Raw genomic sequence first — 57,671 nt, 5'->3', positions numbered from 1 at the left:
CGAGCAGTGTTCGGTCCTCGGGCTCGATGCGGCCGCCCGGGGCGGAGATGAGGCCGCCGGTGGCCCGGAGCGGGGTGTGCAGCACCCGGCCCTGCCGGTCGATCACGACGGCGCTGCACGTGACGTGCCCGGGCAGCGTCGTCCGGGCGGTCGTGTCGACGGGCCGGTCCAGGGCGGCGAGCAGCCCGGCCAGGGCGTCGCGCTCGCCGGGGTGGCGGTGGAGGTAGTCCTCGACGGTCCTGCGGACTGCGGTGGGGCTGGGGGGCATGTGACTGATCTCGCCTTCGACGGAATGGGGCGGTACGGCCGGCCGGGCTGGAGGAAGTCGTGCTGGCGGATCAGCTCACCGTCTCGTGGCCGGAGGGCTGTGCCGCGGGGCCTGGGAACCGGATTGGGTGCGGGTGCCTGCCCGTACTGGGCGGCCTGGGCGGTGAACATCCCCTGGTACAGGCCGCCCGTGCGGGCCATCAGATCCTCGTGGGTGCCGTCCTCGACGACACAGCCTTGATCGAGGACGTGGATGTGGTCGGCGTGCATGGTCGCGACGGTGGCGACCACGCCGAGAGCACTGTGGTCGCCACCGCCGCGACCGCGAGCACGACCAGGGACGGCAGCGCGTCGTGGAGCTTGTCCACGGTGGGACCGTCGGCGAACCACTGCGCCAGGACGCCGTTGACCGCGACCAGCCCCCCACGCTGCCGTGGCGCCCTGCCCGAGCTCGGCCGACACAACCCCCAACAGGGCGCGCCGGTCCGCCTTCCAGCCGGTGCACAGCACCATGCCCACCATGTGCGGCAGCGCGGCCGCCATGCGCCCGAACTTCATCCGGGTCAGCGGCCCTTCGTGACGGACGTAGGACTGGTCGTAGCGCAGTCGGCCGCCATACAGCTCCCGCTCGGCATCCGACATACTCTCCGTGTCTTCGACCCTCGGGCCGCTCGCGATCGTGTCGCTGCCTGGTGCGACCGGCGTCAACGTGTTCCCCCCTCGTGGGCATGGTGGCGTCCCCGTGTTCAACGACGCCGCGAGATTTCGAGCACCTGTTCCTTTCGGACGCGTTGCGCACCCTTTGATTCAGCGGTTTTCCGAAGGTGCGCAGTGCACCGACCCTTGCCGCGCAAGAACTGTCGGTCGGGGTGGGTTGGCCGAAACGCCGACGTTCCGCCGCAGCGGCAGCACGCGGTCAGCAACAGTTCTCGCCTGATCCCTCGCTTGTGCGTTGTCGCCATCCGGCCCGCCCGCGGGGGCCCGGGGTGACCAGGGGCACCTGGCCCGTGAGGGGCATCGGTCTGTGTCCAGCCGTTCGTGGGACACTTCGCCGGGGATTCCAGGTCCTGTTGGAACCGATGGGTCGCGTAGCGACGGAGACGGCTCAGACCGCGGTCGATGGTGGCCGGGGTTTCCGCGAGGTTGATCCGCCGGAGTCGCCTACCGGATGACAGCGCCTCCCGGGCGGCGGTGGTGCCGCCGTGGACGGCAGTCGGCACGGTTGCCCGGCCGTTCCGCGGGGAGGCGGGCCCGAATCGCCTGGTTCCTCGGCCCGAACGCCGGCTCCGAACCCCCCAGGGCTTCGGAGCCGGCCCGGGCGGAGTCGGGGCCGTGCCCGCCTTATCGAGTCGTCCGCACCCTCGGGGCCGGTTGCGCGCGGGGGACGGCGCCGGCTCATGCAGGGCTCCGACGATGGTGCGTAGGGGGCGGACACGCACGGCGCATCCCGCCCTGACGGAGGCGCCCCGGGGACGGGGACAGCGACAAGGAGGGGGTCAGTACAGGCCTTCGGGGGCCGAACTGGTGGTCTGGAGGGGGCGGACGTTGGCGACGCCGTCGGAGGGCCAGTGTCCACTGCGATGGCGGAGCGCCTGGTCGCGTTCCAGGATGTTGGGGAGGAAGAGGTCCTCGTGGAGGACGGTCAGCCGGACCTGGCCGACCGAGCCGGGCGCGACCAGGGCGGCGGGGTCGTCCTTGTCCACCACCGCCATGGTGACCTCCGGGTAGTTCGGGACGTAGCTGATGAGTTCGCCGTCCCGCTCGACGTCCAGGCAGGCCGCGTTGCCGAAGGTGTTGCCGTACGTCAGTCCGCAGATCCCGCCCTCCAGGGCGGCGGTGAAGGTCCGGTACATGTCGCCGCTGATCTGGGTGCCGCTCAGGCGTACGCCGTCGAGGGCTGCGACCAGTTCCGGCCGGCGCTGGCGGAGGGCCTGGAAGAGGGCGGGGGTGGTGTTGAGGTAGTGGACCCGGCCCTGCCGGAGCACGTCGGTGATCTGCTCCAACAGGTGGGTGGTGTAGTCGCCGACCTCGGCCAGCCGTCCGGCCCGGATGAGGCGCTTGACCCACCGCGGGTCCATGTCCACGGCGTACACCTGGCCGGCGTGGAGTTCCGAGACCTCCCGGACGCCGTTGCCGATCAGGTGCGGTCCGGTGGGGGTGGCCTGGAGCCAGGCGCGGCCCGGCGCGAAGCCCTCCCGTACGAAGGACCAGCGGCGCCAGATCGCCCGGTGCAGCAGCATGTCCGAGGTGTAGAACACCCGGCAGGGGGTCCCGGTGGTGCCGCCGCTGTCCCAGACCCGCCCGGCGAGCGGCCGGGGCACGGCCAGCGGGACGAGGTCCGCCGGGTCCTCCTCGCGGAGGCGGTCGAGCGGGAACGGGCCGAAGGCCGTGAGCTCGTCGTAGCGGGTGATGTCGCGCGGGTCGAAGTCCAGCTTGGCGGCGCGGCCCAGCCAGTAGGGGCTGCCGGCCACCGGGTCGAAGTGCCGCCGGACCACGGTACGGGTCCACGCGTCGAGGTCGGTGTCCAGCCGGCGCGCGACGTAGGCGTCCGGGTCGACGGGGGTGCCGGGGTCGGCGCGGGTGGCGGCGGTCATGACAGCGCCGTGGCGCCGGTGAGGTCGATTCCGAGGTCGTAAGCGGTGGTCAGGGCCTGCTCGATGTGCTCCGGCCGCTCGATGTGCACCACCGGGAAGGGGAACGCGAGGATGCCTTCGGGGATCGACGGGCCCATCACGAGGCCGAGCTGTACACCGTGCTCCTTCATGCCGTCGTAGACGTCGACCAGGCTGATCGGATCCGTGGAGTTGCGCTGGAAGAGGTCCCGGACCTCGTCCGCGGAGCGCAGGACCTTGGGTTCCAGGCAGGACAGCAGGGGGATTTCGGGGTCCGTGAAGGGAATCGCATCGATGCGCGGGGCCATGAACTCGCGGTAGGGGCGGCGCAGCGGGGTGTGGACGGCGATGGTACGCCCCGGGAGCGGGACGACCGTGCCCGGGGGGACCTCGGCGGCGAGGGCGCCGAGGGCGTCGGCCCGGCCGGCGAGCATCATGATGCGCTGGGTGCCGTCGACGGTGGGTCCGAAGTCGCCCGCCAGGTAGACGCCGGGGACGTTCTCGCCGGGGTGGGCGGGGGCGCCTTCGGCGAGGGAGCCGAAGGCGATGGCTATGCCCTGCTGCGGGGCGTCGGCGGGCGGTTCGGGGGTGTCGCGTGAGCCCGCCAGCATCTCGAAGAGCTCGCGCCGTCCCAGCGATCCGGCGAGGCAACTGGCGGTCATCGCGCCGAGGCTGAGGCCGCCGATGGCCGCGGGGCGCAGGCCGAACGACGCGAGGACGTCATGGACGCCGATCGCGAGGGCGGCCTCGCGGACGGTGCCGACGCTCTGGCGCTCCTCCTGGGGGGTCGGCAGGTCCTCCTTCAGGATCTGTCCGACCGTGAGCCCCGTCCAGGCAGAGACCTGCTCGTACCAGCTTTGCACGACCGGGTAGGTCCGGTAGAGCTCCAGGCCGTGCGGTTCGGTCCCGACGCCGCCGCCGAACAGGTACCCCAAACTCATGACAGCTCCCGTGAATTGTGTGAAAGGAGGGAACAATGCCGCCCCACCGTAGTGCAGCCGGGCTTCCGCTGCCAGCAGCCTGCCGCAGAATCCGACCTTCGACAGGAAGATCGGACGGCCGTCTCGTGGCGCGATATCGATACGCTATTCCGGTCTGGGAAAATACGTCGGACGCATACCGCCGGAGGGCGCTTCCGGACCTTCGGAAGAGCATTTAGGAGGTTGACCCGGGGGCGGTCCGTCCGTACGCGCTTCCCTACGCCTCAAGAAATTCCGGGAGGACGCGGGGTGGCCAGGTGCCGACGCTCAGGACGCCGAGGGAGTGCGCCCGGGAGACCAGAGCGGCCCGGTTCACGACCTGGAAATGACGGAGCATCAAACCGATGCGGTATTCGACACCTTGTCGGCTCAGATAAAGCGATGCCGCGAGCCGGGCGGTCGAGGTGCCGATCGCGATGCCTTCGAGGATGCGGACGTCCAGGGCGGCCAGCCGTCCGATGCCCGCGCGGTCGGGAGACCCCCCGGCCGCCGGCCCCCGATCCCGCAGTCCGGCGTCGTGCGCGTGCCCGGACCGCGCCGTCGGCCCGGACCGGGGCCGGGCGTCGCTTGCGGTGGACAACGGCGTCATCCTCGGCACCCCCTGCTCCTGCTGTTCCTGCTGTCCTCGGCCTCAGGCGCGCGGCGTGGCGGCGAAGTGCTCGCGCAGCGTGCCGATCACGCCGTCCGGGCGGCTGCTCAGGTAGAAGTGGCCGCCGGGGAAGACCTTGAGGTCGAAGGCGGCCGTGGTACGGGCGCGCCAGGCGGCGGCTTCGGGCAGCGGCGTCCAGGGGTCCTGGTCCCCCGTCAGGGCGGTGACCGGGCAGGTGACGGCGGAGCCGTGGTCGGCCCGGTAGGCCTGCAGCGCCCGGTAGTCGCCGCGCAGCGCGGGCAGCACCATGCCCAGCAGCTCCTCGTCCTCCAGGAGGCGCGCGTCGGTGCCGCTCATGGCCTTGACCTCGGCGATGATGCCGTCGTCGTCGAGCGGGTGGGACGGTTCCGGGCCGTCGGCGGCAGGGCCAGGGCGGCCGGAGACGAAGAGGTGGTCGACGCGGCCGCCCGCCCGCTCGATGCGCCGGACCACCTCGAAGGCAACGAGCGCGCCCATGCTGTGCCCGAAGAGGGTGAGGGGGAGGTCGTCCCAGCGGGCCAGTGCCCGGGCCACCTCGTCGGCCATCAGGTGCAGGTCCTCGGCGGCACGCTCCCCCCGGCGGTCCTGCCGTCCGGGGTACTGCACGGCCAGCAGGTCGACCGTGTCGCGCAGTTCGGCGGAGACCGGGAAATAGAAACTCGCCGAGCCGCCGGCGTGCGGAAAGCAGACCAGCCGCCGGGTGGCCGTCGGCGAGGGATGGAAGCGGCGGCACCACAGGTCGCTGTCCAGAGAGAGGGAAGTCATGTAGGTCGTTCTTTCCTTTCGGCGAAATCCGCTCGGTGCCGGTGGGCGGAGTGTGGTGATCATGCGCAACGTCATCCGTACCGACCGGTAGGCGCTATTGAGGGCGCGGTGATCAGCCGGTCACGTGCCGCGCATATCCCACCCTGCCATGCCACTTGTAAAGTCAGCAAGGGCGCGTCGTGCAGACCGGCCAGTTCACAGGTCGCGTTCAGTTCCGGCTATTTCCGCGGTGAATGGCGGGATCGTTGCGGTGCGCGGCAGTCCTGTGGGATTTACTGGGCGCCCACTTCAGCAGCAACGGTTCGGCCGGGCCGCGCGCCGCGGATCCGGCCGAGGAGGCGAGGAACACCTCATGGCAAGGCTGTACGCCGTCAGCGACCTCCACGTGGCCCATCCGAAGAACAGGGCGATCGTCGAGGGAATGTTCCCCGTCGACGAGGAGGACTGGCTGCTGCTGGCCGGGGACGTGGGCGAGCTGGCCGCGGACGTGGAGTGGGTGCTGCGGCTGCTGGCCGACCGGTTCTCGACGGTGGTGTGGGTGCCGGGCAACCACGAACTGTGGACCCATCCGTCGGACCCGGTGCGGCTGCGCGGCGATTACCGGTACCGGTATCTGGTGGACCTGTGCCGGAGCCTGGGCATCCGTACGCCCGAGGACCCGTACCCGGTGTGGACCGGGCCGGGTGGGCCGGTGACGATCGCGCCGCTGTTCCTGCTGTACGACTACAGCTTCCTGCCGCCCGGGGTGGCGGACGCGGGGGCCGCGCTGGCGTTGGCCGAGACGGCCGGGGTGGTGTGCAGCGACGAGTTCCTGCTGCACCCGGACCCGTACCCGACGCGGGCCGACTGGTGCCGGGAGCGGGTCGCCGCCACCGAGGCGCGCCTGGCCGCCTGCGACCCCGCGCTACCGACGCTGCTGGTGAACCACTTCCCGCTGATCAGGAAGCCCACGGAGGTGCTGCGGCACCAGGAGTTCGCGCTGTGGTGCGGGACCGCGGCGAGCGCGGACTGGCCGGTGCGCTACCGGGCGTCGGCCGTGGTCTACGGGCACCTGCACATTCCGCGGACCATCCACGCGGATGGGGTCCGGCACCAGGAGGTGTCCCTCGGCTACCCGCGCGAGTGGCAGCACTGGGGCAAGCCGGACCCGCTGCTGCGCGAGGTCTTCCCCGCCGGGGAGCGGCCGTGACGGGTGGCCGCCGATGATCGAGGACCTGTTGTCGGCGTCGGTCGAGGTGGCGGAATCGCTGGGGGACCTTCCGGGGTCGGAGCTGTTCCCGGAGGAGGAACTGCTGGTGGCACACGTGGTGGAGCAGCGCCGGCGGGAGTTCACCACGGGCCGCCGGTGCGCCCGGCAGGCGCTGGCCCGACTGGGGCTGCCCCGGACGCCGCTGCTGGCCGGTCCGCGCGGGGAGCCGCTGTGGCCCGACGGGGTGGTCGGGGCGATCAGCCACTGCGACGGGTACCGGGCGGCCGCGGTGGCCCGCCGCAGCGACCTGCTGGCCCTCGGGATGGATGCGGAGCCGGACGGTCCGCTGCCGGACGGGGTGCTCGACGCCGTGACCGTCGCCGGGGAGCGGGCCGCGCTGGAGAACTGCCGGCGGGCGGCGCCGGGGGTGTGCTGGGACCGGGTGCTCTTCAGCGCCAAGGAGTCCGTGTACAAGGCATGGTTCCCGCTGACGGGGCGGCCGCTGGACTTCCTCGACGCGTTCGTGCGGCTGGACCCCGTACGGGGCGTGTTCTCCGCCGCGTTGACCGTGCCCGCCCACCAGGTCGCGGACGGCCCGTCGATCAGCGGTTTCACCGGGCGCTGGGCCGTGGTGGGCGGTCTGGTGCTGACCGCGGTGATGGTTCCCCACAGCGTCAACCCGGCCCGATGGCAACACATGAGGCTCTAGGGATGTGTCTAGACATGACGGGGCCGCGTTGACCCGCACCTGGTCACACAAGACGCTGAAGGCAGTCTTTCCCACCGGTCGTACGACACAGAGGAATCCCCCCTTGAACTTCCTGTTGCTGGGCCCGCTTTCCGTCCGGCTGAACGCGCGTGAGGTGCACGTGTCGGCGCCGAGGCAGCGCGTGGTCATGGCAGCGCTCCTCCTCAACGCCAACCGGGTGATCTCGGTGGACCGGATCGCCGAGTACGTCTGGGACGGTGCTCCGCCGCCGAGCGCCGCCGCGACCGTCCGCACCTACGTGATGCGGCTGCGCCAGTCGCTCGGCGAGCACGCCTCCGCCCGGATCCTCACTCGGGCGCCCGGCTACCTCCTCGAACTCGGCGAGCACGAGAGCGATCTGGGCCAGTTCACGGCCCACCGCCGGCGCGCGGCCGAGTTGTCCGAGCGCGGGGACCTGGAAGGGGCTTCCGCCGAACTGGCCGCGGCGCTCGCCCTGTGGCGCGAGGAGCCGCTGGCCGACATCCCCTCCCGGACGCTGCGCGACGTCGAGGGGCGCTACCTGCAAGAGCTGCGCTTACAGACCATGGAGCTGCGCTTCGACGCGGAGCTGGCGCTGCTGCGGCACGCCGAGCTGATGCCCGAACTGGTGCGGATCGTCCGCAAACACCCCCTGCGCGAGGCCCTGGTAGGCAAGCTGATGCTGGCGCTGTTCCGTTCAGGACGGCAGTCGGAGGCCCTGGACCTCTACCGGCGCACCCGGGTACTGCTCGTCGAACAGCTCGGCGCCGAGCCGGGCGCCGATCTACGCGAGATCCAGCGGCACATCCTCTCCGTCCACGACCGCCCCCGTACGCCGGGCCCCGCGGAGCCGTCCGCGGCGGCGCCGGAGCCGGCCGCAGCACCGGGCTCGGACACCGCCTGGGAGCGGGCGGGCCGGCCCCGGCCGGCGCAGCTGCCCTCGGTGCCGCCGCTGCTGTCGGCGCACACGGGCGCGATGGCCCGGCTGGAGCACTTCCTCACCACCCGCGCGCAGCCCGCGGGCACGGTGGCGACCGCGGTGGTGACCGGCCGCGGCGGCGTCGGCAAGAGCGCACTGGCCCTGCACACCGCCCATGCCGTGCGCGAATCCTCGGTGGACGGCCAGCTGTACGCCGACCTCGGCGCGGGCACCCCGCCGCTGACCGCGCACGCGGTGCTGCCCCGGTTCCTCGCGGACCTCGGAGTCCCCCGGGACGAGATACCCGAGGATGCCTCCGAACGAGAGAGCCTGTACCGCTCGCTGACCTCGGGCCGCCGGCTGTTGGTCGTCCTCGACAACGCGTCCTCGACCGCGCAGATACGGCCGCTGATACCGGGCAGCGGGGGGAGCAGGCTGCTGGTGACCAGCCGACGGCGGCTGGCCGACCTGGAGGGCGCGCGCACCCTCGTCCTCCCCCCGCTGGACGAGGCCGGGTCGCTGGAGCTGCTGGGGAGCATCGTCGGACCGGCCAGGGTCGGCGCCGAACCGCGGGCGGCCCGTACGGTGCTGGCGGTGTGCGCGGGTCTGCCGCTGGCCATCCGGATCGCGGGGACCAGGCTGCTGGAGCGCCCGCACTGGAGCATCGGGCACTTCGCGCGGCGGCTGACGGAGGCCCCGCGACTGCTGGACGAGCTGTGCGCGGGCGACCTCGGGGTCCGCCCCTGTCTCGACGCCGACCACGCCGGGCTCCGGCGGCCGGCGTCGGCCGGTGTCGATCCGGCCGAGGTGTTCATCGCGCTGGGGGCCGCCGGGGACTGCTCCGTGTCCGGCACCCGGGTCGCGGTGCTGTTCGGCTGCTCCGAGGCGCAGGCCGAGGAGGCCCTCGACGCGCTGGTCGAGGCAAATCTGCTGGGCGCCCCGCACGCGGGCCGCTACCGGCTTGACCCGCTGCTGAGGGCGTACGCCGGCGAGCACGCGCAGGCGGTGCACGACCGCCCGTTCATGCGCGCCGGGTGACCTTCCGGGCACGCACCGACCCGTGCGCAGCACCCCGCGCGCTGCACCCCGTACCCACCGCCCTGCCGGCACCGACCCGTACGCAGCACCCCGTACCCAGCACCCGCACGCACCGTCGCGGCCACGGACGTCCCGTCGGCCGCTCCCGTTCGAGAGGAACCCCTGCGCCATGGCCCACCAGACGGCTGCCACCCCCGACCTGCTCGCCTACGTCCGGGACGTCTCCCTCCGCGACGACGATCTGCTCAGGGAGCTGCGGGAGACCACCGCGGACCTGCCGGGCGGGACCGCGATGCAGGTGATGGCGGAGGAGGGCCAGCTGCTCGCCCTGCTGGTCGGGCTGACGGGGGCGCGGGCAGTGCTGGAGATCGGGACCTTCACCGGCTACAGCACCCTGTGCATGGCCCGCGCGCTCCCGGCCGACGGGGTGCTGGTGTCCTGCGACATCGAGGAGCGGTGGCCGTCCGTCGGCGCCGACTATTGGAAGCGGGACGGGGTCGACGGGCGGATCGACCTGCGGATCGGCGACGCGGCCGGGACCCTGGACGCCCTGCTGACGGAGCGCGGGCCGGAGAGCTTCGACCTGGTGTTCATCGACGCGGACAAGGCCAACTACGTCCGCTACTACGAGTCCTCGCTCGCGCTGGTCCGCACCGGTGGTCTGATCGTGGTCGACAACACCCTCTTCTTCGGCAGGGTCACCGACCCGGCCGCTGTGGATCCCGACACCGAGGGGGTCAGGGCGCTGAACCGGCTGCTGTGCCGGGATCCGCGGGTGGAGCTGTCGATGCTGGTGATGGCGGACGGGATCACGCTCGCCCGCAAGCGCTGAGGGCGGCGGGCCGGGGCCCGGGAGCGCGGTGGCCGCCGGGGCGGTCACCGCGCTCCCGGGCCTCCTTCCGGCTTGGTGAGGTCGGGTGCGTCCACGCTCATGACGGTGGACACCGTGCGGGGGCCGGGGGCCAGGTGCAGGCGCTGGAGACCCGGTTGGTCCGCCAGCGTCTCCAGGCCGGCGGCGCACGGGCACGGGTTCTCCTCGATGCCCTCGAAGCCGGCGAAGCGGTAGGCGATCTCCATCATCCGGTTGCGTTCGGTGGCCCGGAAGTCCGCCACCAGGTGGACGCCGGACCGGGCGGCGGCATCGGCCAGCCAGTTCAGCAGGGTCGCGCCGGCGCCGTAGGCGACGACCCGGCAGGAGGTCGCGAGCAGTTTGAGGTGCCATAGTCCCGGGTGCCGCTCCAGCAGCAGCACGCCAACCGCGCCGTGCGGCCCGAACCGGTCGGTGAGGGTGACCACCAGGACCTCGTGCCGGGGGTCGCTGATCAGACCGCGCAGCACCGCGTCCGGATAGTGCACCCCGGTCGCGTTCATCTGGCTGGTGCGCAGGGTGAGTTCCTCGACCCGGGACAGCTCTTCGCCGGTGGCCCGGCCGATGCGCATCCGCAGGTCCAGGGAGCGCAGGAACTCTTCGTCGGGTCCGGGGGCGGCCGCCCGCTCGGCCTCGCGGCGGAAGCCCGCCTGGTACATCTCGCGGCGCCGCCGGGAGTCGACGGTGCTGGTCGCGGGGGTGAACTCGGCCAGGTCGGGCAGGGCGAGGACCTGTTCGGCCGGGTAGCACCGTACGTCGGGCAGGTGAAAGGCGACCTCGGCGCGTTCGGCGGGCCGGTCGTCGACGAACGCGATGGTGGTGTGCGCGAAGTTCAGCCGGTCGGCGATCCGGCGCACCGAATCGGACTTGGCGCCCCAGCCGATCTCCGGCAGGACGAAGTACTCGGCCAGGCCGAAGGCTTCCAGCCTGGCCCAGGCGTGCTCGTGGTCGTTACGGCTCGCGACGGACTGGAGGATGCCGCGGGAGTCGAGTTCGATCACCACCTTGCGCACTTCCTCCGGCAGGTGCACCTCGCCGTCCTCCAGCAGGGTTCCCTGCCAGAGGGTGTCGTCCAGGTCCCAGACCAGGCACTTGACCGTCGCTGCCATGTCGGCCTTCCTCGGCTCGTCGTCCGCGGGCCCGGTCACGGGGTCACCGCGGCGGAGAGGGCGTGCTGGGCCAGCATCAGCCGGCACATCTCGTTGCTGCCCTCGATGATCTCCATCAGCTTGGCGTCCCGGTACGCCCGGGCCACCGCGTGCCCGTCCCGGGACCCGGCCGAGGCCAGTACCTGGACGGCCGTCGCCGCACCCCGGGCGGCCTGGGTCGCGCTGACGTGTTTGGCGAGTACGGTCGCGACCACCTGGTCGGGCGACCCCTCGTCCCAGCAGCGGCTGGCGTGCTCGCAGGCCAGGGTGGCCGTCTGCGCGGCCGTGTAGAGGTCGGCGAGGTGCCCGGCGACGAGCTGGTGCTCGCCGAGCGGTTTCCCGAACTGCTCGCGTCCGGCGGCGTGTGCGGCTGCCGCGGCCAGACAGGCACGCAGGATGCCCACGCAGCCCCAGGCGACGGACATCCGCCCGTAGGCCAGTGCGGTCGTCACCAGCAGGGCGGGCGGCAGGCCGTATCCACCCAGGACGCTGTCGGCCGGCAGCCGCACCCCGTCGAGGTGGACGTCGGCGTGTCCGGCCGCGCGGCAGCCGAGCGGGTCGGCGATCCGCTCGATCCGGACGCCGGGTGCGTCGGCGGGCACGACGACGGCCGCCGCGCCGTCCTCGTAGCGGCCGACGATGACCAATAGGTCGGCGTAGTGGGCGGCGGTCACCCACTTCTTGTGGCCGTCCAGGACGACCGAGTCGCCGTCGCGGCGCACGGTCGTCCGCATCGCCGCAAGGTCGCTGCCGGCGGCGGGCTCGCTGAAGCCGACCGCCGCCAGCCCGCCCCCGGTGAGCCGGGGGAGGTGGGCGGCGGCCTGCTCGGCGGTACCCAGGCGCTGGATGGTCCACGCGGCCATGCCCTGGGAGGTCATCACACTGCGCAGGGAGCTGCACAGCGCGCCCACGTGGGCGGTGTAGGCGCCGCTGCGCAGGCTGCTCAGCCCCCAGCCGCCGTACTGCTCGGGGACTTCGGCGCACAGCCGGCCCTCGGCGCCCAGTTCGCGGAGCAGGTCGAGGGGGATCAGGCCGGTGCGGTCCCACTCCCCCGCCCGGTCGCCGACCCGCAGGGTGACGGAGGTGCGGGCGGCGTTCAGGTCCTCACCCATGCAGGCCTCCGGTGGCGGGCACGCGCAGCCGGTCCACCAGCTCCGCCATCCGCCGTACGGTGCGGAAGTTGTCGAGCCGCAGGTCCGCGCCGCGAACGGCTATCGCGTACGTCTTCTCCAAGTGCACGACCACCTGCATGGCGAACAGGGAGGACAGGCCGCCGGCTCCGAACAGGTCGGTGTCGGCGTCCCAGGGGGTTCCGGTGTGTCCTTCGAGGAAGCCCAGGAGCTCCTTCTCCAGGTCGTTGATGTTGGGGGTGTCGGGGGTGTCGGGCGTGTTGTCCGTGGTCATGGCTGTCTCCTCGGTGCGGTGGGGTCAGGTGTAGTCGTAGAAGCCGCGTCCGGACTTGCGGCCGAGCCGGCCTTCGCGGACGAGCCGGAGCAGCAGCTCGCAGGGGCGGCAGCCGTCGTCGCCGGTCCGTTCGTGCAGCACCCTGAGGGAGTCGACGAGGTTGTCGATGCCGATCAGGTCCGCGGTGCGCAGCGGTCCGGTGGGGTGGCCCAGGCAGCCCTGCATCAGGGCATCTACGTCCTCGGCGGTCGCCGTACCCTCCTGTACGACGCGGGCCGCGTCGTTGATCATCGGGTGCAGGATCCGGCTGGTCACGAATCCCGGCGCGTCCCGCACCACCACGGCCCGCCGCCGCAGCGCCCCGAGCAGCGACCGTACGGCGGCCATCGCAGGATCGCCGGTGCGGGCGCCGCGGACCACTTCGGCGGTCCCGATCAGGTAGGGCGGGTTCATGAAGTGGGTGCCGACCAGTTCCTCCGGCCGCTCCACGGCCCCGGCGAGTTCATCGACGGGGATGGAGGAGGTGTTGGTGACCAGCAGGGTGCCGGGCCGGACCAGGGCGGAGACCTCGGACAGTACGGCGGCCTTGGTGGCCGCACTCTCGGTGACGGCCTCGATGACGGCGGTGGCCGTGGCCGCGGCCTTCGGCGAGGTGTCGGCGACCAGGGTGCCGAGGGGAGTGCCGGCCGGCAGCGCGCCCATCAGCTCGGCCAACCGGAGTTCGGAGTCGATCCGGTCCCCGGCCCGGTCGAGCCGGTCCTGGTCCACGTCGACCAGGTGGACCGGCAAGCCGTGCCCGAGGGCGAGGACGGTGATGCCGACGCCCATCACTCCGGCCCCCAGCACGGTGAGGGCGTGCGGTATCGGCGGCTCTTCGTACGGATCGGTGGTCACTGGCGCTCCTTCTTCCTGCTTCTCTTCGCGTGCGGGGGTCGTCGCCTTCACAGGTGACCGGGTGTGCGGAGGGTGGCGCCGAGCCAGTCGGCGACGGCGTCGCCGGTGGTCGCGACGTGCTGCTCCATGATCGAGAAGTGGTCCCCGGGTACGTCGACGACGGTGTCGGCGGTGGCCCAGGACGAGCGCCAGTCGCCCGCCTCGGCGGACGGGCGGCCGAGCGGCGCGGAGGCGCGCACCAGCAGCACCGGGGCGCGGACCGCCGGGGGCTTCCAGTCGTCGAGCAGCCGGAAGTAGCCGCCCATCGCGGTGAGCCGGGTGCCGTCCATCGGGGCTGCGCGGTCCTCGCGGGCGAACATCCCGCCCAGCAGAACGTCGTTGAACTGGGTGATGCCCTGGTTGTCGGACAGGTAGGTGTCCAGCAGGACGACGGCGGCCGGGCCCGCGCCGCGGCGCTCCAGTTCGGCGGCGACCCCGTGGGCGAGGGTGCCGCCCGAGGAGGAGCCGGCCAGGACCAGCGTCCGTCCGGGCAGTTCGCGCAGGAGCGTCGCCGCCTGGAACTGCACGAGGGCGGACATGTCGGCGGGCAGCTCCTCCTCAGGGGTGAACCCGGGGGCGTCCAGGGCGGTGACGGCGTACCGGTCCCGGAAGCGGGCGGCGAAGCGGGCGTACTGGTGTGCGCCGCCGAGGGCGACGATCGAGCCGAAGCAGACGATCACGGGGGCGTCGGCGCGCTCGTTGAGCCGCAGGATCCGCGGGCCCGTGCCGGCTGCCGCGAGGTCGTCGCCGCTGTGGAACGCGGAGCGCAGCGCGGAGGCGTTCTTGAGCAGTGCGATGCCCTCGTCGATCCGGCCGAGCGCGCAGGCCTGCCGGAACAGCACGCTTGCGGGGTCGGCGTCTTCGGTGTGACCCGTGTCTTCGGTGTGGTCGGTGTCAGGGGCTGCGGGTCCGGGGCTGGCGGTGCCCTCGGTGGCGGCGGTGGCGAGGCGGGCGGCGAGCTCGGCGGGGGTGCCGCTGTCGAAGACCGCCGAGGGGCGCAGCCGCAGGCCGGTGACGGCGGCCAGCCGGTTGCGGAGTTCGACCGCGGTCAGCGAATCGAAGCCGACCGAGAGGAACGGCACCGTCGCGGACAGCGCTCCGGCATCGGCGTGGCCGAGGACTTCGGCGGCCTGGGCCAGGACGAGTTCGCTCAGGATCAGCTCCCGCTCCTGCGCGTCGGCGGCAGTGTCGAGCCGGTGCCGCAGGGCCGCGGCGGCCGTTCCCGGCATCCCCTTCGCTCCGGCCGCCGCGCCCGGACGGCGCCGGACCAGCGGGCGGAGCATCGGGTGCACCGGGCCGTCGCCGCGCACGGTGAGGTCGAGGTGGGCCAGGACCACGGGGCTGCCGTCTCCCGGGTCGGAGGCGTCCGCGGCGCACACGGCGTCCAGCAGGGCCATGGCCTCCTCGTCGGAGAGGCCGCGGGCGCCACGCCGGTCGATGCGGCGCCGTTCGGCGCCGTCGAGTTCCGCCGTCATCCCGCTCTGCCGCTCCCAGGGCCCCCAGGCCAGGGACAGGCCGGGCAGCCCGAGCCGTCGACGTTCTGCGGCGAGGGCGTCGAGCGCGGCGTTCGCGGCCGAGTAGGACGCCTGGCCCGGGCTGCCCAGTACGCCCGCGGCGGAGGAGAACACGACGAACGCCGAGAGGTCCGCGCCGCGCGTCAGCCGGTCGAGGTGCCGGGCCGCGTCGAGCTTGGGGCGCAGCACCGCGGCCATCCGCTCCCCCGTCAGCCCCTCCAGCAGGCCGTCGTCGAGCACTCCGGCGGTGTGGACGACGGCGCAGAGGGGATGGCGTGCGGGGATGTCCGCCAGGGCGGCGGCCAGTTCCTCGCGGTCGGACACGTCGCACCGGGTGGCGGTCAGTTCGGCGCCGGCCGCGGCCAGTTCCGCCGTCAGCTCCGGTATGCCGGGGGCGTCGGCGCCGCGGCGGCTCAGCACCCGGAGGTGGCGCACCCCGTGAGCGGCGACGAGGTGGCGCGCCAGGACGGCCGCGAGGGCGCCGCCGCCGCTCAGCAGCACCGTCCCCTCGGACGAGCCGAACGCCCTGGATCCGGACGGGGCTTCGGGGGCCGGGGCCACGGGGGCGATGGCCGCGAGGGCGGACGGCCGGATCAGCCGGGGCGCGTACAGGACACCATCGCGCAGGGCCGCCTGCGGTTCGCCCGCGGCGAGGAGGCCGGCCAACGCGTCGGCGAGACCGGCCGCATCCGGCCCCTCGGTGTCCAGCAGCACGAACCGGTCGGGGTGTTCGAGCTGGGCGGCCCTGAGCAGGCCCCAGACGGCCGCCGCGCCAAGGTCCGCGGACTGCGGCCGCGTGCCGAGCGGGCCGGTCGCGCCCCGGGTGAGCACCACCAAGGGCGTACGGGCGGTGGTGTCGTCGGCCAGGTGGGCCTGGAGACGGTCGAGGACCTGGGACGCCACCGCGTGGACCGCCGTGGGGTCCGGGCCCGGGGCGTCCGCGCCGGGGCTGTCCGGGGTCCCGGTGCCGGCGGACGGGGGGCAGATCAGCAGCAGCGCGTCGGGGGTCGCGGGCGGGGGCTCGACGGGGAAGCCGTCCGGCAGCAGCCGCTCGTCCCGCGGGCCGAGGAGGCCCCAGCGGGTGACCGGGCGCGGGCCGCTCGCGGCGGTGACCGGCGTCCAGCCGACGTGGAAGACGGAACCCGAGGACGCGCGCAGCGCGGCGGCGGACGCCGTGCGCAGGGTGAGCGAACCGACCGTCGCCACGGTGCGCCCGGAGGGGTCGGTGATCCGCGCGGTGACAGCGTCGGGGCCGTCGGAGCGCAGGTGGACGCGCAGGACCGGCGCGTCGGAGGTGTCGATCGCGACGCGCTGCCAGGAGAAGGGCAGCGGGACGCCGTCGGCGTTCTCGACGGTCGCGGCGCCTTCGCGCAGGCCGGTCGTCTGGAGGGCCGCGTCCAGGAGGGCCGGGTGCACGCCGAAGCCGGCGGGTCCGGTGCCGGGGATCTCGTCGGGCAGGGCCACTTCGGCGTGGATGCCGTCGGCGGCGCGCCAGGCGGCGTTCAGGCCACGGAACGCCGGGCCGTAGGCGACGCCCCGGACTTCGAGCAGCTCGTACAGTGCCTCCACGTCCAGGGGGACCGCGCCGGGCGGGGGCCACGCGCCCGGCGTGTCGGCTTGGTCGGCTTGGTCGGCTTGGTCGCCCGAGGGGTCCCAGGGACCGAGGGTGCCGGTCGCGTGCCGGGTCCAGGGCTGGTCGGCGGCGGTCTCGGGCCGGGAGTGGAACTCCACCGGACGCCGGCCGGTGCCGTCGTCGGCACCGACCCGTACGCGCAGTTGGACGGCGTGGTCGTCGGCGGCGTCGCCGGGCAGCACCAGCGGTGCGGCCAGGGTCAGTTCCTCCACGAGGGCGCAGCCGAGGCTGCGGCCCGCGTGCGCGGCCAGTTCCACGAGGGCTGCACCGGGCACGATCACGGATCCGGCGACGGCGTGGTCGGCGAGCCAGGGGTGGACGGCCAGGGAGAGCCGGCCGGTGAAGAGGGTGCCCGCTTCCTCGGGCAATTCGACGGCGGCGCCGAGCAGCGGGTGGTCCGCCGCGGCCTGTCCGGTGGCCGCCGGGTCGCGGTCGGCGGGCAGGGAGTCGAGCCAGTAGCGGCGGCGCTGGAAGGCGTAGGTGGGCAGGTCGACCCGTCGGGCGCCGGTGCCCTCGAACAGGGCCTGCCAGTCGACCCGCAGGCCCCGGACGTGGGCCTCGGCGAGGGCGAGCTGCAGCCGGCGGGGCCCTCCGGCCCCGCGCCGCAGCGTGCCGAGCACCACCGTCTCGGGGGCGCCGGCGTCGGCGGCCGTGTCCTCGATCCCGTACATCAGGGCGGGCTGGGGGCTGGACTCGATGAAGACGCGGTGTCCGGCCGCGAGAAGCGCGCGGGTCGCCCGCTCGAACTCGACGGTCTGCCGGAGGTTGCGGTACCAGTACTCGGCATCCAGGGCCTTCGTGTCCAGCAGGCCGCCGGTCACGCTGGAGTAGTACGGCACAGCGCCGGAGCGGGGGGTGATGTCCTCCAGATCGGCGAGCAACTGCTCGTGGATCGCCTCCACATGCGAAGAATGCGAGGCGTAATCGACCTCGATCAGGCGCGCCCACACTCCCTCCTCCACGAACTCCGCCACCAGTTCCGCGACCGCATCCGCATCACCCGACACCACCGTGGAGGAAGGTCCGTTGACGGCGGCCACCGACAGACGACCAGTCCACCCGGCAAGACGTTCCCGTACCGCGTCCGCAGGCAGCGGCACCGACGCCATCCCACCCCGACCCGCCAACACCCCCACCGCACGCGAACGCAACGCCACCACCCGAGCCCCATCCTCCAAACTGAGCCCGCCCGCCACACACGCAGCCGCGATCTCACCCTGCGAATGCCCCACCACCGCATCGGCCGTCACGCCATAGGACCGCCACACCTCCGCCAACGACACCATCACAGCCCACAACACCGGCTGCACCACATCAACCCGCCCCAGCAACTCCCCCGACCCCAACGCCTCCGCCAACGACCAATCCACAAACGGCGACAAAGCCCGCTCACACTCCGCCATCCGCCCCGCAAACACCACCGACCCAGCCAACAACTCCGCAGCCATCCCCACCCACTGCGAACCCTGACCCGGAAACACCAACACCGTGCGGCCCGGGACCGGTCCGCTGCCGGTCGTCACATCGGCCGACGCCGCACCCCGCGACAGCGCGGCGATCCCGGCCAGCAACTCGCCCCGGTCCGCCCCCACCACCACGGCACGCTCCGCGAAGCACGAACGCCCGGCCGCCAGCGAGTGGCCGATGTCCGCCGCGCTCAGCCCCGGCTCCGCCACCACCCGCTCGTGCAGGGCCGCCGCCTGGCCGCGCAGCGCCCCGGGCGTACGCGCCGAGAGGACCCAGGGGACGGCGGCGGGTGCCGGTACCGGTTCGCCGGGCTCGTCAACCGGCGTGCCGGTGGCGTCTGTCGAGCCGGCCGGGGCAGATGGGGCCTCTTCGAGGATGAGGTGGGCATTGGTCCCGCTGGCGCCGAAGGAGGACACGCCCGCCCGGCGCGGCCGTCCCGTCTCGGGCCAGGGGGTGGCCTCGGTGAGCAGCGCGACGGCGCCCTCGGTCCAGTCGACGCGGGGCGAGGGGCGGTCCACGTGCAGGGTGCGCGGCATCGTGCCGTGCCGCATCGCGAGCACCGACTTGATCACCCCGCCGACGCCCGCGGCGGCCTGGGTGTGGGACAGGTTGGACTTCAGCGACCCCAGCCACAGCGGCCGGCCGGCGGGCCGGCCCTGCCCGTAGGTGGCCAGCAGGGCCTGCGCCTCGATGGGGTCGCCGAGGGTGGTGCCGGTGCCGTGCGCCTCCACCATGTCCACCTCGTCCGGGGCGAGTCCGGCATGGGCGAGCGCCCCGCTGATGACGCGCTGTTGCGCGGGACCGTTCGGTGCGGTCAGCCCGTTGCTCGCGCCGTCCTGATTGACGGCCGAGCCGCGGATGACTGCCAGTACGGGGTGCCCGGCGCGCCGGGCGTCCGAGAGCCGTTCCAGCAGGAGCAGGCCCAAGCCCTCGCCGAAGCCGGCGCCGTCCGCCGTGGCCGAGAAGGACTTGCTGCGCCCGTCGGGTGCCAGGCCGCGCTGGCGGCTGAATCCGACGTACAGGCCTGGGGTGGACATCACAGTCACGCCGCCGGCCAGGGCGAGGGTGGTGTCGCCGGAGCGCAGCCCCTGGCAGGCGAGGTGGACGGCGACCAGGGACGATGAGCAGGCGGTGTCGAGGGTGATCGCCGGGCCTTCCAGGCCCAGGGCGTAGGCGATCCGGCCGGAGGCCACGCTGGGGATGGTGCCGGTGCCGAGGAAGCCTTCGAGTTCGTCGGGCACCCGGCCGAGCCGGGACGCGTAGTCGCTGTTGATGACTCCGGTGTAGACGCCGGTGCGGCTGCCGCGCAGGGTCAGCGGGTCGATGCCGGCGCGTTCCACGGCTTCCCAGGAGGCTTCGAGGAGCAGCCGCTGCTGCGGGTCCATGGCCAGGGCCTCGCGCGGGGAGATGCCGAAGAAGCCGGGGTCGAAGGCGGTCGCGTCGTGGAGGAAGCCGCCCTCGCGGACGTAGAAGGTGCCGGGGGCGTCGGGGTCGGCGTCGAAGCCTCCCTCGACGTCCCAGCCGCGATCGTCGGGGAACGGCGAGACCGCGTCGCGTTCCTTGAGCAGCAGCTCCCACAGGTCTTCCGGGGTACGTACGCCGCCGGGGTAGCGGCAGCTCATGGCCACGATGGCGATGGGTTCGGCGGAGTCGTCGCGGAGCCGCCGGTTCTCCTGCCGCAGGCGCTGGTTGTCCAGCAGCGAGGCGCGCAGGGCGGCGACCACCTGGTCCGTGTCGGTGGGCATGGCGTTCGGCTTCTCCTTCTGCGGCTGTCGGTCAGTCACGTGTGCCGCCCAGGGCCATCCGGACGAGGTCGTCGACGGCCATGCCGTCGATGTCGGCGGCGGGGGCCGGTGTCTCCGGCCGGTCGGCGAGGCTCAGGAGGGCGTCGAGCAGGCCTGCCCGGCGCAGTGCGGCGGGCGGGATAGTGGCGAGCAGCGAGCTGATCTCGTGGTCCCCGGGGTCCGCCGTTCTTGCCGTTCCTGCCGTCCCCGTGCCGCCGGGTGCGTCGGGTACGAGGCGCCCGGCGAGGTAGCCGGCGACGGCGGCCGGGGTGGGGTGGTCGAAGACCAGGGTCGCGGGCAGCCGGCGGCCGGTGGCGGCGCTGAGCCGGTTGCGGAGTTCGACCGAGGTGAGCGAGTCGAAGCCGAGGTCCTTGAACGCCTGGTCGGGGTCGACGGTCCCGGCTCCGCCGTGGCCGAGGACGTCCGCGACCCGGCCCTGTACCAGTTCGAGCAGGGTGGCGACGCGTTCCTCGGACGTGAGGGCGGTGAGCCTGCGGCGCAGCGAGTCCGCTTCGGCGGCGTCCGCTCCGGAGGCCGGGCGGCGTGCGGTGCCGGGGACGAGGCCGGAGAGCAGGGCCGGGACGGGTGCGGTCCGGGCGGCCGTCCGCAGCCGGCCGAGGTCGATCTTGACCGGGACGAGCAGCGGTTCGTCGAGGGTGAGCGCCGCGTCGAGCAGGGCCAGGCCCTCGTTGCTGCCGATGGCCGCGGTGCCGTCCCGGGACATGCGCCGCAGGTCGGCGGCGGTGAGCGTGCCGGTCATGGCGCCGCGGCGCTCCCACAGGCCCCAGGCGAGGGACTGGGCGGGCAACTGCCGGGCCCGGCGCTGCTGGGCGAGCGCGTCGAGGAAGGCGTTGGCTGCCGCGTAGTTGCCCTGTCCGGCGTTGCCGACCGTGGCGGACGCGGAGGAGAACAGGACGAAGGCGGACAGCGGCAGGTCGCGGGTGAGGGCGTGCAGGTGGAGGGCGGCGTCGACCTTGGGCCGCAGTACGTGGCCCATCCGCTCGGGGGTCAGCGACTCGACCGTTCCGTCGTCCAGGACGCCGGCCGCGTGCACGACCGCGCTCAGCGGACGCTCGGCGGGGATCGCGGCGAGCAGGGCGGCGAGGGCGTCCCGGTCCGCGACGTCACAGGCTGCCACGTCCGCCAGGGCGCCGAGTCCGCGCAGTGCGGCCGCGAGGTCGGCGAGGCCCGGGGTATCGGCGCCGCGCCTACCGACGAGCAGCAGGTTCCGCACCCCGTGCACGGTCACGAGGTGCTGCGCCACCAGGCTGCCGAGGGCTCCGCCGGCCCCGGTGACGAGGACGGTTCCGCCTGCGGCGGCGATACCGGACGGCGTCTCGGGGTCCGGGTCCGGGTCCGAGGGGCTGGTGGCCCTGGTGAGGCGGGCGGCGAGGAGTTCTCCGTCGCGTATGGCCAGCTGGGGTTCGGCTGCGGCCAGGGCCCGGGGCAGCAGGCCGGTCACGGCGGCCGGGTCGTCGGTGTCGATGAGCAGGAAGCGGTCCGGGTGCTCGGACTGGGCGGAGCGGACGAGCCCGCGGACCGTGGCACCGGTGAGGTCGGTGACGTCCTCACCGGCCGCCGTGGCGACCGCGCCCCGGGTGACGAGGACGAGCCGGGTGCCGTCGTCCCACCGCGGGTCGGCCAGCCATTCCTGGATGAGCCGCAGGGCATCGTCCAGCGCGGCGTGCACGGACGCGGCGTCGGGCGGGGACGGGAGCTGCGGGGTGTGGTCGCACCAGGCCAGCACCGCGGCGGGCGACGGAGCTCCGCCGTCGACCGCGGCGGCGAGCGCGGCCAGGTCCGGATGGCTGTCCGGGAAGAGGTCCGGGCCCCCGAGGACGGTCCAGTGTCCGAGCGGGTCGCCGGGTGCGCCGACGGGCGCCGCCGACCACTCCAGCCGGTAGAGGGATTCAGGGCCGCCGGGGCGGAGGGCGTCGAGGTCGATCGGGCGGACGGCGAGCGCCTCGACGGACGCGACCGGGAGGCCGTTCGGGTCGGCCGCGTCGATCGACACCGACCCGTCCGGCCGGAAGCCGAGCCGTACCCGGAGCGCGGTGGCGCCGGAGGCGTGCAGCCTGACTCCGCTCCAGGAGAACGGCAGTCCGGCGGAAGGACGCTCCAGACCCGGTCCGGCCTCCGGATCAGCACGCAGGAACAGTCCCTGGAGGGCTGCGTCCAGCAGCGCCGGGTGCACGCCGAAGGCGGAGGCGGACCGGTGCTGGTCCTGGGGCAGGCGCACCTCGGTGAAGACCTCATCGCCCCGGCGCCAGGCGGTGGTGACCCCGCGGAAGGCGGGTCCGTAGCTGTAGCCGGAAGCGTCGAACCGCTCGTACAGGTCGTCGACCGGGATCGGGTCGGCCCCGGGCGGGGGCCAGGAACCGGCGTCGTCGGGTGCGGGCGCGGGCTTGCGCGGCGTGGCGTCGGCGGTGAGTGCGCCGGTCGCGTGCGCGGTCCACTGCGGGGTCGCCGCGTCCTCGCGGCAGGAGAACAGATCCAGGGAGCGGCTGCCGTGCGCGTCCTCGGCGCCGACCCGCACTTGCAGCCGTACGGCGGTGTCGGCGGGAATCAACAGCGGTGTCTGGAGCGTCAGTTCCTCGACCGTGTGGCAGCCGACCTCATCCGCGGCGCTTACGGCCAGTTCCGCGAAGGCCGCCCCGGGGAGCAGGACCGTTCCGGCCACGGCGTGGTCGGCGAGCCAGGGGTGCGTACGCAGCGACAGCCTCCGGCTGAGCAGCAGTTCGCCCGTGTCCGCCAGCTCGATGGCCGCCCCGAGGACGGGGTGGTCGGCCGGGTCGAGCCCGGCCGCACCCACATCGGCCGCCGCGGTGGGCGCCGGCTCGGGCCAGTAGCGGCTGCGTTGGAAGGCGTACGTCGGCAGCTCGACCCGCCGCGCCCCCGGGAACGCCCCCGACCAGTCCACCGCCAGACCGCGCTCCCAGGCCCGGCCCACCGCGCGCAGCACCTGATCGAGACCACCCTCACCACGACGCAGAGTGCCGAGCACCGCGGCGTCCACACCCGCCGCCTCCACCGACTCCCCCACCGCGACCGACAGCACGGCATGCGCGCTCGGCTCCACGAAGAACCGGAAACCCTCCCCGAGCAGCGTGTCCGTGGCGTTGCCGAACTCGACGGTCTGCCGCAGGTTCCGATACCAGTACTCCGCATCCAGAGCCTTCGTATCCAGCCAGCCACCCGTCACCGTCGAAAAGAACGGCACCGAACCCGAGCCCGGCGCCACCCCGGCCAGATCCGCGAGCAACTGCTCACGAATCTCCTCCACATGCGAAGAATGCGAGGCGTAATCGACCTCGATCACACGCGCCCGCACCCCCTCCTCCACGAACTCCGCCACCAGTTCCGCAACCGCATCCGCATCACCCGACACCACCGTGGACGAAGGTCCGTTCACCGCCGCCACCGACAGACGACCATCCCACCCGGCGATCCGCTCCCGTACCGCGTCCACCGGCAGCGGCACCGACGCCATCCCACCCCGACCCGCCAACACCCCCACCGCACGCGAACGCAACGCCACCACCCGAGCCCCATCCTCCAGGCTCAAACCACCCGCCACACACGCAGCCGCGATCTCACCCTGCGAATGCCCCACCACCGCATCCGGAACAACACCGAACGACCGCCACACCTCCGCCAACGACACCATCACAGCCCACAACACCGGCTGCACCACATCAACCCGCCCCAGCAACTCCCCCGACCCCAACGCCTCCACCAACGACCAATCCACAAACGGCGACAAAGCCCGCTCACACTCCGCCATCCGCCCCGCAAACACCACCGACCCAGCCAACAACTCCGCAGCCATCCCCACCCACTGCGAACCCTGACCCGGAAACACCAACACCGTGCGGCCGTCCACCGTGCGCCCGCCGTCCCAGGCCTGTGCGTCGGCGTCGGCGTCGGCCAGGTGGTCCAGCAGGGTGCGGAGTCGGTCTGCGTCGCCGATCAGGGCTTTGCGGTGCTCGAAGGAGGTGCGGGCGTTCAGCGCGGAGCCGATGTCGCGGGGGTCCGCTGCGGGGCTGCCGTCGAGGTGGCGGCGCAGGCGGTCGGCCTGGGCCCGCAGGGCCTGCGGGCTCTTGGCCGACAGCAGCCAGGGCACCGCGGGCAGCGGCGTGCGGGCGACCGGCGGGCCGTCGTCCTCAAAGGGGGTGTGTTCGAGGATGGTGTGGACGTTGGTACCGCTGAGGCCGAAGGAGGACACACCGGCCCGGTACGGGCGGTCGTGCGCCGGCCAGAGCTGCTGCTCGGTCGCGAGGGCGAGCGCGCCGCGGGTCCAGTCGACGTGGCCGGACGGCCTGCCGACGTGCAGGGTGCGGGGCACCTCGCCGTGCCGCATGGACAGCACCGTCTTGATGACCCCTGCCACGCCCGATGCCGCCTGGGCGTGGCCAAGGTTGGACTTGAGCGAGCCGACCAGCAGGGGCCGGTCGGCGGGCCGGTCCTGGCCGTACGTCGCCAGCAGGGCCTGCGCCTCGATGGGGTCGCCGAGGGTGGTGCCGGTGCCGTGCGCCTCCACCACGTCCACCTCGGACGCCGTCAGGCCCGCGTCCGCGAGCGCCGCCCGGATGACCCGCTGCTGCGACGGGCCGCTGGGCGCGGAGAGGCCGTTGCTGGCGCCGTCCTGGTTGGTGGCCGAACCACGGACCACGGCCAGCACCGGGTGCCCGTTGCGCCGGGCGTCCGAGAGGCGTTCCAGCAGCAGGACGCCGACGCCTTCGCCCATGCCCATGCCGTCCGCGTCGTCTGAGAAGGCCTTGCAGCGGCCGTCCTCGGCGAGTCCGCGCTGACGGGAGAAGCTGATGAAGGCGCCGGGGGTGGCCATCACGGCGACGCCACCGACCAGGGCGAGGGAGCAGTCTCCGCCGCGCAGGGCCCGGCCGGCGAGGTGCATCGCGACGAGGGAGGAGGAGCAGGCCGTGTCGATGGTCACGGCGGGGCCCTCCAGGCCCAGGGTGTAGGCGACCCGGCCGGACACGACACTGGGGGCGCTACCGGTGAGGAGGTGGCCGTCGCCTTCTTCCGACTGGGCGACGACGGCGGCGTAGTCGGCGTAGTTGACGCCGGTGAACACTCCGGTGCGGCTGCCACGCAGGGCGACGGGGTCGATGGCGGCGCGCTCGATGGCTTCCCAGGTGGTTTCCAGGAGCATCCGCTGCTGGGGGTCCATGGCCACCGCTTCGCGCGGGGAGATGCCGAAGAATTCGGCGTCGAAGTCGGCAGCGTCGTGCAGGAAGCCGCCGCGCCGGGTGGTGGAGGTGCCGGGGTGGTCGGGGTCGGGGTCGTAGAGCGCTTCGATGTCCCAGCCGCGGTCGGTGGGGAAGTCCGAGACGGCGTCGCCGCCTTCGGCGAGCAGCCGCCACAGGTCTTCGGGGGTACCGATGCCGCCGGGGAAGCGGCAGGCCATGGACACGATCGCGATCGGCTCGTCGTCGGGTACGGGGGCGGGCGCGGCGGTGCCCGAGGGGTCGGTATGCGCCGTGGCGGTCTGCAGGCCGAGGAGTTCCGCGCGGATCTCCTCGGCGAGGGCGGTGGACGAGGGGTGGTCGAAGATCAGGGTGGACGGCAGCCGCAGTCCGGTGGCGGTGTTGAGCCGGTTGCGGAGTTCGACCGCGGTGAGGGAGGCGAATCCCATGTCCTGGAAGGCCTTGCCGGGCCGGATCGCGTCCACGGTGGGGTGGCCGAGGACGGCGGCGGCGTGGGTGCGGACCAGGTCGAGCAGCAGGCGCCGCTGTTCGGATGCGCCGAGGGCGGCGAGCCGTTGCCGCAGCTGTGCGGCGGCGGGTGCCTCGGTGTCGCCGGTCGTCTCGTCCAGGGCGCGGCGGGCTTCGGGGATGCCGGTGAGCAGCGGGCTGGGGCGGGTGGAGGTGAAGACAGCGGCGAACCGCTCCCAGTCGACGTCGGCGACGGCGAGTACGGTCTCGTCGTCGTCCAGTGCCTGTTGCAGGGCGTGGACGGCGAGGTCGGGGGCGATCCGGGGCAGGCCGTGCTGCTCCAGTTTGAACAGGTCGGCGTCTTCTCCGGCGATGCGGTCCTGCCACGGGTTCTCGGCCTGCCAGATGCCCCAGTCGACGGTGGTGGCGGTGAGGCCGCGGGCCCGGCGGTGCTGGGCGAGGGCGCCGAGGTAGGCGTTGGCCGCGGCGTAGGCGCCATGGTCGCCGCTGCCCCAGACTCCGGCGATGGAGGAGAACAGGACGAAGGCGTCCAGTTTCCGGTCGAGGAGGGCGTCGAGGTGTTCGGCTCCGGAGGCCTTGGCGGCGACGATCTGTTCGAACGCGGACATGGGTGTGCCGTCGAGCGGTGCGAGCGCGACGAAGGCGGCGGCGTGGACGACGGCGGTGACCGGGTCGCCCGCCGTCTCCAGGCCGTTGAGCAGCGCCGCCACGTCCTGGCGGTCCGCCAGGTCGCAGACGGGCAGGGTGAGCCGTACGCCGAGGGCGTCGAGTTCGGCGGCGAGTTCGGCCGCGCCGGGTGCCTGGGGGCCGCGGCGGCCCGGCAGGACGAGGTGGGTGGCGCCGCTGCGTGCGAGCCAGCGGGCGAGGTGCGGGCCGACGGCGCCAGTGCCGCCGGTCAGCAGGACGGTGCCGCGGGGCTTCCAGGGCTTCGTACGGCCGTCGTTCCGGGGGGCGTGGCGGAGGCGGCGGGCCAGCAGGCCGGAGGCGCGCAGGGCGAGCTGGTCCTCGCGGCCGGTGCCGCCGTCCGGGCCGGGGCCCGCGCCGGAGGCCGTGAGGACGGCGGCGAGCCGGGTCCGGGCGCGGGCGTCGAGGTCCGACGGCAGGTCGACGAGTCCGCCCCAGCGGGCGGACAGTTCGAGCGCGGCCACCAGTCCGGTGCCCCAGACCAGCGCCTGGCGAGGGTGGGTGACCGGGTCGTCCGCGCCCGTGGACACGGCTCCGGTGGTGGCGCACCAGAGGGGTGCCGTGAGGGCGAGGTCGCCCAGGGCCTGGACGAGGGCGACGGTGAGGGCCGTTCCGGTGGGCAGGGCCGGGTGGTTCGGGTGGGGCCGGTCGGCGATGGCGAGCAGCGAGAGCACGCCGGTCGGGACGCGGTCGCCGAGCGCGACGGCGAGGGTGTCCGCGAGGTCCGCGCGGCGGACGGCGCCGGCGCTGGCTTCGGCCGTCACGACGGTGGCGCCCGCTTCGGTGAGGGCCAGGACCGGGCCGCGGACCCGTTCGTCGTCGCCGTGTCCGGCGGGCAGTACGACGAGCCAGGTGCCTGCGGTCGTGGCGGCGGGCGGGTCGGGCAGGGGCTGCCAGTCGATGCGGTAGCGCCAGGAGTCGATGATGCTCTCGTCGCGCCGCTGCCGGCGCCAGTCGCGCAGGGCGGGCAGGACGGGGGCGAGGGCGTCCTGGTCGACGGCCAGGTGGGCGGCGATCTCGGCCGGGGCCTCGTGGTCGATCATGTGCCAGAAGGCGGTGTCGTGCGGGTCGGCGGCCGGGCGGGCGTCGGGCGACTCCTCTGGCTCCAGCCAGTAGCGCCGCAGCTGGAAGGGGTATCCGGGCAGGGCCGTGGGGCGGGCGCCGGTGCCGGCGAACACCGCGGACCAGTCGACGGCCGCACCCGCCACCCACAGTTCGGCCGCCGAGCGCAGCGCCCGGCGCAGTCCGCCGTCGTCGCGGCGCAGGGTGCCGACGACGACCGGCGGCTCCGCGACGCCGGTGGCCTCGGCGGTGTCCTGGAGGGCCATGGTCAGCACCGGGTGCGGCGACACCTCGACGAAGACCTCGTGGCCCTGCTCGACGAGGGAACGTACGGCCGCGTCGAAGCGGACGGTGCCGCGGAGGTTGCGGTACCAGTAGTCGGCGTCCATGGCCGTGGTGTCGAGCCGGTCGCCGGTGACGGTGGAGAACAGCGGGATGCGGGCCGCCAGCGGGCGTACGCCGGCCAGCGCGGCCAGCACCTCGGACCTGATCCGCTCGACCTGCGCCGAGTGCGAGGCATAGTCGACGGGGACCGCCCTGGCCCGTACGCCCCGGGTCGCGCAGTGGGTGAGCAGTTCGGCGAGTGCCCCGGTCTCCCCCGAGACGACCACGGCGGCGGGCCCGTTGACGGCGGCCACGGACAGCTTCTCGGCCCAGGGGGCGATCTCGGCGCGGACCCGGTCCTCGGACAGGGACACGGCGACCATGCCGCCGAGTCCGGCCAGCGCCCGGATGGCCCGGCTGCGCAGGGCGACGACCGTCGCGCCGTCCTCCAGGGACAGGGCTCCCGCCACCACGGCGGCGGCGATCTCGCCCTGGCTGTGCCCGACCACGGCGTCGGGCCGGACGCCCCAGGAGTCCCAGTGCGCGGCGAGGGATACCATCACCGCCCACAGCACCGGCTGCACCACGTCCACCCGTTCCAGGGAGGGTGCCGCGGGCGCGCCGTCCAGGACGTCGAGGAGCGTCCAGTCGACGTGGGCGGAGAGGGCCGCGTCGCAGGCGGCGAGCCGGTCCCGGAAGACGGGGCTGGTGGCGAGCAGGTCCCGGGCCATGCCGGCCCACTGGGAGCCCTGGCCGGGGAACACCAGGACGGTCCGGCCCTCGACGACCCGACCGGTGCCGGTGACGACGTCGGCGGGCACGGCCGGGACGGGGCCGGGGGCCGTGCCGGCGGGGAGGTCCAGGTCCGGCACGGAGAGGGCGGCGAGCCCGTGCAGCAGGGCGGGGTGTCCGTCGCCGATCACCACGGCCCGGTGTTCGAAGGCGGCCCGGGTGGTCGCCAGCGAGAACCCGATGTCGGCCGGCCGGGCGGGCGCGTCCGTGGCGAGGTGGGCGCGCAGCCGGGCCGCCTGGTCACCGAGCGCGGCCGCGGTACGGCCGGACAGCACCCAGGGCAGCACGGCGGCGGGCTGACGGCCCGCATCGGCCGCGGGTTCCGGGCCGCCGGCCGCGGGTTCCTGCCCGGCGGCCGGTTCCGGCTCCGGCGCCTGTTCGAGGACGACGTGCGCGTTGGTGCCGCTCATGCCGAAGGAGGACACACCGGCCCGGCGCGGCCGGTCGACGGCGGGCCAGTCGCGGGTCTCGGTGAGCAGTTCGACGGCGCCCGAGGACCAGTCGGCGTGCGGGGTGGGCGCGTCCACGTGCAGGGTGCGGGGCAGGACGCCGTGGCGGAGGGCGAGGACGGTCTTGATGACCCCGGCGACCCCGGCGGCGGCCTGGGTGTGCCCGATGTTCGACTTCAGCGACCCGAGCCACAGCGGCCGTCCGGCGGGCCGATCCTGACCGTACGTGGCCAGCAGCGCGTCGGCCTCGATCGGGTCGCCGAGGGTGGTGCCGGTGCCGTGCGCCTCGACCGCGTCCACGTCTCGGGCGGTGAGGCCCGCGTCGGCGAGGGCGGCCCGGATGACGCGCTGCTGGGAGGGGCCGTTGGGGGCGGTGAGGCCGTTGCTGGCGCCGTCCTGGTTGACCGCCGAGCCGCGCAGTACGGCCAGGACCGTACGGCCGTTGCGCCGTGCGTCGGACAGCCGCTCCAGCAGCAGCATCCCCACGCCCTCGCCCCAGCCGGTGCCGTCGGCCGCCGCCGCGAACGGCTTGCAGCGGCCGTCGGGGGACATCGCGCCCTGCCGGCTGAACTCGACGAACACCGCGGGCAGCGCCATCACGCTGACCCCGCCGGCGAGCGCGAGCGAGCACTCGCCGGCCCGCAGCGCCCGCGCCGCCAGGTGCAGCGCCACCAGCGAGGCCGAGCAGGCGGTGTCCACGGTGACGGCGGGGCCTTCGAGGCCGAGCGCGTAGGACACCCGCCCGGACATCACGCTCATCGAGTTCCCCGTCATCAGGAACCCCTGGACGGCTTCGGCGGCGCCGGCGCCCAGCGTCGCGTACCCCTGGTCGATGGCCGCCGCGTACACGCCGGTGCGGCTGCCCCGCAGGGTGAGCGGGTCGATGCCGGCCTGCTCGACGGCCTCCCAGGACGCCATCAGCAGCAGCCGCTGCTGCGGGTCCATGGCGACCGCCTCACGGGGCGAGATGCCGAAGAATTCCGGGTCGAAGTCCGCCGCGCCGTCCAGGAACGCCCCCCGGCCGGGGACCGTGCCGCCGGCCGGCCAGGCGGCCTCCCAGCCCCGGTCGCCGGGAACGGGCCCGATGGTGTCGCGGCCTTCGGCGAGCAGCTCCCACAGGTCTTCCGGGGTGCGGACGCCGCCGGGGAAGCGGCAGCTCATCGCCACGATCGCGATCGGCTCGCTGCTCCGGGCCTCGGCCTTCCGGAGGCGCTGCCGGGTGTCCCGCAGGTCGATGGTCACCCGGTTGAGGTAGTCGCGCATCCTCTGGTCGCTCACTGGACACCGCTGCTTTCGTCTCGGGCTGCTCGTGCTCGGGTCTCGTCTCGGGGTGCGCGGGGTGCGCGTGCGGCTTCTACGGCGGGTGCGGCGCGGGCGGCGCGGTCCGGTCGGCCGGTCATGCGGAGCCCAGCTGACGGTCGATGTAGTCGAACATCTCGTCGTCGCTGGCCGCCTCGATCAGCTCGGGGGCCAGGTCGTCCGCGTCGCCCGCGGCCGGGCCGGCGGGCGGTGTCCCGCCGGGCAGCGGGCGCGACAGCACGTCCCGTATGCGGGCGGCCAGTTCGTCGCTGATGCCCTCCGGCGGCAGCGCGTCGAGCAGGGCCTCCAGGGTGTCGAGCCCGGCCCGGACCGCCTCGTCGCCGGTGGGGCGGGCGGCGGCGGTCCGCTCGGCGAGGTGGCGGGCCAGGGCTTCCGGTGTGGGGTGGTCGAAGACGAGCGCGGCGGGCAGCCGCAGCCCGGTCGAGGACACCAGCCGGTTGCGTAACTCGACCCCGGTGAGGGAGTCGAAGCCGACGTCCTTGAACGGGCGGGCCGGACGGATCAGGTCCGGCGAGCTGTGGCCCAGCACCGCGGCGGCGTTGCCGCGCACCAGGTCGAGCAGGGTCCGGTACAGCTCGGCCTCAGGCAGCTCGGCGAGCTGCTGCGCCATCGAGCGGGCCGGTGCCGCGAACCCGCCCGTACCGGTACGGGCCGGGCGGGCCAGGCCGCGCAGCACCGCGGGTAGCCGGTCATCCGCCCGCAGCACGGCCGGGGCGATCCTGGCCGCGAGCCGGTAGGCGTACGGGGAGTCCAGCGCCGCGTCGAACAGGGCCAGGCCCTCCGCCGAGGTCAGCGCGCCCGCCCCGGCACCCCGGCCCGCGGTGACCGCGGCGGTCATCTCGCTGCGCTCCCCCCACAGGCCCCAGCCGATGGACAGACCCGGCAGCCCCTCGGCGCGGCGTTCGGCGGCGAGTGCGTCGAGGACCGCGTTGGCGGCGGCGTAGTTGGCCTGCCCGGCCGCGCCGAACTGGGCGGCGCCCGAGGAGAACAGGACCAGCGCCGCGAGGTCGAGGTCCCGGGTGAGGTCGTGCAGGGCGAGCGCCGCGTCCGCCTTGGGCCGCACAACGCGGTCGAGTCGGTCCGGGGTCAGCCCGGCGATGGTGGCGTCGTCGAGGACCCCGGCCGCGTGCACGACGGCGGTCAGCGGACGACCGGCGGGCACCGCGCCGAGCAGGTCGGCGAGCGCGGTGCGGTCGGCGACGTCGCAGGCGGCGACCGTCACCGACGCCCCCAGCCCGGTCAACTCCCGTACCAGCTCGGGCATTCCGTCGGCGGAGCCACCCCGGCGACCCGCCAGCAGTAGGTGCCGGGTGCCGTGCGCGACGACCAGGTGCCGGGCCAGCAGCCGCCCCAGGGTGCCGGTGGCCCCGGTGACCAGGACGGTCCCTTCGGGGTCGAGCGGAGCGGGTAGCAGCAGGACGTTCTTGCCGGTGCCCCGGGCCTGGCTGAGCGAGCGCAGCGCGGCCGGGGCCTGCCGGACGTCCCAGCCGGTGACGGGCAGCGGACGCAGCACCCCCTGCTCGAACAGGTCCAGGATCTCGGCGAGCATTTCGCCGATGCGTTCCGGACCGGCCTCCATCAGGTCGAACGCCCGGTAGCGCACCCCCGGGTACTGCCGGGCGACCGTCTCCGGGTCGCGGACGTCGGTCTTGCCCATCTCCACGAACCGGCCGCCGTTCGGCAGCAGCCGCAGACCCGCGTCCACGAACTCCCGCGCCAGGCTGTCCAGGACCACGTCGACGCCCCGCCCGCCGGTGGCCGTCAGGAACGCCTCCGCGAAGTCGGTGGTACGGGTCGAGGCGATGTGCGCGTCGTCCAGTCCGTCGGCCCGCAGGACGTCCCACTTGGCCGGAGACGCGGTCGCGTACACCTGCGCCCCGGCATGCCGGGCCAGCTGCACCGCCGCCATGCCGACACCGCCGGCCGCGGCGTGGACCAGTACGGAGTGCCCGCGCCGCAGCCCGCCGAGATCGAACAGGCCGTAGTAGGCGGTGAGGAACACCACGGGCACGGACGCGGCGCGGGCGAAGGACCAGCCCGCCGGGATCCGGGCGACGGTCCGGCGGTCGGCGACGACGGTCGGGCCGAACGCGCCCCTGAAGATGCCCATCACCCGGTCCCCGGGCGCCAGGTCCTCCACACCCGGGCCCACCTCGATGACGACCCCTGCGCCCTCGCTGCCCAGCCCCTGCTGTTCGGGGTCCGGGTCCAGGCCGAGCGCGGCGATCACGTCGTGGAAGTTCAGCCCGGCGGCACGGACCGCGATCCGCACCTCGCCCTTGCCCAGCGGGGCGAGGGCGGCGGGCACGGGCTCCACCGCGATGTCCTCCAGGCCGCCCCGGCCGTAGGTGGTGAGCCGCCAGGCGGCGCCGTCCGGCAGGGACAGCGTCCCGTCGGGACGGCCGCCGCGGGCCAGCCGCGGCAGCAGCGCGGTCCCGGCCCGCAGCGCCAGCTCCGGTTCACCGGCGGCGAGCGCGGCGGGCAGGACGTCCGCCGCGTCGGCGGTCCCGGCCGCGTCGATGAGGACGAACCGCCCGGGATGCTCGGCCCGCGCGCTGCGCACCAGGCCCCACAGAGCGGCCTGGGCCGGATCGACGGGCCGGTCGACCGGCCCGGTCCGGACCGCGTCCCGGGTGAGCAGGGCCAGCGTCGCTTCGGCGAACCGCTCGTCGGCAAGCCACTGCTGCACGAGGGCCAGCCCGCGGTGCGCGGTGGCACGCACCCGGTCGGCGGGGTCGGGCAGACCGGCGGTGGCGACGGCCGCCACGACCACCTCGGGGAGCACCGCGCCCGACCCGAGGGCGTCCGCCAGGGCGTCGAGGTCCTGCCAGGACCCCGCCCCGGCCACGGCACCGCCGAGGGCCGCCCAGGCGGGCACGGCGCTGCCGGCCCGCTCGGTGGCCGGGTCGGTGGCCGGGGTCCAGTCGAGGCGGTACAACAGGTCGGCGTGGGCGGTCCCGGCGAGCGGCCCGCCCTCGGCCGGGGGCCGCAGCAGCAGGGACTCCACGCCGAGCACCTGCCGCCCGGACAGGTCGTGCGCGTGCAGGGTCACGGCGTCCGGCGCGTCGGCGGCGAGCCGCACGCGCAGCGTGGTGGCCCCGGCGATCCCACAGCTCACCCCGTTCCAGCTGAAGGGCAGCCGGGCCCGGCCGTCCCGGTCGGGCAGCAGGGCGGCGCTCTGGAGGGCCGCGTCCAGCAGCGCGGGGTGCAGCGCGCATCCGGCGGCGTCGGCGTGCTGCGGCTCCGGCAGCACCACCTCGGCGAACACCTCGCCCCCGCGCAGCCACGCGGCCCGGATGCCGCGGAAGGCGGGCCCGTAGTGGTAGCCGGCCTCGGCGAACCGCTCGTAGAGGTCGTCGGTGTCCACGGGTTCGGCACCGGACGGCGGCCAACTCAGCAGACCGGCCGCGGCCGGGTCCTCGACGGGCCGGGGGGCCAGGGTGCCGGTGGCGTGCTCGGTCCAGGGCCCGTCGGCGCCCCGCGTCGTCCGCGCGAACACGCTGAGCCCGCGGCGACCGTCGCCGTCGGCCGCGGCGACGCGCAGCTGAAGGTGGACGGCTCCCTCGCCGGGGAGTACGAGCGCCGATCCGAGGGTGAGTTCCTCGACCACCGGGCAGTCCGCCTCGGCCGCGGCGCGCAGCGCGAGTTCGAGAAAGGCCGTGCCCGGGAAGAGGACGACGCCCGACACCGCGTGGTCGGCGAGCCAGGGGTGGGTGTCCAGCGAGATCCGGCCGCTGAGCAGCAGCTCACCGGAGTCCGCGACCTCCATCGCCGCACCGAGCAGCGGGTGCCCGGTCGTGGCGAGACCCGCCGAGGCGACATCCCAGCTCGTCGTCGGAACGTCCAGCCAGTAGCGGCTGCGTTGGAAGGCGTACGTCGGCAGCTCGACCCGCCGCCCGCCCGGGAACGCCCCCGACCAGTCCACCGCCAGACCGCGCTCCCAGGCCCGGCCCACCGCACGCAGCACCTGATCGAGACCGCCCTCACCACGACGCAGGGTTCCCAGCACCGCGGCGTCCACACCCGCGGCCTCCACCGACTCCCCCACCGCGACCGACAGCACGGCATGCGCACTCGGCTCCACGAAGAACCGGAAACCCTCCCCGAGCAGCGTGTCCGTGGCGTTGCCGAACTCGACGGTCTGCCGCAGGTTCCGATACCAGTACTCCGCATCCAGAGCCTTCGTATCCAGCCAGCCACCCGTCACCGTCGAAAAGAACGGCACCGAACCCGAGACGGGTGCGAGGTCGGCCAGATCGGCAAGCAACTGCTCACGGATCTCATCCACATGAAAGGAGTGCGACGCATAATCGACCTCGATCAGACGCGCCCGGACGCCTTCGGCGACCAGCCCGTCCACCCACTCCGCCACCGCGTCCGCGTCACCCGAAACCACCGTCGAGGAAGGCCCGTTGACCGCGGCCACCGACAGACGACCAGTCCACCCGGCAAGACGTTCCCGTACCGCGTCCACCGGCAGCGGCACCGACGCCATCCCACCCCGACCCGCCAACACCCCCACCGCACGCGAACGCAACGCCACCACCCGAGCCCCATCCTCCAGGCTCAAACCACCCGCCACACACGCAGCCGCGATCTCACCCTGCGAATGCCCCACCACCGCATCCGGAACAACACCGAACGACCGCCACACCTCCGCCAACGACACCATCACAGCCCACAACACCGGCTGCACCACATCAACCCGCCCCAGCAACTCCCCCGACCCCAACGCCTCCACCAACGACCAATCCACAAACGGCGACAAAGCCCGCTCACACTCCGCCATCCGCCCCGCAAACACCACCGACCCAGCCAACAACTCCGCAGCCATCCCCACCCACTGCGACCCCTGCCCCGGAAACACCAACACCGCACGACCCGAGACCAACCCGCTGTCGGAGATCACGGCGCCCTGCGACAGTGCGTTCAGGCGCTCGGCGAGGTTGTCCTCGGTGCCCACGAGCACCGCGCGGTGTCCCAGCGCGCCGCGGCCGGCGGCCAGGGAGAAGGCCACGTCCGTGGCGCGGGCACCCGAACCGTCGGTGATCCGGGCCGACAGCGCCGCCGCCTGGGCGCGCAACGCTTCCGGAGTGTGCGCCGAGAGGAGCAGGGGGATGGCGGCGGGCTCGGTCTCCGGTGTTCCGGATCCCTCGGCCAGCGTGTCCGAGGCCTCTGTTGGGGCCTGTTCGAGGATGACGTGGGCGTTGGTGCCGCTGACTCCGAAGGAGGACACGCCCGCCCGTCGCGGACGGCCCTCGTCGTCCCACGTACGGGCCTCCGTGAGCAACTGGCCGGCTCCCGCCGACCAGTCCACCTCGGGCGTCGGGCCGTCCACGTGCAGCGTCTTCGGCATCACTCCGTGCCGCAGGGCCAGCACCGATTTGATGACCCCGGCGACACCGGCGGCTGCCGAGGCGTGTCCGATGTTGGACTTGAGCGAGCCGATCCACACAGGCCGGTCCGCCGGACGCCCCTGCCCGTACGTCGCCAGCAACGCCTGCGCCTCGATCGGGTCACCCAGCCGGGTCCCCGTACCGTGCGCCTCCACCACGTCCACCTCGGCAGCCGACAACCCCGCGTCCGCCAACGCCGCCCGGATCACCCGCTGCTGCGACGGACCGTTCGGCGCCGTCAACCCATTGCTCGCACCGTCCTGGTTCACCGCAGAACCACGGATCACCGCCAGCACCGGATGCCCGTTCCGCCGCGCGTCCGACAACCGCTCCACCAGCAGCATGCCCACGCCCTCGCCGAAGGCGGTGCCGTCGGCTGCCGCGGCGAAGGACTTGCAGCGGCCGTCGGGGGCCAGGCCGCCCTGCCGGCTGAACTCGACGAAGAGTTCGGGGCTGCACATCACGTTGACGCCGCCGGCCAGGGCCAGGGAGCATTCGCCGGACCGCAGCGCCCGTACGGCGAGGTGCAGGGCGACCAGGGAGGACGAGCAGGCCGTGTCGACGGTGACCGCGGGGCCTTCCAGTCCGAAGAAGTAGGCCAGGCGTCCGGAGACGATGCTGCCCGAGTTGCCGGTGCCGAGGAATCCTTCGACGTCCTCGGGGATGTAGGGCAGCAGGCGGGCCGCGTAGTCCTGCTGCATCAGGCCGACGTACGTGCCGACCGCGGCTCCGCGCAGGGTGGCGGGGTCGATGGCCGCGCGCTCGAAGAGTTCCCAGGTGGTTTCCAGGAGCAGGCGCTGCTGCGGGTCCATGGCCACCGCTTCGCGCGGCGAGATGCCGAAGAACTCCGCGTCGAAGTCGGCCGCGTCGTAGAGGAAGCCGCCCTCGCGGGTGATGGAGGTGCCGACGCGGTCCGGGTCGGGGTCGTAGAGGGTGTCCAGGCTCCAGCCGCGGTCGGTGGGGAACCCGGAGATGCCGTCGCGGCCTTCGGCCAGCATCCGCCACAGGTCCTCGGGCGAGCGGATGCCGCCGGGGAGGCGGCAGGCCGCGGCGACGATCGCGATCCGGTCGTCGTCCGCGTCCCGGTCGCGGTCGGCGTCGGCCGGCCTCGCGGGCGCGGCGGCCGTGTCCGGGTCCGTCTCCGTCAGTCCGGCGGCCAGGAAGTCCGCGAGCGCCGCCGGGGTCGGGTGGTCGAAGACCAGGCTGGCGGGCAGCCGCAGGCCGGTGGCGGCGTTTAGGCGGTTGCGCAGTTCGACCGAGGCCAGCGAGTCGAAGCCCAGTTCGCGGAAGGCCCGTCCGGGGTCGAGGGTGTCCGAGGTCGCGTGGCCGAGGACGGCCGCGGCGTGGGTGCGGACGAGTTGGACGAGGAGCCGCGTCCGTCCGGCGCCGTCGAGGGCCGCGAGCCGGCCGCGCAGGGCGTTGTCGTCGGCCGTCGCGGTCGCGGCCGTCGCCGCCCGGCGGGGTGGTGTGCGCACCAGGCCGCGCAGCAGCGGCGGCAAGGTGCCGTCCGCGGCCGCGGACTTCAGGGCGGCGGTGTCGAGGCGCATCGGGACCAGGGCGGCCCGGTCCACGGTGAGGGCGGTGTCGAACAGGGCGAGTCCCCGCTCGGTGGAGAGCGGCGGCATCCCGGAGCGGGCGACACGTCGTACGTCGTCCTCGTCCAGGTGTCCGGTCAGTGCGCTGGGCTGCGCCCACAGGGTCCAGGCCAGGGACTGGCCGGGCAGGCCCGCCGCCCGGCGTTGGGCGGCGAGGGCGTCGAGGAAGGCATTGGCGGCGGCGTAGTTGGCCTGTCCGGGGCCGCCGAAGGTGCCCGCGGCGGAGGAGAAGAGCACGAAGTGCGTGAGGTCGCGGTCGCGGGTGAGTTCGTGCAGGTGGAGGGCGGCGTCGGCCTTGGGGCGCAGGACGGCGTCCACCCGTTCGGGGGTGAGTGCCGTGACGACGCCGTCGTCGAGGGTGCCCGCGGTGTGGATCACGGCGGTCAGCGGGTGTGCGGGCGGCAGGTCCGCGAGGACGGCGGCCAGGGCGGTCCGGTCGGCGACGTCGCAGGCCCCGAAGGCGGTCTCGGCGCCCAGTCCGGCGAGTTCGGCACGCAGTGCCTCGGCTCCCGGGGCGGCCGGGCCGCTTCGGGAGAGCAGCAGCAGGTGCCGCACTCCGTGCCCGGTGACCAGGCGGCGGGCGACATGGGAGCCGAGTAGGCCGGTGCCGCCGGTGATGAGGACCGTGCCGTCGGGGTCGAAGGCGCGTACGGGTGCGGCCGCGCCTTCCGGGGTGTCCGCGGTGTCCGGGGCGTTCCGCGGGACCCTGGCCAGCCGGGGTACGCGGACGTCGTCGCCGCGGACGGCGGCCTCGGGTTCTCCGGAGGCGAGGGCCGCGTCGACGCCCGCGGCGGTGCCGTGTTCGTCGTCGGCGTCGAGGTCGAGCAGCGCGAAGCGCCCCGGGTGCTCGGACTGGGCCGAGCGGACCAGGCCCCAGAGCGCGCTGTGCGCGGGGTTGCGTACGTCCTCCCCGGCGCTGACGGCGCCCCGGGTGGCGAACACCAGGCGCGAGTTGGCGAAGCGGTCGTCGGCGAGCCAGGTGCGGACGTCGGCGAGGGCCTGGTGGACGGCGGCGCGGACCGCCGCGGCCGGACCGCCGGCCGGGTCCGACGGGTGTTCGGCGCAGGTCAGGAGGACCGTTTCGGGAACCGGCTCCCCGGCGTCGACGGCGGCCGACAGCGCGGCCAGGTCCGCGGTGCGGTGGACGGGTGCGCCGGTTCCGCGCAGGGCCGCGGTGACCCATTCCGTTGTGTAGAGGTCCTGGTGGCGGCGGCCGTGGGCGGCGCGGTCGGCGCCGAGGCGTACGGTGCCGGCGGGCCGCAGGACGAGGGCGTCGATGCTCGCCACGGGGGCGCCGGTCGCGTCGGCGACGCCGACGGTGACCGCGTCGGGCCCGGCCGGGGCGATCCGGACGCGGATCGTGCCGGCGCCGGTGGCGTGCAGGGTGACGCCGTTCCAGGAGAACGGCAGCCGGCCCTCGGGGTGGGCGTCCGCGCCGGGGGTGCCGGGCACGCCAGTGGCGTGCAGGGCGGCGTCCAGCAGGGCCGGGTGCAGGCCGAACGCGGCGGCGTCGGAGGCGGGACCGACGGGCAGGACGGCCTCGGCGAACAGTTCGTCGCCGCGCCGCCAGGCCGCGCGCAGGCCCTGGAAGGCGGGGCCGTAGGCGAATCCGCCCGCCGCGTAGCGCTCGTACAGGCCGTCGAGGGCGAGGGGTTCGGCGCCGGGCGGCGGCCAGGGCATCGGGCCGTCGGCCGCGGTCTGGTCCGCGCCGTCGCGGGCCAGGACGCCTTCGGCGTGCCGGGTCCACTCGCCGTCATCGTCGTCGGCGACGCCGCCGGCCGGACTGTCCGGCCGGGAGTGCAGGCTGAGCGGGCGGTGTCCCCGATGGTCGGGGGCGCCGACGGTGAGCCGGAGCACGGCGCCGCCGTGTTCGGGCAGCACGAGGGGTGCTTCGAGGGTGAATTCCTCGACCCGCGGGCAGCCGATTCGGGCTCCGGCCTGGAGCGCGAGTTCCAGGAACGCGGTGCCCGGGAGCAGGGCCCGGCCGCCTACGGCGTGGTCGGCGAGCCACGGGTGGGTGCGGGCCGAGAGGCGGCCTGTGAGGAGCAGGCCGTCGCTGTCGGCGAGGACGACGACCGCGCCGAGCAGCGGATGGCCGGCGGGGGTCAGTCCGGCGGAGGTGACGTCGGCGGCGGGCGCGGCGCCGTCCTCCAGCCAGTAGGGGGCTCGCTGGAAGGCGTAGGTGGGCAGTTCCACCCGTCCGGGGCGGCGGCCGGCGAAGACGGTGTCCCAGTCCGGGGAGACTCCGCGCAGGTGGAGTTCGGCCAGGGACTCGGTGAAGCGGCGCGGTCCGCCGTCGTCGCGGCGCAGGGTGCCGAGGGCGGTGGCGTCGGCGCCCGCGTCCTCGGCGGTCTCCAGGACGCCGACGGTGAGGACGGGGTGCGGGCTGCTCTCCAGGAGGACCTGGTAGCCGTCGGCGAGGAGGGCGCGGGTGGCCTGTTCGAAGCGGACGGTGCCGCGGAGGTTGCGGTACCAGTAGTCGGCGTCGAGGACGGTGGTGTCCTCCATCAGGCCGCCGGTGAGGGTGGAGTAGAAGGGGATGGCGGCGGGGCGGGGGGCCAGTCCGTCGAGGCAGGCGAGCAGGTCGGCGCGGATGTCCTCGACGTGGGCGCTGTGCGAGGCGTAGTCGACGGGGATGCGGCGGCTGCGGATATCCAGGGCCGCGGCCTGTTCGAGGAACGCGTCGAGGGCGTCGGTGTCGCCGGAGACCACAGTGGAGGCGGGTCCGTTGACGGCGGCGACGGAGAGCCTGCCCTCCCACGGGGCGAGGTGTTGGGCGACCTGTGCGGCGGGCAGGGCCACCGAGGCCATGCCGCCGCGGCCGGAGAGGGCGCGGATCGCCCGGCTGCGTAGGGCGACGACCCGGGCGGCGTCGTCGAGGGAAAGGGCGCCCGCGACGCAGGCGGCCGCGATCTCGCCCTGGGAGTGGCCGATCACGGCGCCGGGGGTGATGCCGTGGGAGCGCCACAGTTCGGCCAGGGAGACCATGACGGCCCACAGCACCGGCTGCACCACGTCGACGCGTTCGGCGGGCGGGGTGCGGGGGGCGCCGCGCAGGACGGCTTCCAGGGACCAGTCCACGAAGGGGGCCAGGGCGCGTTCGCAGTCCGCGATGCGGGCGGCGAAGGCGGGGGCGGAATCGAGGAGTCCGACGGCCATGCCGGCCCACTGGGAGCCCTGTCCGGGGAAGACCAGGGCGACTTCGCCGCCGGTTCCGGCGGTGCCGCGGACCAGGCCGGGGGCCTGGCGGCCGGCCGCGAGGGCGTCGAGTCCGGCGCGGAACTCGTCGGGGTGGGCGCCGATCAGGACCGCCCGGTGCTCGTGCGCGGCGCGGGTCGTGGCAAGGGCGTGGCCGATCTCGGCCGGGCCGGGCCCGGGGTGGGCGTCGAGGTGGTCGCGGAGCCGTACGGCCTGGACGCGCAGCGCTTCGACGGTGCGCCCGGAGAGCACCCAGGGCAGGACGGGGGACGGCGTGCCGGGGCCGGAGGGGGCGTCGGTGTCTACGGGGGCAGTCGCATCGGCCGGCTCTGCGGGGTCGGCGGGTTCGTCGGCCTGTTCCAGGACGACGTGTCCGTTGGTGCCGCTGACGCCGAAGGAGGAGACCGCGGCGCGGCGCGGGCGGCCGGTCTCGGGCCAGGGGGTGTTCGCGGTGACCAGGCGTACGGCGCCCGCGGTCCAGTCGATCTGAGGGGACGGGTCCTCGGCGTGCAGGGTGGGCGGGACGGTGCCGTGCCGCATGGCGAGGACGGTCTTGATGACGCCGCCGACGCCGGCCGCCGCCTGGGTGTGCCCGATGTTGGACTTGAGCGAGCCGAGCAGCAGCGGATGCCCGTCCGCGCGGTCCTGGCCGTAGGTGGCCAGCAGGGCCTGGGCCTCGATGGGGTCGCCCAGCGGGGTGCCGGTGCCGTGCGCCTCGACCACGTCCACGTCGGCGGGGGTGAGTCCGGCGTTGGCCAGGGCGTGCCGGATGACGCGCTGCTGGGCGGGACCGTTGGGGGCGGTGAGCCGGCTGCTGGCGCCGTCCTGGTTGACGGCGGTGCCGCGGATCAGGGCGAGGACCGGGTGTCCGTGGCGGCGGGCGTCGGAGAGGCGCTCCAGCAGGAGCATGCCGACGCCCTCGCCCCAGCCGGTGCCGTCGGCGGTGGCGGCGAAGGACTTGCAGCGGCCGTCCCGGGCCAGGCCGCCCTGGCGGCTCATCTCGACGAATGGGACGGGTGTCGACATGACCATCGCGCCCCCGGCCAGCGCCAGGGTGCAGTCGCCGGCCCGCAGGGCCTGGGCGGCGAGGTGGATGGCGACCAGGGAGGAGGAGCAGGCGGTGTCGATGCTGACCGCCGGGCCCTCCAGGCCGAAGGTGTAGGCGACGCGGCCCGAGGCGACGCTGTCGGAGCTGCCGCTGCCGACGTAGCCGGCCACGTCGTCGGGGACCCGGCGCAGCCGTACCGCGTAGTCCTGGTACATCACTCCGGCGAAGACGCCGGTGCGGCTGCCGCGCAGGGTGGCGGGGTCGATGCCGGCCCGTTCGAACGCCTCCCAGGTGGTTTCCAGGAGGAGGCGCTGCTGCGGGTCCATGGCGAGGGCTTCGCGCGGGGAGATCCCGAAGAAGCCGGGGTCGAAGTGGCCGACGTCGTCGAGGAAGCCGCCGAGGGCGGTGTGGCTGGTGCCCTCGCGGAGTTGTTCGGGGTCGTTGAGGTGGTCCAGGTCCCAGCCGCGGTCGCGGGGGAAGCCGGTGATGGCGTCGGTCCCGTCGGTGACCAGGCGCCACAGGTCCTCGGGGGACCGTACGCCGCCGGGGTAGCGGCAGCTCATCGCGACGACCGCGATCGGTTCGCGGGCCGCTTCCTCGGCTTCGGTCAGGCGTCGGCGGGTGTGGTGCAGGTCCGCCGTCACGCGCTTGAGGTAGTCCCTCAGCTTGTCGTCGTTCACCATGGGGATCCGCCGTCCTGGTTCGCGTGTCGGGTCGGTGTCATGACAGGCCGAGTTCGTTGTCGATGAGGTCGAAGAGTTCGTCGTCGCTGGCGCCGTCCATGCGGTCCTCGATGGAGTCGGCGCCCGTGCCGTCGCGGCCGACCGTGGCGGCCGGGTCGAGGCGACCCAGGAGTTCCTGAAGCCGGGCGGCGAGCCGTTCGCGGTCCGCCGGGTCGTCGACGCCGCCGTCGAGGGCGCTTTCCAGGCTGTCCAGTTCGGCGAGGCCGGGGGCCGGTGCGGGTCCGGCGTCGGGGACCAGTTCGGCGGCGAGGTGTCCGGCGATCGCGGCCGGGGTGGGGTGGTCGAAGAGCAGGGTGGCCGGCAGTGGGTGGCCGGTGGCGGCGCGCAGCCGGTTGCGCAGTTCCACGGCGGTCAGCGAGTCGAAGCCGACCTCCAGCAGGCCGCGTCCGGGCTCGACGGCGGCCGGGCCGCTGTGGCCGAGGACCAGGGCGGCGTGGGAGCGGACCAGGTCGAGGAGGACCCGGCCGCGCTGGGTTTCGTTGAGGGATCCGAGCCTCTGCTTCAGTGCTTCGGGTCCGTCGGTGCCGGTGCCGGCGGCGGGGCCCGCGGCGCCGCGCCGGGCGGCGGGGCGTACCAGGCCGCGCAGCAGGGCGGGGACGCCGCCGCTCGCCGCCTGGGTGCGGACGGCCGCGGTGTCGAGCCGCAGCGGGAGGACCACGGGGTCGTCGAGGGTGCCGGCGGTGTCGAAGAGGGCGAGTGCCTGGGCGGGGTCGAAGGCGACGATGCCGCCGCGGGCGATCCGTCGTAGGTCGGCCTCGGTGAGGCCGCCGGTCATGCCGGTGCTGTTGGCCCACAGGCCCCAGGCGAGGGAGCGGCCGGGCAGTCCGTCGGCGCGGCGCCGGTGGGCGAGGGCGTCGAGGAAGGCGTTGGCGGCGGCGTAGTTGCCCTGGCCCATGCCGCCGAAGACGCCGGCGATGGACGAGAACACGACGAACTCCGTCAGCTCCATGCCCGCGGTGAGTTCGTGCAGGTTGACCGCCGCGTCCACCTTGGGGCGCAGGACGTCGCCGAGCTGTTCGGACGTCATGGTGGCGACGACGCCGTCGGCGAGGACGCCCGCGGCGTGCACCACCCCGGTCAGCGGGTGGGCGGCGGGCAGGGTGGCGAGCAGGGCGGCGAGGGCGTCGCGGTCGGCGGCGTCGCAGGCGGTGATCTCGGCGTGCGCGCCCAGGGCGGCGAGTTCGGCGAGGAGTTCCGCGGCGCCTTCGGCGGCGGGGCCGCTGCGGCTGGTGAGCAGCAGGTGCCGGACGCCGTGTTCGGCGGCGAGGTGGCGGGCGACGTGGGCGCCGATGGCGCCGGTGCCGCCGGTGATGAGGACGGTTCCGTCGCCGTCCCAGCCGGGGGTGCGTCCGGTGGCGGCCAGCGGTACGCGGGCCAGCCGGGCGATGTGGACGGCCCCGGCCCGGACCGCGAGCTGGGGTTCCCCGGAGGCGAGGGCCTCGGCGAGGACGGCGGGCGGGGCGGCGTGGGCGGCGTCGAGGTCCAGCAGGACGAAGCGGTCGGGGTTCTCGGTCTGGGCCGAGCGGACCATGCCCCAGAGCGCGGCCAGGGCCGGGTCCGGGACGTCGTCGCCGGTCACCGGGACCGCGCCGGAGGTGACCAGGACCAGCTTCGAACCGGTCAGGCGCTCCTCGGCCAGCCAGCCGCGCAGCAGCGCGAGGAGCGTGCCGAGGCCGTCGTGGACGGCGTCGCGCAGGGTGCCGGGCGGTGCGGACGGGGTGGTGGCGGGCGGGCAGGGCGCCAGGACCAGCCGGGGCGCCGGGGTGCCGGCGTCGAGCAGGGCGGTCAGCGCGGCGAGGTCGGTGACCGTCCGGCCGGGCAGCGGTGCGGCGCCGGGACGGGGTGTGCCGGTACCGGTGCCGAGCACGGTCCAGGACTCGGGGCCGTGGACGGTGCCCGCCGCCGTGCCGGCGCGTGCGGGCAGGGGCTGCCACTCGGGGCGGAACAGCTCTTCGTGGTGTCCGGTGCGGGTGGCCTTGAAGCGGTCGGGCGAGACGGGCCGCAGCACGAGGGAGCGGGCCGAGAGGACCGGCCGCCCGGTGGCGTCGGTCGCCCGCACGGCGACGGCGTCGCGGCCGGTGGGGGTCAGCCGCAGCCGGAGTTCGGTGGCGCCGGAGGCGTGCAGGCGCACCCCGTTCCAGGAGAACGGCAGCCAGCCCTGCGCGGGACCCTCCAGTACGTCGAACACCAGCGCGTGCAGGGCGGCGTCCAGGAGGGCCGGGTGCAGGCCGAACGCGGCGGCGTCCGGCTGCTGCCCGTCCGGCAGGGTGGCGACGGCGTACACCTCGTCGCCGAGCCGCCAGGCCGCGCGCAGGCCCTGGAACGAGGGCCCGTAGGCGAACCCGCCGCCCGCGAAGCGGTCGTACAGGCCTTCCGTGTCGAGCGGGACGGCACCGGGCGGCGGCCAGGCCTCGGGGTCGGCCGGGTCGTCCGGTGCGGTCGCCGGTACGGGTTCCCCGGCGGGGGTGAGCAGGCCGCTCGCGTGCCGGGTCCAGGGGGCGTCGGGGCCGTCGTCGGCGGCCCGGGCGTGGACGCTGAGCGGTCGGGTGCCGGAGGCGTCCGGGCTTCCGACGGTGAGCTGGAGTGCGACGGCACCGCCCGCCGGGAGCACCAGCGGTGCTTCCAGGGTCAGTTCCTCGACCTGGTCGCAGCCGACCTGGTCGCCCGCGCGGACCGCGAGTTCCAGGAAGGCGGTGGCGGGGAACAGCACGCCCTCGTAGACCCCGTGGTCGGCGAGCCAGGGGTGGGTGCGGACGGAGAACCTGGCGGTGAAGAGGAAGCCGTCGGAGTCGGCGAGTTCGGTGCCGGCGCCGAGCAGCGGGTGGTCGACCGCCATCAGTCCGGCGGCGGGCAGTCCGGCCGTGGCCGGGCCGCCCTCCAGCCAGTAGGCGTCGCGCTGGAAGGCGTAGGTCGGCAGGCCTGCGGCGGCGCGGGACGGGCCGCCGGGGTGCAGGGCCTGCCAGTCCACCGGGACGCCCGCGACGTGCAGCCGGGCCAGGGCGGCCGTCGCGGCGGGCCCCTCGGGCCGGTCCTTGCGCAGCAGTGGCACCAGCACGGGCCCGCCCGCGCCGTCGCCGGCACCGATGCCGCTCGCGGTGTCGGCGGTGTCGGCCAGGCAGTCCTGGCTCATGGCGGTGAGCGCGCCGTCGGGTCCGAGTTCGAGGTAGGCGGTGACGCCCTCGCGCTGCAGCCGGCGGATGCCGTCCTGGAACCGTACGGTGCCGCGCACGTGCTCCACCCAGTAGTCGGGGGAGCCGAACTGCTCGGCGGTGACCGGTTCGCCGGTCAGGTCGGAGAGGACGGGGACCGTGGCCGGGGCCGGCACGATGCGGGCGGCGACCTCGCGGAACCCGTCGAGCATCGGCTCCATCAAGGGCGAGTGGAAGGCGTGCGAGACTCGCAGCCGGCGGGTCTTGCGGCCGAGCGCGGCGAGCGCGCCCGCGATCTCGGCCACCGCCGCCTCGTCGCCGGAGATCACCGTCGAGGCCGGGCCGTTGACCGCGGCGACGCCGGCTTCCTTCTCGCGGCCCGCAAGCAGCGGCAGCACCTCCTCCTCCCCCGCGGCGACGGCGAACATCGCGCCACCCGCCGGGAGGGCCTGCATCAGCCGTCCCCGCGCGGCCACCAGCGCCGCCGCGTCGGGCAGCGTGAGCACCCCGGCGCAGTGCGCGGCGGCCAGTTCACCCACCGAGTGGCCGAACAGCAGGTCGGGGCGTACGCCCCAGTGCTCGACCAGCCGGAACAGCGCGACCCCGAGGGCGAACAGGGCGGGCTGGGTGTACTCGGTACGGTCCAGCAGTCCGTGGCCCGGGGCGCCGGGGGCCGCGTCGATCACCTCCCGCAGGGGGCGGTCCAGCAGCGGGTCGAGTTCGGCGCAGACCGCGTCGAAGGCGTCGGCGAACACGGGGAACCGGGCGTACAACTGCGCGCCCATGCCGGTCCGCTGGCTGCCCTGGCCGGGGAAGAGGAAGGCGGTCTTGCCGGCCGGGCCGGTGACGCCGCGCACCAGGTCCGCGGACGGCTCGCCGGCGGCGAGGGCGTCCAGCGCGTCCAGCAGGCTCTGCCGGTCCGTGCCGGTGAGGGCGGCCCGGTGCTCGAAGGCGCTGCGGTGCAGGGCCAGGGCGCGGCCCAGGTCGGCGACGGCGAGGTGCGGGGCGCCCGCCACGTGCCGCAGCAGCCGCCCGGCCTGCTCCCGCAGCGCGTCCGCGCTCCGCCCGGACAGCAGCCAGGGCAGGGCGGGCGCGTCGGGGGCGGCCGGTTCGGTGACGGCGGCCCGTTCCTGCGCCGGGCCGGTCACGACGGCCGGGGCCGGGCCCCCCGGCAGGGCTGGTTCCGGTGCGTCCGTGGGCTGTTCGAGGATGGTGTGGGCGTTGGTGCCGCTGACTCCGAAGGAGGACACCGCGGCCCGGCGGGGCCGGCCGGTCTCCGGCCAGGGGGTGTCGTCGGTGAGCAGCCGGACCGCTCCGGCCGTCCAGTCCACGAAGGGCGTCGGGCTGTCGACGTGCAGGGTGCGCGGCAGCGCCCCGTGCCGCATGGCCTGGACCATCTTGATGATGCCGGCGACTCCGGCGGCGGCCTGGCTGTGGCCGATGTTCGACTTGAGCGACCCCAGCCACAGCGGCTGTGCGGCGCCGCGCTCGCGGCCGTAGGTGGCCAGCAGCGCCTGGGCCTCGATCGGATCGCCCAGCCGGGTCCCGGTGCCGTGCGCCTCCACCGCGTCCACCTCGGAGGCGGCCAGCCCGGCGTCGGCGAGCGCCGCCCGGATGACGCGCTGCTGGGAGGGGCCGTTGGGGGCGGTGAGGCCGTTGCTGGCGCCGTCCTGGTTGACGGCGGAGCCGCGGACGAGGGCGAGGACCGGGTGGCCGTTGCGCCGGGCGTCCGAGAGGCGTTCCAGGACGAGCAGTCCGGCGCCCTCGGCCCAGGAGGTGCCGTCGGCGGCGGCGGCGAACGGCTTGCAGCGGCCGTCTTCGGCGAGCACCCGCTGCCGGCTGAACTCCACGAAGGCGCCTGGTGTCGACATCACGGTCACCCCGCCCGCGAGGGCGAGCGAGCACTCGCCGGCCCGCAGCGACCGGGCCGCGAGGTGGACGGCGACCAGCGACGAGGAGCAGGCCGTGTCGACGGTGACCGCGGGCCCTTCGAGGCCGAGGCTGTAGGAGATCCGGCCGGAGGCGACGCTGCCCGCGCTGCCGATGCCGAGGTAGCCCTCGAACTCCTCGGAGGGCTCGGTGACGCGCGAGCCGTAGTCGTGGTGGCTGCATCCGACGAAGACGCCGCTGTCACTGCCCTTGAGGGACAGCGGGTCGATGCCGGCCCGCTCGAACGCCTCCCAGGAGAGTTCGAGGAGCAGCCGCTGCTGGGGGTCGATGGTCAGCGCCTCGCGCGGGGAGATCCCGAAGAAGGCGGGGTCGAAGCGGTCGGCGTCGTGGAGGAAGCCGCCTTCGCGGGCGTAGGTGCTGCCGACCCGTTCGGGGTCGGGGTCGTAGAGGCCGTCCAGGTCCCAGCCGCGGCCGGTGGGGAAGCCGGAAATGGCGTCCTGCCCGGTGGCGACGAGGTCCCACAGCTCTTCGGGGGTGCTGACGCCGCCGGGATAGCGGCAGCTCATGGCGACCACCGCGATGGCCTCGTCCTCGGCCACGGCCGCCGCCGGTACGGGTGCCCGTCCGGCGTCGGCGGGCGCCGCCGCGGTGTCGGTGCCCGGCAGTTCGCCGCGCAGGTGGCCGGCGAGGACGGTGGCGGTCGGGTAGTCGAAGGCGAGGGTCACCGAGAGGCGCAGTCCGGTGGCTTCGGCGAGCCGGTTGCGCAGGTCGACGGCGGTCAGCGAGTCGAAGCCGATGTCCTTGAACACCTGGTCGGGTCCCACCGCCTCGGGCCCGGGGTGGCCGAGCACGGCGGCGACTTCGGTGCGGACCAGGTCGAGGAGGGCCCGGTCGAGTTCGGCCGGGGGCAGGGCGGCCAGCCGCCGGGCCGTCGGCTCGGCGCCGTCGCCCGTACGGGACCCCTGCGCGGCGTCGCGTACGGCCCGCACCTCGGGCAGGTCGGCGAGGGCGGCACTGGGCCGCAGGGCGGTGAACGCCCGGGTGAAGCGGTCCCAGGCGAAGTCGGCGATGAGGACGGCGGTGTCATCGTGGTCGAGCGCCCGTTGCAGGGCGAGGGTGGCGGTGGCGGGGTCCATGGCGGGCAGGCCGTCGCGGATCAGCCGTTCGCTGACGGCTCCGGAGGCGAGGCTGTCGCCGCCCCACAGGCCCCAGGCGACCGAGGTGCCGGGGAGGCCGAGGTCGCGGCGGTGCCGGGCCAGAGCGTCGAGGTAGGCGTTGGCGGCGGCGTAGCTGCCCTGGCCGGTGCCGCCGAGGGTGCCGGCCAGTGAGGAGAACAGCACGAAGGCGGTGAGGTCGAGGTCGCGGGTGAGGGCGTCGAGGTTGCGGGCGCCGTCCAGCTTGGGGTGCAGGACGCCGGCCGCGCGCTCGGGGGTGATCGAGTCGATCACGCCGTCGTCGAGGACGCCCGCGGTGTGCAGCACGGCGCGCAGCGGGCGCTCGTCCGGTATGCCGGCGAGCAGGTCCGCGAGGGAGGCGCGGTCGGCGACGTCGCAGGCCGCCGCGGTGGCCTCGGCGCCGAGGGCGCGCAGTTCGGTGAGCAGGTCGGCCGCGCCGGGGGCGTGTTCTCCGCGGCGGCTGGTGAGCAGCAGGTGCGCGGTGCCGGTGAGGGCGAGGCGGCGGGCGATCTGGGCACCGAGGCCGCCGGTGCCGCCGGTGATGAGGACGGTGCCCTCGGGGGTCCAGTCGCGGGCCGGGGGCGTGTCGCCGAGCGGGGCGTGGACGAGCCTGCGGCCGAAGACGCCGGAGGCGCGTACCGCGAGCTGGTCTTCGCCGTCCGGGCCGGTGAGCGCTTCGGCCAGCCGGGTGGCGGCCCGGTCGTCGAGGCGTTGCGGCAGGTCCACCAGTCCCGCCCAGCGCTGCGGGTATTCGACCCCGGCGACCCCGCCGAGGCCCCAGACCAGGGCCTGGAGGGTGCTGTCGATCGGGTCGGAGCGGCCGACCGACACGGCGCCGCGGGTGGCGCACCAGAGCGGGGCGTCGGCGCCAAGGTCGCCCAGCGCCTGGAGGAGGCCGACGGTCAGGGTGAGCCCGAGAGGCAGGGCCGAGCCGTCGCCGTGCGGTTCTTCGGCCAGGGCGAGCAGGGACAGCACCCCGGCGGGCGGCCCGCCTGCCCGTTCGTGCGCTTCGCGCAGCTGTACGGCGAACCGGGCCCGGTCGGTCGCGTCGGGGCCCGCTTCGACGAGGACCGGTACAGCGCCGTGTCCGCGCAGGGCGTCCGTGGCGAAGGCGACGGCCGGGTGGGCGGTGTGACCGGCCGGGGTGACGACGAGCCAGTTCCCGGTGAGGCGGGCCGGTCCGGCGGTCGGCAGGGGCTTCCAGGCGACCCGGTAGCGCCAGCTGTCGGCGGTCCGGTCGCTGTGCCGGCCGCGCGCCCAGTCGGCGAGGGTGGGCACCAGGGAGGCGAGGGCGGCGCGCAGTTCGCCGTTTTCGACGCGCAGGGTGGTGGCGAGGGCGTCGAGGTCTCCGTGGTCGACCGCCTCCCAGAACCCGGAGTCGGCCGGGCCGGTGCCGGCCGCGGCGACGGCGGCGGACGGGTCGGAGGTGACGGGGTCGAGCCAGTAGCGCTGCTCCTGGAAGGCGTACGTGGGCAGCGGCCGGGTGCGGGCGCCTGTCCCGGCGAACACCGCCTCCCAGTCCACCGGCACTCCGCGCACCTGGAGTTCGGCGAGCGAGGTGAGGAAGCGGGCTTGGCCGCCCTCGGTGCGGCGCAGCGTGCCGACGACGGCTCCGCCGGAGGCCCCGGCGGCCTCGACGGCCTGCTGGATCCAGACGGTCAGGGCGGGGTGAGTGCTGCATTCGACGAAGGTGTGGTGGCCGTCGGCGATCAGCGCGTCGACGGCCCGCCCGAACTCGACGGGCCGGCGCAGGTTGTCGTACCAGTACGCGGCGTCCAGGCCGCGGGTGTCGAGCGGGCCGCCGGTGACCGTGGAGTAGAAGGGGACGTCGGAGGTGCGGGGCGCGGTGCCGGCGAGGAGGGTGAGCAGTTCCTCCCGGATCTCCTCCACCTGCGCGGAGTGCCCGGCGAATTCCACGCCGGGGACCGGCCAGGTCAGCACGCCCGCCTCGGAGTACTGTGCGCACAGCCGCTCCAGGGCGGCGGGGTCGCCGGAGACGGTGACCGAGGTCGGCCCGTTGACGGCGGCGACGTCGAGGGCGCCGTCGTAGGCGGCGAGGGCGTCCCGTACGGCGTCGGCCGACAGGGGTACGAACAGCATGCCGCCGCGGCCGGTCAGGGCCAGCAGGGCCCGGCTGCGCAGGGCGACGATGCGGGCCGCGTCCTCCAGCGAGAGCGCGCCGGCCACACAGGCGGCGGCGATCTCGCCCTGGGAGTGGCCCACGACGGCGTCGGGGGTGACGCCGTGCGCCCGCCACAGCTCGGCCAGCGAGACCATCACGGCGAACAGCACCGGCTGGACCACGTCCACCCGGTCCAGCGGGGGCGCGCCGGGTTCGTCCCGCAGGACCGCGAGCGGCGACCAGTCCAGGTGCGGGGCGAGGGCGCGTTCGCAGGCTTCGATCCGGTCGGCGAACACCGGTGCGTGCACCAGGAGTTCGCGGGCCATGCCGGCCCACTGGGAGCCCTGGCCGGGGAAGACGAAGACCGTCCGGGACGCTCCGGCGACGGTGCCTTCGGCCAGGCCGGGAGCGCGCTCGCCGGCGGCCAGCGCGGCCAGACCGTCCAGCAGGGCGGCCCGGTCCTCGCCGACGACGGCGGCGCGGTGGTCGAAGGCGGTCCTGGTGGTCGCCAGCGAGTAACCGACGTCGGCGGACGGTATCTCCGGGTGCTCCGTCAGGTGCGCGTGCAGCCGGGCCGCCTGGGCCCGCAGGGCCTCGGCGCCGGCCCCGGACAGCACCCACGGCACGGCGACGGGCACGGCCTGCGGGTCGGGTGCGCCTGCGTCGGCGGGCACCGACTGGGCTGCTACGGCTGCGGATTCGGCCGATGCGGGCCCGCCCGACGCGGCCCCGGCCGGTACCGACTCGGCGGGCGGCTGCTCGATGATCACGTGGGCGTTGGTGCCGCTGAGGCCGAACGAGGACACCCCGGCCCGGCGCGGGCGTCCCGTCTCCGGCCAGGGGGTGGCCTCGGTGAGTAGGGCGACGGCGCCGGCCGTCCAGTCGACGTTCGGGGTCGGCCGGTCGACGTGCAGGGTCTGCGGCAGCTGCCCGTGCCCTATGGCCAGCACCATCTTGATGATGCCACCGACCCCGGCGGCGGCCTGGGTGTGCCCGATGTTCGACTTCAGCGACCCCAGCCACACCGGCCGCCCCTCGGGCCGGTCCTGGCCGTACGTGGCCAGCAGCGCGTCGGCCTCGATCGGGTCACCGAGCCGGGTGCCGGTGCCGTGGGCTTCGACGGCGTCCACGTCGGCGGCCGACAGGCGGGCGTTGGCGAGCGCGTCGCGGATCACCCGCTGCTGGGCCAGGCCGCTGGGCGCGGTGAGCCCGTTGCTCGCGCCGTCCTGGTTGATCGCCGAGCCGCGCAGCACCGCGAGGACCGGGTGGCCGTTGCGGCGGGCGTCCGAGAGGCGTTCCAGGACCAGCAGGCCGACGCCCTCGGCCATGCCGAAGCCGTCCGCGGAGGCCGCGAAGGACTTGCAGCGCCCGTCCTCGGCGAGGCCGCGCTGCCGGCTGAAGCCGGTGAAGGAGAGCGGGGTGCCCATCACGGTGGCGCCGCCCGCCAGGGCCAGCCGACATTCACCCGAACGCAGCGACTGCGCGGCCAGGTGGACCGCCACCAGCGACGAGGAGCAGGCGGTGTCCACGGTCACGGCAGGCCCCTGGAGGCCCAGTTGGTAGGAGACCCGGCCGGACAGCACGCTGGTGGAGATGCCCGCGATGAACAGGCCCTCCAGTTCCTCGGGGACGTCCCGGAGGTTGCCGCCGTAGCCCTGGTAGGAGGCGCCGGCGAAGATGCCGGTGGGGGTGCCGCGCAGGGAGGTCGGGTCGATGCCGGCGCGTTCGATCGCCTCCCAGGAGGTGGCGAGCAGCAGCCGCTGCTGCGGATCCATGGCGCGTGCCTCGCGCGGCGAGATGCCGAAGAAGGCGGGGTCGAAGCGGTCCGCGTCGCGGACGAACCCGCCCGCGGCGGCGTAGCTCCTGCCGGGCCGGTCGGGGTCCGCGTCGTAGAGGGCGTCGAGGTCCCAGCCTCGGTCGTCGGGCAGGCCGGAGACCGCGTCGCGCCCGTCGGCGACCAGCCGCCACAGCTCCTCGGGGGTGCGGACCCCGCCGGGGTAGCGGCAGCTCATGGAGACGATGACGATCGGGTCGTCGTCCGCGGCGGCCACGATCGCGGGGGGCGGGCCGACCGCGGCGGGGGCCGCGGCGGCGCCGAGCAGTCCGGTCTCCAGGTGCCGGGCGAGGGCCGTGGCGGAGGAGTAGTCGAAGACGACGGTGACGGGCAGCCGCAGGCCGGTGGCGGTGTTGAGGCGGTTGCGCATGTCCACGGCGGTCAGCGAGTCGAAGCCCAGGTCGCGGAAGGCCCGGCCGGGGGCGACGGCGTCCGGCGAGTCGTGCCCGAGGACGGCGGCGGCGTGCGTGCGGACCAGGTCGACGAGCACCCGGGTCCGCTCGGCCGCCGGCAGCGGCTCCAGCCGCTCGCGCAGCTCGGCGGAGGCCCCCGCGGTCCTGGCCGCCCCGTCGGGCTCCGGTTCGGCGGCCAGCGCGGCGCGGACCTCGGGGAGTTCGGCGAGCAGCGGGCTGGGGCGCGCCGAGGTGAAGACGGTCGCGAAGCGCTCCCAGTCGATGTCGGCGACCACGACCACCGTCTCGTCGTGGTCCAGGACCTGCTGGAGCCCGCTGATCGCGGTGGCGGGCGGCATGAAGAGCACGCCGTGGCCGCGCAGGGTCTCCTCGACGAGTGCGGCGGCCATCCCGGCGCCGCCCTCGGGGTTCCAGATCCCCCACACGACGGAGGTCGCGGCGAGGCCGCGGCTCCGGCGGTCCTCGGCGAGGCCGTCGAGGTAGGCGTTGGCGGCGGCGTAGGCGCCGTGGACGGCGCTGCCCCACACCCCGGAGATGGAGGAGAACAGCACGAACGCGTCGAGTGTGTCCCTGTCGAACAGCAGGTCCAGGTTCCGTGCCCCGCTGGCCTTGGCGTGCAGGGTCTCGGCGAACTCGGCGAGGTCGGTGTCGGGCAGCGGCACCAGCGACCCGGCGCCGGCGGCGTGGAAGACGGTGCCGATCCGGTGGCCGTCGCCTTCGAGGCCGTCCTTCAGGGCGCGCAGCGCTTCCAGGTCGGCGACGTCGCAGGCGGCCACGGTGACGCGGGCACCGAGCGCGGCGAGTTCCTCGGAGAGCTCGGGCGCGCCGGGCGCGTCCGGGCCGCGCCGGCTGACCAGCACCAGGTGTCCGGCGCCGCGCCGGGCCAGCCAGCGGGCGATCTGCGCGCCGATACCGCCGGTGCCGCCGGTGATGAGCACGGTGCCCCCGGGCCGCCAGTCGCGCCGCGGCGCGCTGTCCCCCAGGGCGGACCGGACCAGCCGGCGGCCGTGGCAGGCGGTGGCGCGTACGGCGACCTGGTCCTCGTCCCCGATCCCGCCGGCCAGGACCCGGCACAGGCGTGCGGCGGTGTCGGTGTCCAGGGTCTCCGGGAGGTCGATCAGACCGCCCCAGCGCTGTGGGAACTCCAGTGCGGCGACCCGGCCCAGACCCCAGAGGAGGTGCTGCGGGGCGCTGACCGGGCTGCCGGTGTCCTCGCCCGCGACCGATACCGCGCCCCGGGTCGCCCACCACAGCGGGGCGTCGATCCCGGCGTCGCCCAGGGACTGCACCAGGGCCAGGCTGAGCGCGGTGCCCAGGGGGACGGAGGGGTGGGCGGAGTGCGGGCGTTCGTCGAGGCCCAGCAGCGACAGCACCCCGGCCGCCTCACCGGGCAGCGCGTCGAGAGCCGTGCGGAGCCGGTCGGCCAGTACGGTCCGGTCGGCCTCCGCCTCGGCGAGCCGTAAGCGGACCACGGCGGCGCCGGCCCGCTCCAGGACGTCGGCGATGGCCTCCGCGCGGCGCGCCGCGTCCTCGGACTGGCCCTCCGAGGACAGGACGAGCCAGGTGCCGCCCAGGGCGGCCGGGGGGTCCTCGGGCAGGGCGCGCCAGGTCACCCGGTAGCGCCAGGAGTCGGCGACCGAGCGCTCGGTGCGGGCGGTGCGCCAGCCGGCGAGCGCGGGCAGCACCACGTTCAGCGGGTCCTCGGGGGTCACCCCGAGGGTGGTGGTGAACCGGTCCAGGTCGCCCCCGCCCAGGGCCTCCCAGAAGTCGTCGTCCCCGGAGGCCGTGCCGGAGGTGCCGCCGGCCGCCGGGCCGGTGTCCTCCAGCCAGTACGGGCGGCGCTGGAACGGGTAGGTGGGCAGCGGGACGCCGTCCGTGCGGTGTCCGGCGAACACCCGCTCCCAGTCGGGCGGCAGCCCGCCCGTGTGGGCCTCTCCGAGGGAGGTCAGGAAGCGGTCGAGGCCTCCCTCGCCGCGCCGGAGCGTGCCCACGACCACGGCGGGGCCCTGTGCGGAGTCGGCGGCACCGGCCGCGTCGGCGCTCTGCTGCACGCCGAAGGTGAGCACGGGGTGCGGGCTGGGCTCCACGAAGAACCGGAAACCCTCCCCGAGCAGCGTGTCCGTGGCGTTGCCGAACTCGACGGTCTGCCGGAGGTTGCGGTACCAGTACTCCGCATCCAGAGCCTTCGTATCCAGCCAACCACCCGTCACCGTCGAGAAGAACGGCACCGAACCCGAGCCCGGCGCCACCCCGGCCAGATCCGCGAGCAACTGCTCCCGAATCTCCTCCACATGCGAAGAATGCGAGGCGTAATCGACCTCGATCAGGCGCGCCCGCACCCCCTCCTCCACGAACTCCGCCACCAGTTCCGCGACCGCGTCCGCATCACCCGAAACCACCGTGGAGGAAGGCCCGTTCACCGCCGCCACCGACAGACGACCATCCCACCCGGCGATCCGTTCCCGTACCGCGTCCACCGGCAGCGGCACCGACGCCATCCCACCCCGACCCGCCAACACCCCCACCGCACGCGAACGCAACGCCACCACCCGAGCCCCATCCTCCAGGCTCAAACCACCCGCCACACACGCAGCCGCGATCTCACCCTGCGAATGCCCCACCACCGCATCCGGAACAACACCGAACGACCGCCACACCTCCGCCAACGACACCATCACAGCCCACAACACCGGCTGCACCACATCAACCCGCCCCAGCAACTCCCCCGACCCCAACGCCTCCACCAACGACCAATCCACAAACGGCGACAAAGCCCGCTCACACTCCGCCATCCGCCCCGCAAACACCACCGACCCAGCCAGCAGCTCCACAGCCATCCCCACCCACTGCGAACCCTGACCCGGAAACACCAACACCGTGCGGCCCGACGAGACGCCGTCGCCCCGCACCAGCCCCGGCACCGACCGGCCCTCGGCCAGCGCCCTGACCCCGTCGAGCAGTTGCTCCGGGCCGGTGCCCACGATCACGGCCCGCCGCTCGAAGGCCGTACGCGTGAGGGCGAGGGCGCGGCCGGTCCCGCCGGCCCGCAGGGGTCCGGGGCGGGTGCCCAGGTGCGTCAGCAGCCGGGACGCCTGCTCCCGCAGCGCCTCCTCGGTGCGCCCGGACAGCACCCAGGGGAGCGGGTGCGCGTCCGTACCCGCCGCGGTTCCGGCTTCGGCCGCCGGTTCGGCCTCCTCCGCCGGGGCCTGTTCCAGGATCAGGTGCGCGTTGGTGCCGCTGACGCCGAAGGCGGACACCCCGGCGCGGCGCGGACGGCCCCGGTCGTCCCAGACGCGGGCCTCGGAGAGCAGTTCCACGGCGCCCGACGACCAGTCCACCATCGGTGTCGGCCGGTCAGCGTGCAGGGTCCGGGGCAGTTCGCCGTGCGCCATGGCCAGCACCATCTTGATGACGCCGCCCACCCCCGCCGCCGCCGAGGTGTGGCCGATGTTCGACTTCAGCGAGCCCAGCCACAGGGGCTGCCGGGCCGGCCGCCCCTGACCGTACGTCGCCAGCAGGGCCTGCGCCTCGATGGGGTCGCCGAGGGTGGTGCCGGTGCCGTGCGCCTCCACCACGTCCACCTCGGACGCCGTCAGGCCCGCGTCCGCGAGCGCCGCCCGGATGACCCGCTGCTGCGACGGGCCGCTGGGCGCGGTCAGGCCGTTGCTGGCGCCGTCCTGGTTGGTGGCCGAACCACGGACCACGGCCAGCACCGGGTGCCCGTTGCGCCGGGCGTCCGAGAGGCGTTCCAGCAGCAGGACGCCGACGCCCTCGGACCAGCCGGTGCCGTCCGCACCGGCGCCGAACGCCTTGCAGCGGCCGTCGGCCGACAGCGCGCGCTGCCGGCTGAACGCCACGAACGCGTCGGGGGTCGCCATCACCGACACCCCGCCGGCCAGGGCCAGCGTGCAGTCGCCCGCCCGCAGCGCCCGGATCGCCAGGTGCAGGGCGACCAGCGAGGACGAGCAGGCCGTGTCGACGGTCACCGCGGGCCCTTCGAGTCCCAGGGTGTAGGCGATCCGGCCGGAGACCACGCTGCTCGCGGTGCCGGTGTCCAGCAGGCCCTGGACGTCGGGGAGGTGGCGGGAGCCGGCGCCGTAGCCGTTGCCGATCGCCCCGAGGAAGACGCCGGTGCCGGTGCGCCGCAGCGCGCGGGGGTCGATGGCGGCCCGTTCGACGGCCTCCCAGGCGGTCTCCAGCACCAGCCGCTGCTGGGGGTCCGTGGCCAGCGCCTCGCGCGGCGAGATCCCGAAGAATTCGGCGTCGAACTCGGCGGCGTCGTGCAGGAATCCGCCGTGCCGGGTGTAGGAGGTGCCGGGCCGCTCGGGGTCCGGGTCGTAGAGGCCGTCCAGGTCCCAGCCGCGGTTAACCGGCCAGCCGGACACCGCGTCGGCGCCGCGTCTCACCAGGTCCCACAGCAGTTCGGGCGTGTGGGCGCCGCCGGGGTAGCGGCAGGCCATCGAGACGATGGCGATCGGTTCGTGGCGGGCCTGCTCGGCCTCGCGCAGCTGCCTCCGGGCGTCACCGAGGTCCGCGGTGGCGCGCCTGAGGTAGTCGAGCAGCTTCTTGTCGTCGGACATCGGGTCCAGCTCTCTCTCAGGCGTTGCCGAAGTTGTTGTCGAGCAGGGCGAACAGTTCGTCCGCCGTGGCGGTTGCGGTGTCCTCGGCGGGTGCGGGCGGTGGGGTCCCGCCGTCCGGGGCGGCTCCGCGCCGGCCCCAGCCGCGCAGCAGCGCGTCCAGTCGTTCGCCGACCCCGTCGGTACCGGCCGCTCCGGGCGGCACGGCCGCGAGGAGCACGGCCAGCCGGTCCAGTTCGGCCAGCAGCGGCGAGGGCGGTGCGGGCGCGGCGGAGAGCTCCGCATCCAGGTGTGCGGCGAGTGCGTCGGGCGTCGGGTGGTCGAAGAC

The 57,671-nt window shown here is 74.8% G+C and carries 18 protein-coding genes (2 of these 18 cut by a window edge); 4 read left to right on the top strand and 14 right to left on the bottom strand.

Features of this window, described 5'->3' with window-relative positions; genetic code table 11:
- The 5 genes from R4Z63_RS32225 to R4Z63_RS32205 form a co-directional block, all read right to left on the bottom strand.
- Positions 1 to 268 carry the start of an NUDIX domain-containing protein gene (locus R4Z63_RS32225; protein WP_384455224.1) on the bottom strand. Its footprint begins 1,196 nt before the window's first position, so only the first 268 of its 1,464 coding nucleotides appear in the window; its start codon is at positions 266 to 268; the stop codon falls past the left edge of the window.
- Positions 269 to 1,763: 1,495 nt separating this feature from the next.
- Positions 1,764 to 2,861, bottom strand: a complete 1,098-nt coding sequence (locus R4Z63_RS32220) for an arylcarboxylate reductase (RefSeq protein WP_384455227.1) — start codon at positions 2,859 to 2,861, stop codon at positions 1,764 to 1,766.
- Entirely contained in the window at positions 2,858 to 3,820 is a 963-nt protein-coding gene (locus R4Z63_RS32215; RefSeq protein ID WP_384455230.1) for an ACP S-malonyltransferase, read from the bottom strand. The genes R4Z63_RS32220 and R4Z63_RS32215 overlap by 4 nt, the downstream gene beginning before the upstream one ends.
- Positions 3,821 to 4,076: 256 nt before the next feature.
- Positions 4,077 to 4,448: a LuxR family transcriptional regulator gene (locus R4Z63_RS32210; protein ID WP_037918629.1), complete on the bottom strand. Its 372-nt coding sequence runs from the start codon at positions 4,446 to 4,448 to the stop codon at positions 4,077 to 4,079.
- Positions 4,449 to 4,490: 42 nt separating this feature from the next.
- Positions 4,491 to 5,252 carry a thioesterase II family protein gene (locus R4Z63_RS32205; RefSeq protein WP_037917648.1) on the bottom strand — a complete coding sequence of 254 codons (762 nt, stop codon included), beginning with the start codon at positions 5,250 to 5,252 and terminating at the stop codon, positions 4,491 to 4,493.
- A 352-nt stretch (positions 5,253 to 5,604) separates the two neighbouring features.
- Here R4Z63_RS32205 and R4Z63_RS32200 point away from each other — a divergent pair, with 352 nt between their 5' ends.
- The 4 genes from R4Z63_RS32200 (at position 5,605) to R4Z63_RS32185 (ending at position 9,957) form a co-directional block, all read left to right on the top strand.
- The gene (locus R4Z63_RS32200; RefSeq protein ID WP_384455233.1) at positions 5,605 to 6,441 is read left to right on the top strand and encodes a metallophosphoesterase family protein; all 837 of its coding nucleotides are present in this window, start codon (positions 5,605 to 5,607) and stop codon (positions 6,439 to 6,441) included.
- A 13-nt stretch (positions 6,442 to 6,454) separates the two neighbouring features.
- The gene (locus tag R4Z63_RS32195) at positions 6,455 to 7,150 is read left to right on the top strand and encodes a 4'-phosphopantetheinyl transferase family protein (protein WP_384455236.1); all 696 of its coding nucleotides are present in this window, start codon (positions 6,455 to 6,457) and stop codon (positions 7,148 to 7,150) included.
- A gap of 103 nt (positions 7,151 to 7,253) precedes the next feature.
- Positions 7,254 to 9,125 (top strand): AfsR/SARP family transcriptional regulator, encoded by a 1,872-nt coding sequence (locus R4Z63_RS32190; protein WP_384455239.1) that lies wholly within the window; start codon positions 7,254 to 7,256, stop codon positions 9,123 to 9,125.
- 169 nt (positions 9,126 to 9,294) lie between these two features.
- On the top strand, positions 9,295 to 9,957 hold the full coding sequence (locus R4Z63_RS32185; protein ID WP_037917638.1) for an O-methyltransferase: 663 nt from the start codon (positions 9,295 to 9,297) through the stop codon (positions 9,955 to 9,957).
- Between the two features lie 44 nt (positions 9,958 to 10,001).
- On the opposite strand, the gene R4Z63_RS32180 is transcribed toward R4Z63_RS32185, so the two are convergent.
- The 9 genes from R4Z63_RS32180 to R4Z63_RS32140 all read right to left on the bottom strand — a co-directional run.
- The gene (locus tag R4Z63_RS32180) at positions 10,002 to 11,102 is read right to left on the bottom strand and encodes an HAD-IIIC family phosphatase (protein WP_384456105.1); all 1,101 of its coding nucleotides are present in this window, start codon (positions 11,100 to 11,102) and stop codon (positions 10,002 to 10,004) included.
- A gap of 35 nt (positions 11,103 to 11,137) precedes the next feature.
- On the bottom strand, positions 11,138 to 12,253 hold the full coding sequence (locus R4Z63_RS32175) for an acyl-CoA dehydrogenase family protein (RefSeq protein WP_037917636.1): 1,116 nt from the start codon (positions 12,251 to 12,253) through the stop codon (positions 11,138 to 11,140).
- The gene (locus tag R4Z63_RS32170; RefSeq protein ID WP_384456108.1) at positions 12,246 to 12,545 is read right to left on the bottom strand and encodes an acyl carrier protein; all 300 of its coding nucleotides are present in this window, start codon (positions 12,543 to 12,545) and stop codon (positions 12,246 to 12,248) included. The genes R4Z63_RS32175 and R4Z63_RS32170 overlap by 8 nt, the downstream gene beginning before the upstream one ends.
- A 24-nt stretch (positions 12,546 to 12,569) precedes the next feature.
- Positions 12,570 to 13,439, bottom strand: coding sequence for a 3-hydroxyacyl-CoA dehydrogenase family protein (locus R4Z63_RS32165; protein ID WP_384456111.1), 870 nt, complete (start codon positions 13,437 to 13,439; stop codon positions 12,570 to 12,572).
- A gap of 47 nt (positions 13,440 to 13,486) precedes the next feature.
- Positions 13,487 to 19,837, bottom strand: a complete 6,351-nt coding sequence (locus R4Z63_RS32160) for a type I polyketide synthase (protein WP_384456115.1) — start codon at positions 19,835 to 19,837, stop codon at positions 13,487 to 13,489.
- A 31-nt stretch (positions 19,838 to 19,868) separates the two neighbouring features.
- A complete protein-coding gene (locus R4Z63_RS32155) occupies positions 19,869 to 30,161 on the bottom strand; it encodes a type I polyketide synthase (protein ID WP_491522624.1) in 10,293 nt (3,430 codons plus the stop codon).
- A 118-nt stretch (positions 30,162 to 30,279) separates the two neighbouring features.
- Positions 30,280 to 42,120 (bottom strand): SDR family NAD(P)-dependent oxidoreductase, encoded by an 11,841-nt coding sequence (locus tag R4Z63_RS32150; RefSeq protein ID WP_491522645.1) that lies wholly within the window; start codon positions 42,118 to 42,120, stop codon positions 30,280 to 30,282.
- Between the two features lie 40 nt (positions 42,121 to 42,160).
- Complete coding sequence (locus R4Z63_RS32145) at positions 42,161 to 57,346, bottom strand: type I polyketide synthase (RefSeq protein ID WP_491522644.1); 15,186 nt, start codon at positions 57,344 to 57,346, stop codon at positions 42,161 to 42,163.
- Between the two features lie 16 nt (positions 57,347 to 57,362).
- Positions 57,363 to 57,671, bottom strand: the final stretch of a protein-coding gene (locus R4Z63_RS32140) for an acyl carrier protein (RefSeq protein WP_491522643.1). Its footprint extends 453 nt past the window's final position; only the last 309 of its 762 coding nucleotides appear in the window; its start codon lies off the right edge, out of view — the gene reads right to left on this strand; its stop codon occupies positions 57,363 to 57,365.

It is taken from the genome of Streptomyces sp. PL-29, assembly GCF_058344425.1.
This window is presented reverse-complemented; position numbering and strand designations above follow the sequence as displayed.

Bases quoted from the DNA above. Each gene is read 5' to 3' on its own strand.
- R4Z63_RS32170 (WP_384456108.1), bottom strand. From the start codon at position 12,545: ATGACCACGGACAACACGCCCGACACCCCCGACACCCCCAACATCAAC.
- R4Z63_RS32160 (WP_384456115.1), bottom strand. From the start codon at position 19,837: ATGCCCACCGACACGGACCAGGTGGTCGCCGCCCTGCGCGCCTCGCTG.
- R4Z63_RS32175 (WP_037917636.1), bottom strand. From the start codon at position 12,253: ATGGGTGAGGACCTGAACGCCGCCCGCACCTCCGTCACCCTGCGGGTC.
- R4Z63_RS32195 (WP_384455236.1), top strand. From the start codon at position 6,455: ATGATCGAGGACCTGTTGTCGGCGTCGGTCGAGGTGGCGGAATCGCTG.
- R4Z63_RS32205 (WP_037917648.1), bottom strand. From the start codon at position 5,252: ATGACTTCCCTCTCTCTGGACAGCGACCTGTGGTGCCGCCGCTTCCAT.
- R4Z63_RS32180 (WP_384456105.1), bottom strand. From the start codon at position 11,102: ATGGCAGCGACGGTCAAGTGCCTGGTCTGGGACCTGGACGACACCCTC.
- R4Z63_RS32215 (WP_384455230.1), bottom strand. From the start codon at position 3,820: ATGAGTTTGGGGTACCTGTTCGGCGGCGGCGTCGGGACCGAACCGCAC.
- R4Z63_RS32145 (WP_491522644.1), bottom strand. From the start codon at position 57,346: ATGTCCGACGACAAGAAGCTGCTCGACTACCTCAGGCGCGCCACCGCG.
- R4Z63_RS32210 (WP_037918629.1), bottom strand. From the start codon at position 4,448: ATGACGCCGTTGTCCACCGCAAGCGACGCCCGGCCCCGGTCCGGGCCG.
- R4Z63_RS32220 (WP_384455227.1), bottom strand. From the start codon at position 2,861: ATGACCGCCGCCACCCGCGCCGACCCCGGCACCCCCGTCGACCCGGAC.
- R4Z63_RS32200 (WP_384455233.1), top strand. From the start codon at position 5,605: ATGGCAAGGCTGTACGCCGTCAGCGACCTCCACGTGGCCCATCCGAAG.
- R4Z63_RS32185 (WP_037917638.1), top strand. From the start codon at position 9,295: ATGGCCCACCAGACGGCTGCCACCCCCGACCTGCTCGCCTACGTCCGG.